The sequence below is a fragment of the Actinomadura rupiterrae genome, assembly GCF_024172125.1.
Lineage (GTDB): Bacteria > Actinomycetota > Actinomycetes > Streptosporangiales > Streptosporangiaceae > Spirillospora > Spirillospora rupiterrae.
This window is the reverse complement of sequence record NZ_JAMZEA010000016.1, coordinates 1-56,726: the sequence shown is the minus strand read 5'-3', so window position 1 is coordinate 56,726 and position 56,726 is coordinate 1. Positions and strand designations below refer to the sequence as shown.

The 56,726-nt window shown below is 72.6% G+C and carries 54 protein-coding genes (1 of these 54 running past the window's edge); 38 read left to right on the top strand and 16 right to left on the bottom strand.

Annotated elements, in window-relative coordinates; genetic code table 11:
* Nucleotides 1-212, top strand: the 3' portion of a protein-coding gene (locus FHU30_RS40755) for a C40 family peptidase (RefSeq protein ID WP_253883071.1). Its footprint begins 853 nt before the window's first position; only the last 212 of its 1,065 coding nucleotides appear in the window; the start codon falls outside the window, past its left edge; the stop codon is at nucleotides 210-212.
* A gap of 46 nt (nucleotides 213-258) precedes the next feature.
* Here the strand turns inward: FHU30_RS40755 and FHU30_RS40750 are convergent, their stop codons facing one another.
* Nucleotides 259-750: an inorganic diphosphatase gene (locus FHU30_RS40750; protein ID WP_117361624.1), complete on the bottom strand. Its 492-nt coding sequence runs from the start codon at nucleotides 748-750 to the stop codon at nucleotides 259-261.
* Nucleotides 751-1,054: 304 nt separating this feature from the next.
* Between FHU30_RS40750 and dacB the strand changes: the two genes are divergently transcribed.
* The 11 genes from dacB (at nucleotide 1,055) to FHU30_RS40695 (ending at nucleotide 11,524) form a co-directional block, all read left to right on the top strand.
* Nucleotides 1,055-2,362, top strand: a complete 1,308-nt coding sequence (dacB, locus tag FHU30_RS40745; RefSeq protein WP_253883070.1) for a D-alanyl-D-alanine carboxypeptidase/D-alanyl-D-alanine endopeptidase — start codon at nucleotides 1,055-1,057, stop codon at nucleotides 2,360-2,362.
* Between the two features lie 166 nt (nucleotides 2,363-2,528).
* Entirely contained in the window at nucleotides 2,529-3,644 is a 1,116-nt protein-coding gene (locus FHU30_RS40740) for an Rv3626c family coenzyme F420 biosynthesis-associated protein (protein WP_253883244.1), read from the top strand.
* A 144-nt stretch (nucleotides 3,645-3,788) separates the two neighbouring features.
* Nucleotides 3,789-4,805, top strand: a complete 1,017-nt coding sequence (tilS, locus tag FHU30_RS40735) for a tRNA lysidine(34) synthetase TilS (RefSeq protein ID WP_253883069.1) — start codon at nucleotides 3,789-3,791, stop codon at nucleotides 4,803-4,805.
* A gap of 124 nt (nucleotides 4,806-4,929) precedes the next feature.
* Nucleotides 4,930-5,493 carry a hypoxanthine phosphoribosyltransferase gene (gene hpt, locus FHU30_RS40730; protein WP_253883068.1) on the top strand — a complete coding sequence of 188 codons (564 nt, stop codon included), beginning with the start codon at nucleotides 4,930-4,932 and terminating at the stop codon, nucleotides 5,491-5,493.
* Nucleotides 5,494-5,871: 378 nt separating this feature from the next.
* On the top strand, nucleotides 5,872-7,887 hold the full coding sequence (gene ftsH / locus FHU30_RS40725) for an ATP-dependent zinc metalloprotease FtsH (protein ID WP_253883067.1): 2,016 nt from the start codon (nucleotides 5,872-5,874) through the stop codon (nucleotides 7,885-7,887).
* A 62-nt stretch (nucleotides 7,888-7,949) separates the two neighbouring features.
* Nucleotides 7,950-8,552, top strand: coding sequence for a GTP cyclohydrolase I FolE (gene folE, locus FHU30_RS40720; RefSeq protein WP_253883243.1), 603 nt, complete (start codon nucleotides 7,950-7,952; stop codon nucleotides 8,550-8,552).
* A 237-nt stretch (nucleotides 8,553-8,789) separates the two neighbouring features.
* Complete coding sequence (folP, locus tag FHU30_RS40715) at nucleotides 8,790-9,659, top strand: dihydropteroate synthase (protein WP_443612901.1); 870 nt, start codon at nucleotides 8,790-8,792, stop codon at nucleotides 9,657-9,659.
* A complete protein-coding gene (locus FHU30_RS40710; protein WP_253883066.1) occupies nucleotides 9,656-10,090 on the top strand; it encodes a nuclear transport factor 2 family protein in 435 nt (144 codons plus the stop codon). The genes folP and FHU30_RS40710 overlap by 4 nt, the downstream gene beginning before the upstream one ends.
* A complete protein-coding gene (gene folB, locus FHU30_RS40705) occupies nucleotides 10,087-10,452 on the top strand; it encodes a dihydroneopterin aldolase (protein WP_253883065.1) in 366 nt (121 codons plus the stop codon). The genes FHU30_RS40710 and folB overlap by 4 nt, the downstream gene beginning before the upstream one ends.
* Complete coding sequence (gene folK, locus FHU30_RS40700) at nucleotides 10,449-11,048, top strand: 2-amino-4-hydroxy-6-hydroxymethyldihydropteridine diphosphokinase (protein WP_253883064.1); 600 nt, start codon at nucleotides 10,449-10,451, stop codon at nucleotides 11,046-11,048. Before folB ends, folK begins: the two co-directional genes overlap by 4 nt.
* A gap of 17 nt (nucleotides 11,049-11,065) precedes the next feature.
* Entirely contained in the window at nucleotides 11,066-11,524 is a 459-nt protein-coding gene (locus FHU30_RS40695) for a DUF3180 domain-containing protein (protein ID WP_308211488.1), read from the top strand.
* Between the two features lie 22 nt (nucleotides 11,525-11,546).
* Here FHU30_RS40695 and FHU30_RS40690 read toward each other — a convergent pair whose 3' ends face one another.
* Complete coding sequence (locus FHU30_RS40690; protein WP_253883062.1) at nucleotides 11,547-12,695, bottom strand: NADH-quinone oxidoreductase subunit D; 1,149 nt, start codon at nucleotides 12,693-12,695, stop codon at nucleotides 11,547-11,549.
* Nucleotides 12,696-13,146: 451 nt separating this feature from the next.
* Here FHU30_RS40690 and FHU30_RS40685 point away from each other — a divergent pair, with 451 nt between their 5' ends.
* From FHU30_RS40685 to FHU30_RS40675, 3 genes are all read left to right on the top strand, one after another.
* On the top strand, nucleotides 13,147-13,674 hold the full coding sequence (locus FHU30_RS40685) for a PH domain-containing protein (protein ID WP_253883061.1): 528 nt from the start codon (nucleotides 13,147-13,149) through the stop codon (nucleotides 13,672-13,674).
* A gap of 563 nt (nucleotides 13,675-14,237) precedes the next feature.
* Nucleotides 14,238-15,542, top strand: coding sequence for a PH domain-containing protein (locus FHU30_RS40680; protein WP_253883060.1), 1,305 nt, complete (start codon nucleotides 14,238-14,240; stop codon nucleotides 15,540-15,542).
* A gap of 34 nt (nucleotides 15,543-15,576) precedes the next feature.
* Nucleotides 15,577-16,785, top strand: a complete 1,209-nt coding sequence (locus FHU30_RS40675; RefSeq protein WP_253883059.1) for a cytochrome P450 — start codon at nucleotides 15,577-15,579, stop codon at nucleotides 16,783-16,785.
* A 55-nt stretch (nucleotides 16,786-16,840) separates the two neighbouring features.
* On the opposite strand, the gene FHU30_RS40670 is transcribed toward FHU30_RS40675, so the two are convergent.
* Complete coding sequence (locus FHU30_RS40670; RefSeq protein WP_308211487.1) at nucleotides 16,841-17,854, bottom strand: SAM-dependent methyltransferase; 1,014 nt, start codon at nucleotides 17,852-17,854, stop codon at nucleotides 16,841-16,843.
* Between the two features lie 222 nt (nucleotides 17,855-18,076).
* On the opposite strand from FHU30_RS40670, the gene FHU30_RS40665 reads away from it, so the two are divergent.
* The 5 genes from FHU30_RS40665 to FHU30_RS40645 all read left to right on the top strand — a co-directional run bounded on the left by FHU30_RS40665 (nucleotide 18,077) and on the right by FHU30_RS40645 (nucleotide 24,069).
* Nucleotides 18,077-19,267, top strand: a complete 1,191-nt coding sequence (locus FHU30_RS40665) for a sensor histidine kinase (protein WP_253883058.1) — start codon at nucleotides 18,077-18,079, stop codon at nucleotides 19,265-19,267.
* A 61-nt stretch (nucleotides 19,268-19,328) separates the two neighbouring features.
* Entirely contained in the window at nucleotides 19,329-20,042 is a 714-nt protein-coding gene (locus FHU30_RS40660) for a response regulator (protein ID WP_308211486.1), read from the top strand.
* 168 nt (nucleotides 20,043-20,210) lie between these two features.
* Nucleotides 20,211-20,447: a chaplin family protein gene (locus FHU30_RS40655; RefSeq protein ID WP_253883057.1), complete on the top strand. Its 237-nt coding sequence runs from the start codon at nucleotides 20,211-20,213 to the stop codon at nucleotides 20,445-20,447.
* A gap of 332 nt (nucleotides 20,448-20,779) precedes the next feature.
* A complete protein-coding gene (locus FHU30_RS40650; protein WP_253883056.1) occupies nucleotides 20,780-21,553 on the top strand; it encodes an ABC transporter ATP-binding protein in 774 nt (257 codons plus the stop codon).
* A 5-nt stretch (nucleotides 21,554-21,558) separates the two neighbouring features.
* Complete coding sequence (locus FHU30_RS40645; RefSeq protein WP_253883055.1) at nucleotides 21,559-24,069, top strand: ABC transporter permease; 2,511 nt, start codon at nucleotides 21,559-21,561, stop codon at nucleotides 24,067-24,069.
* Between the two features lie 93 nt (nucleotides 24,070-24,162).
* Here the strand turns inward: FHU30_RS40645 and FHU30_RS40640 are convergent, their stop codons facing one another.
* On the bottom strand, nucleotides 24,163-24,435 hold the full coding sequence (locus FHU30_RS40640; protein ID WP_253883054.1) for a hypothetical protein: 273 nt from the start codon (nucleotides 24,433-24,435) through the stop codon (nucleotides 24,163-24,165).
* Nucleotides 24,436-24,739: 304 nt separating this feature from the next.
* On the opposite strand from FHU30_RS40640, the gene FHU30_RS40635 reads away from it, so the two are divergent.
* The 6 genes from FHU30_RS40635 to FHU30_RS40615 all read left to right on the top strand — a co-directional run bounded on the left by FHU30_RS40635 (nucleotide 24,740) and on the right by FHU30_RS40615 (nucleotide 30,511).
* Nucleotides 24,740-25,654: a Rossmann-like and DUF2520 domain-containing protein gene (locus tag FHU30_RS40635; RefSeq protein ID WP_253883053.1), complete on the top strand. Its 915-nt coding sequence runs from the start codon at nucleotides 24,740-24,742 to the stop codon at nucleotides 25,652-25,654.
* An 85-nt stretch (nucleotides 25,655-25,739) separates the two neighbouring features.
* Nucleotides 25,740-26,603: a pantoate--beta-alanine ligase gene (gene panC, locus FHU30_RS40630; RefSeq protein ID WP_253883052.1), complete on the top strand. Its 864-nt coding sequence runs from the start codon at nucleotides 25,740-25,742 to the stop codon at nucleotides 26,601-26,603.
* Entirely contained in the window at nucleotides 26,600-27,013 is a 414-nt protein-coding gene (gene panD / locus FHU30_RS40625) for an aspartate 1-decarboxylase (protein ID WP_253883051.1), read from the top strand. Before panC ends, panD begins: the two co-directional genes overlap by 4 nt.
* Nucleotides 27,014-27,154: 141 nt before the next feature.
* On the top strand, nucleotides 27,155-28,834 hold the full coding sequence (locus FHU30_RS40620; protein ID WP_372504048.1) for an L-aspartate oxidase: 1,680 nt from the start codon (nucleotides 27,155-27,157) through the stop codon (nucleotides 28,832-28,834).
* 13 nt (nucleotides 28,835-28,847) lie between these two features.
* Nucleotides 28,848-29,705 (top strand): carboxylating nicotinate-nucleotide diphosphorylase, encoded by an 858-nt coding sequence (nadC, locus tag FHU30_RS47835; protein ID WP_372504047.1) that lies wholly within the window; start codon nucleotides 28,848-28,850, stop codon nucleotides 29,703-29,705.
* A 14-nt stretch (nucleotides 29,706-29,719) separates the two neighbouring features.
* Nucleotides 29,720-30,511, top strand: coding sequence for a type III pantothenate kinase (locus tag FHU30_RS40615; protein WP_253883050.1), 792 nt, complete (start codon nucleotides 29,720-29,722; stop codon nucleotides 30,509-30,511).
* A 14-nt stretch (nucleotides 30,512-30,525) separates the two neighbouring features.
* Here the strand turns inward: FHU30_RS40615 and FHU30_RS40610 are convergent, their stop codons facing one another.
* Entirely contained in the window at nucleotides 30,526-31,755 is a 1,230-nt protein-coding gene (locus FHU30_RS40610) for an MFS transporter (protein WP_253883049.1), read from the bottom strand.
* Between the two features lie 188 nt (nucleotides 31,756-31,943).
* Here FHU30_RS40610 and lysX point away from each other — a divergent pair, with 188 nt between their 5' ends.
* On the top strand, nucleotides 31,944-33,398 hold the full coding sequence (gene lysX, locus FHU30_RS40605; protein ID WP_253883239.1) for a bifunctional lysylphosphatidylglycerol synthetase/lysine--tRNA ligase LysX: 1,455 nt from the start codon (nucleotides 31,944-31,946) through the stop codon (nucleotides 33,396-33,398).
* Here the strand turns inward: lysX and FHU30_RS40600 are convergent.
* Together FHU30_RS40600 and FHU30_RS40595 are read right to left on the bottom strand one after the other, a co-directional pair.
* Entirely contained in the window at nucleotides 33,385-34,749 is a 1,365-nt protein-coding gene (locus FHU30_RS40600) for a cytochrome P450 (protein WP_253883048.1), read from the bottom strand. The genes lysX and FHU30_RS40600 overlap by 14 nt on opposite strands.
* Before the next feature lie 147 nt (nucleotides 34,750-34,896).
* A complete protein-coding gene (locus tag FHU30_RS40595) occupies nucleotides 34,897-36,015 on the bottom strand; it encodes a LacI family DNA-binding transcriptional regulator (RefSeq protein WP_253883047.1) in 1,119 nt (372 codons plus the stop codon).
* A 464-nt stretch (nucleotides 36,016-36,479) separates the two neighbouring features.
* On the opposite strand from FHU30_RS40595, the gene FHU30_RS40590 reads away from it, so the two are divergent.
* Nucleotides 36,480-36,710 carry a LuxR family transcriptional regulator gene (locus tag FHU30_RS40590; protein WP_026414168.1) on the top strand — a complete coding sequence of 77 codons (231 nt, stop codon included), beginning with the start codon at nucleotides 36,480-36,482 and terminating at the stop codon, nucleotides 36,708-36,710.
* 338 nt (nucleotides 36,711-37,048) lie between these two features.
* Here FHU30_RS40590 and FHU30_RS47480 read toward each other — a convergent pair whose 3' ends face one another.
* Nucleotides 37,049-38,470, bottom strand: a complete 1,422-nt coding sequence (locus FHU30_RS47480; RefSeq protein WP_253883046.1) for a C40 family peptidase — start codon at nucleotides 38,468-38,470, stop codon at nucleotides 37,049-37,051.
* 507 nt (nucleotides 38,471-38,977) lie between these two features.
* Between FHU30_RS47480 and FHU30_RS40580 the strand changes: the two genes are divergently transcribed.
* From FHU30_RS40580 to FHU30_RS40555, 6 genes are all read left to right on the top strand, one after another.
* A complete protein-coding gene (locus FHU30_RS40580) occupies nucleotides 38,978-39,508 on the top strand; it encodes an amino-acid N-acetyltransferase (protein ID WP_253883045.1) in 531 nt (176 codons plus the stop codon).
* A 3-nt stretch (nucleotides 39,509-39,511) separates the two neighbouring features.
* Nucleotides 39,512-40,498 carry an RDD family protein gene (locus tag FHU30_RS40575; protein WP_253883044.1) on the top strand — a complete coding sequence of 329 codons (987 nt, stop codon included), beginning with the start codon at nucleotides 39,512-39,514 and terminating at the stop codon, nucleotides 40,496-40,498.
* The gene (locus FHU30_RS40570; RefSeq protein ID WP_253883043.1) at nucleotides 40,488-40,973 is read left to right on the top strand and encodes an RDD family protein; all 486 of its coding nucleotides are present in this window, start codon (nucleotides 40,488-40,490) and stop codon (nucleotides 40,971-40,973) included. The genes FHU30_RS40575 and FHU30_RS40570 overlap by 11 nt, the downstream gene beginning before the upstream one ends.
* 587 nt (nucleotides 40,974-41,560) lie before the next feature.
* Nucleotides 41,561-41,881, top strand: coding sequence for a histone-like nucleoid-structuring protein Lsr2 (locus FHU30_RS40565; RefSeq protein ID WP_253883042.1), 321 nt, complete (start codon nucleotides 41,561-41,563; stop codon nucleotides 41,879-41,881).
* Between the two features lie 661 nt (nucleotides 41,882-42,542).
* Nucleotides 42,543-45,059, top strand: coding sequence for an ATP-dependent Clp protease ATP-binding subunit (locus tag FHU30_RS40560; protein ID WP_253883041.1), 2,517 nt, complete (start codon nucleotides 42,543-42,545; stop codon nucleotides 45,057-45,059).
* A gap of 151 nt (nucleotides 45,060-45,210) precedes the next feature.
* Nucleotides 45,211-45,909, top strand: coding sequence for a hypothetical protein (locus FHU30_RS40555; protein ID WP_253883040.1), 699 nt, complete (start codon nucleotides 45,211-45,213; stop codon nucleotides 45,907-45,909).
* Nucleotides 45,910-45,950: 41 nt separating this feature from the next.
* Here FHU30_RS40555 and add read toward each other — a convergent pair whose 3' ends face one another.
* Nucleotides 45,951-46,934, bottom strand: coding sequence for an adenosine deaminase (add, locus tag FHU30_RS40550; protein WP_253883039.1), 984 nt, complete (start codon nucleotides 46,932-46,934; stop codon nucleotides 45,951-45,953).
* An 86-nt stretch (nucleotides 46,935-47,020) separates the two neighbouring features.
* Here add and FHU30_RS40545 point away from each other — a divergent pair, with 86 nt between their 5' ends.
* The gene (locus tag FHU30_RS40545; protein ID WP_253883038.1) at nucleotides 47,021-47,791 is read left to right on the top strand and encodes a hypothetical protein; all 771 of its coding nucleotides are present in this window, start codon (nucleotides 47,021-47,023) and stop codon (nucleotides 47,789-47,791) included.
* 194 nt (nucleotides 47,792-47,985) lie between these two features.
* Here the strand turns inward: FHU30_RS40545 and FHU30_RS40540 are convergent, their stop codons facing one another.
* Nucleotides 47,986-48,336, bottom strand: coding sequence for a VOC family protein (locus FHU30_RS40540; protein WP_253883037.1), 351 nt, complete (start codon nucleotides 48,334-48,336; stop codon nucleotides 47,986-47,988).
* Between the two features lie 228 nt (nucleotides 48,337-48,564).
* On the opposite strand from FHU30_RS40540, the gene FHU30_RS40535 reads away from it, so the two are divergent.
* Entirely contained in the window at nucleotides 48,565-49,917 is a 1,353-nt protein-coding gene (locus tag FHU30_RS40535) for an MFS transporter (RefSeq protein ID WP_253883036.1), read from the top strand.
* On the opposite strand, the gene FHU30_RS40530 is transcribed toward FHU30_RS40535, so the two are convergent.
* The 5 genes from FHU30_RS40530 to FHU30_RS40510 form a co-directional block, all read right to left on the bottom strand.
* Nucleotides 49,875-50,717, bottom strand: coding sequence for a trypsin-like serine peptidase (locus FHU30_RS40530; protein ID WP_253883035.1), 843 nt, complete (start codon nucleotides 50,715-50,717; stop codon nucleotides 49,875-49,877). The two genes, FHU30_RS40535 and FHU30_RS40530, sit on opposite strands and share 43 nt — an antisense overlap.
* Nucleotides 50,718-50,982: 265 nt before the next feature.
* On the bottom strand, nucleotides 50,983-51,432 hold the full coding sequence (locus FHU30_RS40525) for a VOC family protein (protein WP_253883034.1): 450 nt from the start codon (nucleotides 51,430-51,432) through the stop codon (nucleotides 50,983-50,985).
* Nucleotides 51,429-52,097 (bottom strand): DsbA family oxidoreductase, encoded by a 669-nt coding sequence (locus FHU30_RS40520; RefSeq protein WP_253883033.1) that lies wholly within the window; start codon nucleotides 52,095-52,097, stop codon nucleotides 51,429-51,431. The genes FHU30_RS40525 and FHU30_RS40520 overlap by 4 nt, the downstream gene beginning before the upstream one ends.
* Nucleotides 52,098-52,266: 169 nt before the next feature.
* On the bottom strand, nucleotides 52,267-53,148 hold the full coding sequence (locus FHU30_RS40515; protein WP_253883032.1) for a DNA-3-methyladenine glycosylase 2: 882 nt from the start codon (nucleotides 53,146-53,148) through the stop codon (nucleotides 52,267-52,269).
* A 106-nt stretch (nucleotides 53,149-53,254) separates the two neighbouring features.
* A complete protein-coding gene (locus FHU30_RS40510) occupies nucleotides 53,255-54,124 on the bottom strand; it encodes an HhH-GPD family protein (RefSeq protein ID WP_253883031.1) in 870 nt (289 codons plus the stop codon).
* Between the two features lie 66 nt (nucleotides 54,125-54,190).
* Between FHU30_RS40510 and FHU30_RS40505 the strand changes: the two genes are divergently transcribed.
* Both FHU30_RS40505 and FHU30_RS40500 read left to right on the top strand, forming a co-directional pair.
* The gene (locus tag FHU30_RS40505) at nucleotides 54,191-54,898 is read left to right on the top strand and encodes a hypothetical protein (protein WP_253883030.1); all 708 of its coding nucleotides are present in this window, start codon (nucleotides 54,191-54,193) and stop codon (nucleotides 54,896-54,898) included.
* A gap of 78 nt (nucleotides 54,899-54,976) precedes the next feature.
* On the top strand, nucleotides 54,977-55,708 hold the full coding sequence (locus tag FHU30_RS40500; RefSeq protein ID WP_253883029.1) for a B3/B4 domain-containing protein: 732 nt from the start codon (nucleotides 54,977-54,979) through the stop codon (nucleotides 55,706-55,708).
* 124 nt (nucleotides 55,709-55,832) lie between these two features.
* Here the strand turns inward: FHU30_RS40500 and disA are convergent.
* The coding region (gene disA / locus FHU30_RS40495; protein WP_253883028.1) for a DNA integrity scanning diadenylate cyclase DisA at nucleotides 55,833-56,726 on the bottom strand (894 nt) is incomplete at its 5' end.

Below are 56,726 nucleotides of genomic sequence, written 5' to 3'. Positions count from 1 at the left end.
GGACGTCCGGCCCGCATGTCCCCCTGGACCGGCTCAGGGCGGGGGACCTGGTCTTCTTCGCCAAGAACAAGTCCGACCCGGACACCATCCACCACGTGGGGATCTACATCGGCCGGGGGCGCATGGTCGAGGCGCCCTACACCGGGTCCAACGTGCGGATCTCCTCCATCTGGCGCGGAGATCTGATCGGCGCCACCCGGCCTGCCGGATGACGCCGTGACCACGCGGAACGGGGACGGCAGCGGCCGTCCCCGGCGGTCAGTGACCGCCCAGATCGGCGAACCGCTTGCGGGAGCGCTCGACCTCGACCTCGGCCTCGACACGGCCGACCCAGTTCGCGCCCTCGACGGACTTGCCGGGCTCCAGGTCCTTGTAGACCTCGAAGAAGTGCTGGATCTCCAGGCGGTCGAACTCCGGCACGTGGTGGATGTCGCGCAGGTGCTCCATCCGCGGGTCGGTCGACGGGACGCACAGCACCTTGTCGTCGCCGCCCGCCTCGTCGGTCATCCGGAACATGCCCACCGCGCGGCACTTGATCAGGCAGCCGGGGAAGGTCGGCTCCTGGAGGATGACCAGCGCGTCGAGCGGGTCGCCGTCCTCGCCCAGGGTGTCCTCGATGAAGCCGTAGTCGGCCGGGTACTGCGTCGAGGTGAACAGCATGCGGTCGAGCCGGATGCGGCCCGACTCGTGGTCCACCTCGTACTTGTTCCGGCTGCCCCGCGGAATCTCGATGGTGACGTCGAATTCCAAGATGTCCTCCGCTTTCCGCGTGGTCGCGGTCATAGTCTGTACATGCCGTGGCGGCGCAGGCCGTACGGCCGGGTTTCCCCTGCTTCGCACGCCCGACCCCTGGCGGGTGGGCGGCGAGGATCGCTGCCCCTTATATCGTGGCGCGCGTCCTCACGCGCGGGCGAGGACGCAACTATAAGGATGTCGCACGTTGGTGAGTGCTGAGTTGGCGAGGGGCGTCCCGGTCGTGGCACGTGCTCGGACGCTCGCCTTGGGCACACTGGCCCTGCTCAATGTTTTCGCAGTGATAGCCGCCCTTGCAGTGGTGAAACTCACACCTGCCAGGCACCTTTCGCCGCAGCCCCCTTCGGTCGCCGCGCACGAGCCGGTGCCGACCTCGGCCGGACTGGCCGCGGCCGACCCGCTGGCGGCGCGGGCCCCGAACCCGGCGACGCTCGCCGCGCGGCTGTCGGCGGTGCTGAACCAGCCCGGTCCGAAGATCAACGCCGTGGTGATCGACGCGGTGACGCGGCGCCCGCTGTTCGCGCAGCGCGCCGACAAGGCCGCCACACCGGCGTCCACCACCAAGCTCGCCACGTCCGTGGCCGCGCTCGCCGCGCTGGGGCCGCAGCACCGCATCACTACGCGGACGGTCCGCGGCGCTGACGGAAGCGTCGTTCTCGTAGGCGGCGGCGACCCCACCCTTACGGCGCAGCCGCAGAAGCCGGGGACGAGCCGTCCCACCTATGCGTCGCTGGTGGACCTGGCCAGGCAGACCGCCGGCTCCCTCACGCGCGCGGGGGTGCGGCAGGTACGGGTCGACTATGACGCGTCCGCTTACCAGGGATCGCGCATAGCCCCTGGTTGGAAGCCCAATTACATCCCCGACGGCGAGATCGCGCCTATGACGGCCCTGACCGTCGATGAAGGACGCATCGGAGGCCCCGGCGCGCACGCGCAGCCGCGCGTTCCCGATCCGCCGGTCGCGGCCGTCCAGACGTTCGCGAAGCTGCTGGGCCGTTTCGGCATCTCGGCAAAGGCGGGACGGCGCAACTCCGCCGGTGCGGGGACGCAGCAGCTCGGGGCGGTCCAGTCGCCTCCGATCTCCGCGCTCATCGAGCACGCCATGACCGAGAGCGACAACGACGTGGCCGAGGCCATGGCCAGGCAGGTCGCCATCAAGAAGGGCCTGCCGCCGAGCTTCGAGGGCGGCGCGCGCGCCGTCCGCGAGACGCTCGCGGGCCTCGGCATCACCGATGGCGTGGACGTCTCGGACGGCAGCGGCCTCTCCACCCGCAACCAGATCACGCCGCTCGCGCTCGCGCGCCTGGCCGCGCTCGCCGCGTCCCCGCAGCGTCCGGACCTGCGCGCGGCCATCACCGGCATGCCGGTGGCCGGGTTCACCGGGACGCTCGCCCCGCCCCGGTACACCACTCCTGCGAGCGCGGGGGGAGCGGGCGTGATCCGCGCCAAGACCGGCACCCTGTCCGGGGTCAACACCCTCGCGGGCCTCGCCACCGACGCGGACGGGCGCCTGCTCGCGTTCGCCTTCATGGCCGGTGACGGCAAGACGTCCGTGGACCCGGGCAAGCTCGACCAGCTCGCCGCCGTCCTCGCCGGCTGCGGCTGCTGACCCGCGTCCCCCGCACGCGCGCGAAGGCGGGGCCGCGTGCGAGATCGCCTCGCGCATATGCGCTCGTGGGGTGGGGAGATAACCAGAACGGCTGTTCGTTGAACGGACGTGCAGGGCGCTCCGGCGCCGGATCGCGAACGTACGGTGGGTGGACATGAGCGCCTCAATGATCGACTGGAACGTCGCGGTGCAGACCGGGACCCGGCTCGTCCGGCCCGGGCCCCAGGTGGAGCCCGCCGAGGCCCGCGAGGTGGTGACCCAGCTGCGCGAGCTGTCCCGCATCGCGCACGGGCACGTGAAGGACTTCACGGGCCTCCCCATCGAATCCGACCCCGCCCCCGCGACGATCGTGGACCGCCCCGGCTGGATCAGGACGAACGTGGACGGGTTCCGGGTCGTCCTGGAGCCGTTGATGGAGCGCATGGCCGAGCAGCGCGGACCGGGGCTGCTGAGCGGCGGCCCTGGCGGAACCGTTGTGCAGGCCGTCGGTTCGCGTGTGACGGGCATGCAGGTAGGCGCGATCCTGGCGTACATGGCGGGACGGGTGCTCGGCCAATACGAACTGTTCCTGCCGCCGGACCCTTCGGGCGAAGCCCCTACGGGACGGCTCACCTTGGTCGCGCCCAACATCGTCTCCGTTGAGCAAGAGCTGGACGTTGACAAGCGCGACTTCCGCCTGTGGGTGTGCCTACACGAGGAGACCCACCGCGCCCAGTTCACCGGCGTTCCTTGGCTCCGCTCATACGTGCAGGACCAGATGACCGAGTTCCTGCTCGCGTCCGACCTCGACCCCGGCGCCATGCTGGACCGCCTGCGGGACGCCGCCGAAGCCGTCGCGGACGCCGTGCGCGGGGGCGAGGGCAACCTCATCGACGCGATCCAGACACCGGGCCAGCGCGCGATCCTCGACCGGCTCACGGCCGTGATGACGCTGGTCGAAGGGCACGGCGACTACGTGATGGACGCGGTCGGGCCCGAGGTCGTGCCGTCCGTCCGGCAGATCCGCGACCGGTTCCAGGGCCGCCGCGAGGGCGGCTCCCGCCTGGACCGGACGATCCGGCGCCTGCTCGGCATCGACCTGAAGATGAAGCAGTACGCGGAGGGCTCCCGGTTCGTCCGGAGGGTCGTGACCGAGGTCGGTATGGCCCAGTTCAACCGTGTCTGGGAGTCGCCGGAGACGCTCCCGACGCACGCCGAGATCAAGGAGCCGGCCCTGTGGATGAACCGCGTCCTCGACCCGCCCGCGGTGGACGCGCCGCCGCCCGAGGCCAGCGAGGCCTGACACCCGCGCGAGGCTTGCCTCGTGCGCGCGCGGACGCGACTCGTGCGCGTGCGGGCGCGAAGGGGCTGGTCAGCGTGCGTGGAGGCCCGTCCAGCCTGATCGGCGGGCGCGGGAACGTCCGAGGGGCGTGGTACTGGTTGGCGCATGGGGCCTGATCCGGCGGTGGCGGCGGTGCGGCTGGCGGTGCGGCGTGCGCTCGCCGGCCTGCCGCCGGGTGCGATGACACTGGTCGCGTGCAGTGGCGGAGCCGATTCGCTCGCGCTCGCGGCCGCGCTCGCGTTCGAGGCTCCGCGGTCGGGCCGTCCGGCGGGCGGGGTGACGGTGGACCACGGCCTCCAGGACGCCTCGCACGAGCATGCCGAGCGGGTCGTCCGGACGATGGCGACGCTCGGGCTCGACCCGGCGGGCTCGGTAGCGGTCAGCGTCGGAACCGAAGGCGGGCCCGAGAACGCAGCGCGCGTGGCCCGGTACGAGGCGCTCGACCGGACGGCGCGGCGGCTGCGCGCGGGCGCGGTCCTGCTCGGCCATACGCGCGACGACCAGGCCGAAACCGTCCTGCTCGGGCTCGCGCGCGGGTCCGGGGCGCGCTCGTTGGCGGGCATGCCGTCTTCATTCGTGCGGAGTGATGTTCGCTACGAACGGCCGCTGCTCGACCTGGATCGTGCCACGACCCGTCGCGCCTGCGAGGCGCTCGGCCTGGAACCCTGGGACGACCCGCACAACGACGACCCGTCCTACACGCGCGTGCGCGTCCGGCGAGAGGCCCTGCCGACGCTGGAACGCGCCCTCGGCCCCGGTGTCGCCGAGGCCCTGGCGCGCACGGCCCGCCTCCTCCGGGACGACGCGGACGCGCTCGACGCCCTCGCCGACGACGCCCTCGCGCGCGCCCGCGAAACAGCCCGCGAACCAGGAGACACCCCTCCGGACGATGAGGCGGGGCTCGCGGTCGACGTGCTCGAAGGGCTTCCCCGGGCCGTCCGCACCCGTGTCCTGCGGACCGCGGCGATCGAGGCGGGCAGTCCAGCGGGTACGCTCGCGGCCGTCCACGTCGACGACGTGGACCGGCTGGTCACGGGGTGGCGCGGGCAGCGGCACGTGGACCTCCCCGGGGGCATCCGCGCGTACCGGCGGTGTGGCAGGCTGCTGTTCGGCCGGGAATGACGCCGCGGCGTACGCGAATCGGCACGCTGAGTGCCGGATCGCTCGTCCTGGAACGCTCCCGACCGGCACGCCGCAACAACCGGACATACGCACGCACGCTGACCGTCTCGACGAGGGTGGGGTAGTGGACGAGAAGGACCTGGGCGCCGACCTTTCCAAGGTGCTGATCCCGGAGGACGTCCTCCAGGCCAAGGTCAGGGAGCTGGCCGCGCAGATCGACGCCGACTACGCGGGCAAGGACCTGCTGCTCGTGGGCGTGCTCAAGGGCGCGGTCATGATCATGGCCGACCTCGCGCGCGCGCTGCACACGCCGGCGTCGATGGACTGGATGGCGGTCTCGTCCTACGGGTCGGGCACCAAGTCGTCCGGTGTGGTGCGGATCCTCAAGGACCTCGACACCGACATCCTCGACCGGCACGTGCTGATCGTCGAGGACATCATCGACTCCGGGCTGACGCTGTCCTGGCTGATCAGCAACCTGCGCTCGCGCGGGCCCGCGTCCCTGGAGATCTGCGCGCTGCTGCGCAAGCCGGAGGCGGTCCGCACCGAGATCGACTGCCGCTACCTCGGTTTCGACATCCCGAACGAGTTCGTGGTCGGGTACGGGCTGGACTACGCGGAGAAGTACCGCAACCTGCCGTTCGTGGGCACGCTGGCCCCGCACGTGTACGGCGGCGCCGCGGAATGACCCGCGCCGCCGAATGAGGCGCCTCGCGGGGGCACCGGACGGGAACGAGCCGCCGCCGCGAGGATCCGGGACGGGAAAGAGGCGCCTCCGCGGGGGTCTGGAACAACGGGCCCGCGCGGAACGTTGCAAACTCTGGTGACGGGTATATCGAATGGATCAGGGGATCGGCGCTGGCTGCGTCCCCTGTGTTCCGCGGTGTACCGTCAGTGTCCCGGGCCTTCGGGCATGGGAGAGTTCTGAGGTGGCCGCACCGGCGGGTCTCGCTTCCGCGAGGCGCCCGCCCGGCTCGGAGCCGGTTCGCGAGGGCGCCCGTCCCCGCGGGGACGGGCGAGGATCGCAATGTCAGGAGGGACGGGGCCCGGAGGGGTTACCGGATAAATGGACGTGAAGCGCTATTTTCGCGGGCCGCTGCTGTGGATCCTGCTGTTCTGCCTCTTGGTCGCCCTGGTCATGTGGGGCGTCAACCCCGGCCGCTCCTTTGAGAAGGTCGACACCTCCAAGGTGGTCCAGGAGATCAACGCGGGGCAGGTGAAGTCCGCCAAGATCATTGACAAGGACCAGCGGATCGAGGTCACCCTCAAGGACGGTGACAAGCGCCAGCAGGCCTCCTGGGTCGACGGCCAGGGCCTGCAGCTGCAGAACATGCTGCAGAAGCAGTCCGACGCCGGCTCGCTGAGCGGCGGCTACACCGTCGACGTCCCCAAGCAGAGCTTCATCCTGAACCTGCTGTTCAGCCTGCTGCCCATCGTGGTCATCGTGCTGATCTTCCTGTTCATCATGAACCAGATGCAGGGCGGCGGCAGCCGGGTGATGAACTTCGGCAAGTCCAAGGCGAAGCTGATCACCAAGGACACGCCGAAGACCACGTTCGCGGACGTCGCCGGGGCCGACGAGGCCCTGGAGGAACTCACCGAGATCAAGGACTTCCTGCAGAACCCGGCCAAGTTCCAGGCCATCGGCGCCAAGATTCCCAAGGGCGTGCTGCTGTTCGGCCCGCCCGGCACCGGCAAGACGCTCCTCGCGCGCGCGGTCGCGGGCGAGGCGGGCGTGCCGTTCTACTCGATCTCCGGTTCGGACTTCGTCGAGATGTTCGTCGGCGTGGGCGCCTCGCGCGTCCGCGACCTGTTCGAGCAGGCCAAGGCGAACGCCCCGTCCATCATCTTCATCGACGAGATCGACGCCGTCGGCCGGCACCGCGGCGCGGGCCTCGGCGGCGGCCACGACGAGCGCGAGCAGACGCTGAACCAGCTGCTCGTGGAGATGGACGGCTTCGACGTCAAGGGCGGCGTGATCCTGATCGCCGCGACGAACCGGCCCGACATCCTCGACCCGGCGCTGCTGCGTCCGGGCCGCTTCGACCGCCAGGTCACCGTCGACCGCCCCGACCTGGAGGGCCGCAAGGGCATCCTGCGCGTGCACGGGCGCGGCAAGCCGTTCGCGCCGGACGTCGACCTCGACGTCATCGCCCGGCGCACCCCCGGCTTCACCGGCGCCGACCTGGCCAACGTCATCAACGAGGCCGCGCTGCTCACCGCGCGCTTCGACCGCAAGCTGATCGACATGGAGACGCTTGAGGAGTCGATCGACCGCGTGATGGCCGGGCCCGAGCGCAAGACGCGGGTCATGTCGGAGAAGGAGAAGAAGGTCATCGCCTACCACGAGGGCGGTCACGCGCTCGTGGCGCACGCGCTGCCGAACGCCGACCCCGTGCACAAGGTGACGATCCTCCCGCGCGGGCGCGCGCTCGGCTACACGATGACCCTGCCGATGGAGGACAAGTTCCTCAGCACCCGGTCGGAGATGACCGACCAGCTGGCGATGCTGCTGGGCGGCCGGACGGCCGAGGAGCTGGTGTTCCACGAGCCGACCACCGGCGCGGCCAACGACATCGAGAAGGCCACCTCGATCGCGCGCAACATGGTGACCGAGTACGGCATGAGCGAGCGCCTCGGCGCGCGCAAGTTCGGCACCGGGCAGGGCGAGGTCTTCCTCGGCCGCGACGTGGGCCACGAGCGCGACTACTCCGAGGACATCGCGTCCGCGATCGACGACGAGGTGCGCCGGTACATCGAGACCGCGCACGACACCGCCTGGGAGATCCTGGTCGAGTACCGGGACGTCCTGGACGACCTGGTCGTCAACCTCATGGAGAAGGAGACCCTCTCCAAGGACGAGGTGCTCCGCATCTTCGCGCCGATCACCAAGCGGCCGCTGCAGAACTCCTACACCGGCTACGGCAAGCGCCTCCCGTCGGACCGCCCGCCCGTGCTGACGCCCAAGGAGCTCGCGCTCATGGGCCCGCAGGACGTGCCGAACGACCTGGTGCAGAACAACGGGCAGGGTTCCGGCGACACCGCGGCGCAGCCGTCCGACCCGTCCCAGGGCGAGAGCTGATCGCCTTGGCCGACGAGCAGCTCCAGGCCGGGTCCTCCACCAACGGCGACCTCGCGTCGCCGCTGGAGGAGGGCCTGGCCGACCGCGCGACCGGCTTCGACGACGCCCGTATCGAGCGGGCCGTCCGCGAGATCCTGTTCGCGATCGGGGAGGACCCCGACCGCGACGGCCTCCGCGACACCCCCGCCCGCGTCGCGCGCGCGTACGCCGAGCAGTTCGCGGGCCTCCGGCAGAAGCCGGAGGAGGCGCTGAACAAGGTGTTCGAGGCCGACCACGACGAGATGGTCCTGGTCAAGGACATCGAGGTCTACTCGACCTGCGAGCACCACCTGGTGCCGTTCCACGGCCTCGCGCACGTGGGGTACACCCCGAACAAGTCCGGGCAGATCACGGGGCTGTCGAAGCTGGCCCGGCTGGTGGACGTGTACGCGCGCCGCCCGCAGGTCCAGGAGCGCCTGACCAGCCAGGTGGCGGACGCGATCGTCGACATCCTCGACCCGCGCGGCGTCATCGTGGTGATCGAGGCCGAGCACCTGTGCATGACCATGCGCGGCGTCCGCAAGCCCGGCGCGAAGACGGTCACCTCGGCCGTCCGCGGCGACTTCCGCGAGTACGCCCAGACCCGCTCCGAGGCGATGAGCCTCATCCTCGGCCGCCCGGCCTGACCGACGCCCCGCCGCCTGGCCTGACCGACGCCCAGCCGCCCGGCTTGACCGACGCCCTGCCGCCTGGCGGCCCGGCTCCCGGGCACCCGGCCTGAGCGGCACCTGTCGGGCTGTTGCGGGGCTCTGGTTTCCTGCGATGAGCGCCCGGTGTCCCCTGGGACGCCGGGCGCTCGCGGGTTATCCACAGGTTGGGACGGAGGTCGGGGAGTGTCCGGAGGAGGGCATAGGGTTGGGGTCATGAACGGTGCCGTCGTTCCGGGGTTGCCCGAGCCAGGGCGATGCCTCGTCATGGGTGTGGTGAACGTCACACCCGACTCGTTCTCGGACGGCGGTGACTGGTTCGACGCCGACAAGGCGGTCCGGCACGGGCTGGAGCTGGTCGCCGAGGGCGCGGACGTCGTCGACGTGGGGGGCGAGTCCACCCGGCCCGGGGCGCAGCGCGTGTCGGGCGAGGAGGAGCTGCGCCGGGTCGTCCCGGTGATCACCGCGCTCGCCGCGGCGGGTGTCCCGGTGAGCGTCGACACCATGCGCGCCGAGGTCGCCGAGGCCGCGGTCGAGGCCGGCGCGCTGCTGGTCAACGACGTCAGCGGCGGCCTCGCCGACCCCGCGATGACCCGCCTGGTCGCGCAGGCGCGGGTCCCGTACGTGGTGATGCACTGGCGCGGGCACAGCGCCGACATGAACGACCGCGCCGTCTACGGCGACGTGGTGGGCGAGGTCCGCGAGGAGCTGCTGCGCCGGGTCGACGCGGTGCTCGCCGAGGGTGTCGACCCGTCCATGATCGTGCTCGACCCGGGGCTCGGGTTCGCCAAGGACGCCGAGCACGACTGGGCGCTGCTCGCGCATATGGACGCGCTCGTCGGCACCGGCTACCCCGTGCTGTTCGGCGCGTCCCGCAAGCGCTTCGTGGGCCGCGCGCTCGCCGCGCCCGACGGCACCCCGCGCCCCGTCCGCGAGCGCGACGACGCCACGGTCGCGATCACGGCCCTCGCGGCCGCCGCGGGCGCCTGGTGCATCCGCGTCCACCGCGTCCGCGCCAACGCCGACGCCGTCCGCATGGCCGCCGCCCTCGCCGCCCACGCGGACGGTTCGGGAGTGGTCGGGTGAGTGGGGACGTGCGGGACGTGAAGGCGGTCGAGGAAGTCCACGCCGAGTTCTACCAGGCGTTCGAGGTCGGCGATCTCGACCAGATGTCGCGGGTGTGGGCCGAGGGTAAGCACGCCGACGCGCTGGTGTGCGTCCACCCGGGCTGGCCGATGCTCCGCGGGCGCGAGGAAGTGCTGCGCTCGTGGGCGCTGATCATGGCCAACACCTCCTACATCCAGTTCGTCCTGACGGACGTGGAGATCGACGTTTACGGCGACCAAGCCGTGGTGACGTGCAAGGAGAACGTCCTCACCGCCGACGAGGACACCGAGACCGGGTTCCTCGCCGGGGGGAGCATCGTCGCCAGCAAGGTGTTCATCCGCGACGGCGCGGACTGGCGCCTGCTGCTCCACCACGGTTCACCCATCCTGAGCACCGCAGAGGAAGAATGAGCCTGGACCGGATCGAACTGCGCGGGCTGCGCGCCCGCGGCCGGCACGGATGCCTGCCCGCCGAGCGCGAGCTGGGGCAGGAGTTCGTGGTGGACGTCGCGCTGGGGCTGGACACCCGCCCCGCCGCCGAGGGCGACGACCTCTCGCGTACCGTCGACTACGGATCACTCGCGAGCAGGTTGGTCGCCGTGGTGGAAGGGGAGCCCGTCAACCTGATCGAAACGCTCGCCGACCGGCTCGCGAAGATCTGTCTGGAAGACCCGAACGTCACGGAGGCCGACGTCACCGTGCACAAACCCGCCGCTCCGGTGCCGCATCCCTTCACGGACGTCGCCGTGAGGATCAGGAGGAGTCGCCCATGACAGCGTCCGACCACAAGCCGGACCACATGCCCGACCGGACCGCCACGGGCGGCCACATGCTCATGTCGCACCGCGTGGTGTTCTCGCTCGGCAGCAACCTCGGCGACCGGCTCGACAACATCCAGGAGGCCGTCGACGCGCTGTTCGACGCCCCCGGCCTGGACTACGTGGCGCTCTCCCCGGTGTACGAGACCGCGCCGTTCGCTCCGCCCGGCGAGGAGCTCCCCGAGCAGGGCGACTACCTGAACATCGTGCTGGTGGCCGACACGAGGCTCCCTCCGGAGAACCTGCTGGAGCGGGTGCTGAACATCGAGAACTCGATGCGCCGCGTCCGCGAGGTCCGGTGGGGCCCGCGCACCCTGGACATCGACATCGTGATCTTCGGGGACGTCGAGATGGACGACCCCGACCTCACCCTCCCGCACCCGCGCGCGCACGAGCGGGCGTTCGTGCTGGTGCCGTGGGCCGACATCGAGCCGGACGTGCTGCTGTCCGGGCACGGCCGGGTCGGCGACCTCGCCGCCGAGGCGATGCGCGCCGGCGGGCCGGACGCCTGCCGCCGCCGCGACGACCTGACCCTGCAGCCGCCTGCATGAGACCGTCCCGTCCCGGTGTGCTCACCATCCTGGTGGTCGTCCCCGCGGCGATCACCTGGGTGGTGCTGCGCGCCACCTACCTCTCGCTGCCGCCGCTGCCCTGGACGGCGGTCCCGACGCTGCTGCTGCTCGCCCTCGGCGAGGCGTTCACCGGCGTCAACCTGTTCCGCCGCATCCGCCGCAAGCCCGGCAGCAGCCTGAAGCCGGTCGAGCCGATCGTCGCCACCCGGATGGCCGCGCTCGGCAAGGCCAGCGCGCACTCGGCCGCCGTCCTCGCGGGCGTCTTCGCCGGGTTCGCCCTCAGCCTCAGCGACAACCTGGACAAGTCCACCCCGCGGGCGGACTTCTTTGTCAGCGGCGGCACCTTCCTCGCCGCGCTCGTCCTGGTCGGCGCGGCCTACTTCCTCGAATACGCCTGCCGCGTCCCCAAGGACCCGGACGAGGAGCACCGCCACCGAGGCGCCTCCCGCGCCTGAACGCGACGTCCCGGTTCGCGGGTTACTTGTCGATGTCGCCGACGACGAAGAACATCGAGCCGAGGATGGCGATCATGTCGGCGACCAGGGTGCCCGGCAGGAGCTCGGCGAGCACCTGGATGTTGTTGAACGAGGCGGAGCGCAGCTTCATCCGCCACGGCGTCTTCTCGCCGCGCGAGACCAGGAAGTAGCCGTTGAGGCCCAGCGGGTTCTCGGTCCAGGCGTAGGTGTGGCCCTCGGGGACCTTGAGGACCTTCGGCAGGCGCTGGTTGATCGGGCCCGGCGGGAGGTCGGCGAGGCGGTCGAGGCACGCGTCGGCGAGGTCGAGCGAGGCGTAGGCCTGGTCGAGCAGGCACTCGAAGCGGGCGAGGCAGTCGCCCTCGGCGCGGGTCACGACGCGGACGGGCAGGTCGCCGTAGGCGAGGTACGGCTCGTCCCGGCGCAGGTCGAAGTCGACGCCGGAGGCGCGCGCGATCGGCCCGGACACCCCGTACTGGAGGATCTGCTCGCGGGTCAGCGTCCCGACGCCGCGGGTCCGGGCGCGGAAGATCTCGTTCCCCATGATCAGGTCGGCGAGGTCGGACATCCGCGCGCGGACGTCGGCGACGGCCGCGCGGGCCCGGCCCGTCCACCCGGCGGGAAGCTCGTCCTTCAGGCCGCCGACGCGGTTGAACATGTAGTGCATGCGGCCGCCGGAGACCTCCTCCATGACGCGCTGGAGCGTCTCGCGCTCGCGGAACGCGTAGAAGATCGGCGTGATCGCGCCGACTTCGAGGGGGTAGGAGCCGAGGAACATCAGGTGGTTGAGGACGCGGTTGAGCTCGGCGAGCAGCGTCCGCGCCCAGACCGCGCGCTCGGGCACCTCCATGCCGAGCATCCGCTCGACCGCGAGCACGACGCCGAGCTCGGACGAGAACGCCGACAGCCAGTCGTGCCGGTTCGCCAGCACGATGATCTGCCGGAAGTCGCGGACCTCGAACAGCTTCTCCGCGCCGCGGTGCATGTACCCGACGACCGGCTCGGCGGCGACGATGCGCTCGCCGTCCAGGGTGAGCCGGAGCCGGAGCACCCCGTGCGTGGACGGGTGCTGCGGGCCGATGTTGAGGATCATGTCCTCGGTGGCCAGCTCCTTGGCGCCCGCCCCGATCCCGACGATCCTCTGCGTGGTCACGCCCTCATCGTGCCACGCCGCCCGCCCGCGTGCCGGACCCGATCCGGCCGGGAGGGCGCAGCGGGCGCGGCCGGGGCTCGCGGCAGGCCCGTCCTTTCCGGTTGACTAGGGGGTAATGAACCCAAGTCACCGCGAAGACCCGACATCCGGCGAAACGGCCGGTCCGCGCGACGTGCCGCCGCCCGGCGCCGGGTCCGCCGTGCCGCCCGGTCCGGACGCGGCGTCCTCGGCAGGTGCGCGGAACGGGCACAATGTGATGCCCGCGCGGAATGCGCACGATGTACCGTCCGGTCCGCCGGACGCGCCGCTCGTGCCGTCCGCGCGGCAGGAGCAGGGCGCTCCGTCCGTCCCGCCCGGGCAGTACGGGCAGGCCGGAGGGGGCGCGTTCAGCGGAGGGCTTCCCCGGGATGGGCGGCCTTCGAATGGTGCCGGAGGTGCCGCGTTGTATCCGGTGGCGGAACAGCAGGAGGGCGCGGGCGGCTACCCGGCCGCGGACGCCTTCGAGCCGGGCGGGGGCCTGGGGTGGTCCCGGATCTCCCCGCGCTACCCCTGGCACCGGCGGATCGTCGCGCTGCTGCGCGCGGTCGCGGCCGGCGCGGTCGGGGCGTTCCTGCTCTGGCGCGGCGGCGGGACGGTCGCCGCGGTGGTGTGGGTCGCCGCCGTACTCACCGTGCTCGTCGCGTCCTGGGTCGTGGTCGAGTTCGCCTACCACGCGCACGGTTACGCCGAGCGCGAGGACGACCTGATCGTCACGAGCGGCGTGTTCTCGCGCCGCCTGGTCGTCGTCCCCTACGGCCGGATGCAGTTCGTGGACGTCTCGGCGGGCCTGCTGGACCGCTGGATGGGCATCGCGACCGTCCGGCTGCACACGGCCGCCGCCGCGACCGACGCCGAGATCCCCGGCCTGCCCGCCGCCGAGGCCGCCCTGCTCCGCGACCGGCTCGCCCGCAAGGGCGAGGAACGGAGCATGGGCCTGTGACCGGACCCCAGGGCCAGCCCCCCAACCCCCAGCCCCCCAACGGCACCCCCCAGCCGCCGAACGGGGACGTCCAGCCTCCCCAAGGCGATCCGCAGCCGCCGAACGGAAACGCCCACGTCCCGCACAGCGGCCCTCAGCACCCGCATAACGGCCCGCAGCCTCCGCACAGCGCCCCCCAGCACCCGCACAGCGGTCCGCAGCCTCCGCATAGTGGCCCCCAGCACCCGCATAGCGGCCCTCAAGGGGCGTTGCCGCCGCGTGGCCCGCAGGGGCCCTATGGGACGCAGGGGGTGCCGCAGCAGGGGCAGTTCGCGCCGCCGGACGGACGGCCTCGGCCCACGTTCATCCCTGCATACGGCGCGCAGCCGCAAATGCCCTACGGCCCCCCGCGGCCCGGTTTCGGCGCGCCGCCTATGTATCCCGGTGCGATGTACCCGCCGCAGCGTCCGCCCTATGGGCCGCCGCACGTTTACCCGGGGCGTCCGCCGTTCCCGATGCCGCCCTATGGATACGCGCCGCCTCCGCCTCCGCCGCCTGTGCGGTTCTCGGTAGGGACGCACCGGTTGCACTGGGCGACCGCGCCGCTGCGCGCGTTCGTCATCATGGTGATCTACTTCGTCCTGCTCGGGTTCCCGCTGCTCATGACGCGGACGCGGAGCGGCGCGGGGCTGGAGCTCAGCCCGGAGGTGCTGCTCCGGTTCCTGATCCTGTCGATCGTCGCGGGTGTCGCCGCGGTGGCGGCGGGGCTCTGGGGCTGGCTGGCGCTGCGGTTCTGGGTGGAGGGGGACGACCTGGTCGTCCAGAACGGGCTGCTGAGGCGGCGCGTGCGGCGCATCCCGCTGTCCCGGATCCAGGCGATCGACGTGGTGCGCCCGCTGGTCACCCGGGTGTTCTCGCTCGCCGAGGTGCGGGTGGAGCTGGCGGGCGGCGAGCACAGCGAGATCGCGTTCCGGTACCTCGGCCGGCGCGCCGCGCAGGACCTGCGGGCCGAGCTGCTCGCGCTCGCCGCCGGGCTGCCCGGCCACACGCCGGAGGCCCCGGAGCGGCCGGTCTACCGGGTGCCGTTCGGCACGCTGCTGGCCGGGCTGATGCTCCGTTTGCCGGTGATCGGGACCTTCCTGCTGTTCATCTTCTCGCTGGTGTTCCTCATCGCCTTCCAGGAGGCGGCGATGTTCGCGGTGGCGCTTCCGGCGCTGCTGGGCCTGATCCGCGCGGTGATCGCGCCGATGGTGATGTACGCGAACTTCACGGTCGCGGTGTCGCCGGACGGCATCCGGCTGCGGTACGGGCTGCTGGAGACGCGGATGCAGACCGTCCCGCCCGGGCGCGTCCAGGCGGTCGGCGTGGTCGAGCCGTCCATCTGGCGCGGTCTCGGCTGGGCGCGGTTGGACGTCACGGTCGCGGGCTACGCGGGCGAGCGGCAGGCGCTCTCGTCCACGCTCCTTCCGGCCGCGCCCAGGGCGGTGGCCGTGCAGCTCGTCTCGCTCGTCTTCCCTGGGACGAGCGTCGACGCCGTTCCGCTGCTCCCCGCGTCCGCGCGAGGGATGACCGTGGACCGGGCGGACGGCGCGGGCACCGACAACGTCATCTTCGTCGCTCGGCACGGCTGGCTGTGCCGCCGGACGGACGTCATCGCTCATGCGCGCGCGCAGAGCGTCCGCCTGACGGTGAACCCGGTCCAGCGGCTGCTCAAGCTCGCGACCGTGCACGTGGACGCGCCTCCCGGCCTCGTCCAGGTGGCCGCCGCCGACCGCGAGCTGGGCGAGGCGCGCGCGATCGTCGAGTCGACCGCGCAGCGCGCCCGCAGCGCCCGCGCGACGTCCGGCGACACCACGCACTGGGCCACCCGGCGGACTCCGGCCTCCTGACCTGGCATGACGGCACGGGACGTACAGTGCCTGGGTGACCGAGACGTCCTATGACCCGTGGTCGGCGGAGTTCGTCGCCGATCCGTACCCGGTGTTCGAGCGGCTGCGGACCGAGCGGCCCGTGTTCTACGACGAGGCGACCGGCCAGTGGGTCGTCAGCCGGTACGCGGACGTGGACGCGCTGCTGCGCGACCGCCGCCTCGGGCGCTCCTACCTGCATGTAGGGACGCACGAGGAGTTCGGCCAGCAGGCCGAGCCGGACTTCCTGAAGCCGTTCTGGGACCTCGTCCGCGCCGGGATGCTGGACGTCGAGCCGCCCACGCACACCCGGCTGCGGCGCCTGGTGTCCAAGGCGTTCACGGCCCGGATGGTCGAGGGCCTGCGGCCGATGATCCGCGGGCTGGCCGAGGAGCTGGCCGCCGGCCTGGCCGCGCGCGGCGGCGGCGACCTGCTCGCCGAGCTGGCCGAGCCGCTGCCGGTGAACGTGATCGCCGAGATGCTCGGCGTCCCGGCCGAGGACCGCGGGCTGCTGCGGCCCTGGTCGGCGGACATCTGCGGGATGTACGAGCTGAACCCGCCGGACGAGGTGCAGCGCAGGGCCGTCCAGGCGGCGAACGAGTTCTCCGACTACCTGCGCGGCCTCGCGCGGGCGCGCGCCGCCGAACCGCGCGACGACCTGATCTCGGCCCTCGCGCGCGTCGCCGACGAAGGCGACCGCCTGACCGAGGACGAGCTGATCGGCACCTGCGTCCTGCTGCTGAACGCCGGGCACGAGGCGACGGTGAACGCGACCGGAAACGGCTGGTGGGCGCTGTTCCGCAACCCCGGCGAGCTGGCGCGGCTCCGGGCCGAGCCCGCGCTCGCGCCGACCGCCGTCGAGGAGCTGATGCGCTACGACGGTCCCGCGCCGATGTTCGAGCGCTGGGTGCTGGAGGACGTCGAGATCGCCGGAGTCACCATCCCGCGCGGGCAGGAGGTCGCCCTCCAGTTCGCGTCGGCGAACCGCGATCCGGAGGTCTTCGACGCCCCGGATACGCTCGACCTCGGCCGCGACCCCAACCCGCACATCAGCTTCGGCCTCGGCATCCACTACTGCCTCGGCGCGCCGCTCGCGCGCATCGAGATGGCCGAGTCGCTCGGCGCGGTCCTGCGCGCGGCCCCGACGCTGAAGCTGAAGGACGAGCCGCGCTGGAAGCCCGGCTACATCCTGCGCGGCCTCGAATCCCTCAACGTCGAAATCTGAGCCAGCCGTCGAGCCCCAGCCGTCGAGCCCCAGCCGTCGAGCCCCGGCCGCCGAGCTAGGCGGACGGCTTGATCTTGGCGAGGGAGGGCGGGAGCGCCATGCCGACGGTCTGGGCGAGCCACCCGAATCCGCCCAGGCCGGACGCGTCCAGGAGCTCGGCCTCCTCGCCGGCGGTGCGGAGGCCGACGAGGTAGGCGCGCGGGTCGCGGTGGGCGAGGTCCACGGGCGGGCGCGCGCCTGTGAGGCCCAGAGCGCGCAGCGCGTCCCGCTGGGTGGTCAGGAGCGACGCGCTCGCGCCCGCGCGTTCTCCGGCGACCGTGCAGGCGTCCAGGGCCACGTGCGCGGTGATGTCGCACGAGCCGTCCGGGACGGGCAGGACCGTGGAGCCGTCGCGGTACCCCGTGAGCGTCCCGTAGGGCGGACGGGCTCCTCGTGCGTGCGCGTAGTCGACGGCCACCGCGAGCCCCGCGTGCAGGCGTTCGATGACCGACGCCCATGCCATGCAGCGCGGATGGCCGATCTCGGCGCGGTCGCCCGGCTCGGTCAGCGGCCACCACGCGTCGATCCAGTCGAGGTCGTCCGCGGACGGCACCGAGCCGTGCCGTTCCAGCCCGGACGACGGGCAGACCTCGACGAGCCGCGGCCCGCCGTCGGTCTGCTCCACGACGTCCAGCGGGATGTTGTCGAGCCACTCGTTCGCGATGACGAGCCCGGTGATGGTCTCGGGCACCGCGGAACGCCAGTCGATCTCGTCCGGAAGGCCGTCCGGACGCGGCGCGACCTCGACCGCGATCGGCCGCAGCCGTCCGGCCAGGCCGGGACCGGTGTGCGCGAGCAGGTGCCGCAGGACGCCGGCGCAGCCCGCGCCGATGTCCACCACGTCCAGCCGGGCGGGGCGGCCGAGCGCCTCGTCCACCTCGCCGAGCAGCCGGGCCAGCGCGGCCGCGAACCGGGACGACGCGCTCACCGAGGTGCGGAAGTGCTCGGCGGGCCGCTCGCCGCGCCGGTAGAAGCCGTCCTCGCCGTAGAGCGCCTGCTCCATCGCGGTCCGCCAGGGAGCCCAGGTCAACGCCACCACCCTCCGACGTTACCGCGCTCCGCGGCGCCCCCGGAGCGGTCACGGGCGCGCCCGCGCGGCGTGCGTCCGCCCGGCTCGCGAGCCGCCCACCGGGACGGGCCGAGGGCGCCGCGCCCCGGACGCGGAGCGGGCGCCGGCGCGCTACCTCCGGCTGACAGCGTGTCCGACCTCGGATTGATTCCAGGCTGACCAGGGGATACGTACGCTGGCGGCATGGTGGTCAGGCTGTGGGAGTGGTGGCGGGCCCGGCGGACGCTGGTGGACGCCGCGTTCCTCGTTCCGCTGGCGTTCCTGGAGTTCGTCTCCGCCCCGGCCGTGCTGCACGACCCGATCCACAGCTACAACCTGACCCTCACGGGCTACCTGCTGCTCTCGACCGCGCTCCTGGTCCCCATGGTGTGGCGGCGGCGCTGGCCGCGGGTGACGTTCGCGGCGGTCGCGCTGGTCAGCTTCGTCCAGTGGACGATGCACACGCAGATGCTCATCGGCAACACGACCGTCCTCATGGGCCTGTACACGGTCACGGCGTACTGCTCGTTCCGGTGGAGTCTGGCGGCGCTGGCCGTCACCGAGCTCGGCGTCGTCCTGGAGACCTACCGGGAGTGGGGCGGCGCGCTGGACAAGATGCGCGGGCCGCTGGTCGCGTTCACCGCGATCAGCCTCGGCGTCTGGGTGCTCGGCCTGCACATGCGCACCCGCCGCGCCTACCTGCGCCAGCTGGAGGAGCGCGCGGACCGGCTGGAGCACGAGCGGGACGCCGAGATCCAGCTGGCCCGCAACGCCGAGCGCGCCCGGATCGCCCGCGAGATGCACGACGTCGTCGCGCACAACGTCAGCGTGATCGTCGTCCAGGCGGACGGCGCGGCCTACGCGATCGAGACCGATCCCGGCCGCGCCCGGCAGGCGCTGGAGACGATCTCCACGACCGGGCGGACGGCGCTGGCCGAGATGCGCCGGCTGCTCGGCGTCCTGCGCGAGGAGTCCGCGGCCGGGGCGTACGCGCCGCAGCCCGGCCTCGCCCAGCTGGACGACCTGGTCGAGCAGGTCCGGGCGGCCGGGCTCCCGGTCACGCTGGAGCGCACCGGGAGGCCGGCCGAGGTGTCCGAGGGGCGCGCGCTGGCGGTCTACCGGATCGTCCAGGAGGCGCTCACCAACACGCTCAAGCACGGCGGCCCGCGCGCCTCGGCGACGGTGACGCTGCACTACGGTGACGACGAGATGACCGTCGCGGTGGTGGACGACGGGCGCGGCGCGGCCGCCCCCGACGACGGCCACGGGCACGGCCTGGTCGGGATGCGCGAGCGCGCCGCGGTCTACGGCGGCGTGGTCGAGGCCGCGCCGCGCGACGGCGGCGGCTTCGCGGTGACCGCGCGCATCCCGGTCCGCGAGGAGGCCCGAACATGACCCCTCGTCCGCACGTCGTAGAAGCACACGTCGTAGAAGCAGAGGGACGGGAGCGCCGGACGTGAGTGAGGAGACCTGGGTGGACGAGCCGATCCGGGTGCTGCTGGTGGACGACCAGGAGCTGGTGCGGGCGGGCTTCACGATGGTCCTGGACGCCCAGCCGGACATCGAGGTCGTCGGGGAGGCCGGGGACGGCGCGGCGGCCGTGGAGGCGGTGCGCGCGCGTCCGGCGGACAGCCCGGTCGAGGTCGTCCTGATGGACGTCCGGATGCCGCGGATGGACGGCATCGAGGCGACCCGCCGGATCGTGGCCGCGGGCGGCCCGAAGGTGATCATCCTGACCACGTTCGACCTGGACGAGTACGCGTTCGCCGCGATCAAGGCCGGGGCCAGCGGGTTCCTGCTGAAGGACGCGGGCCCGGCGCAGCTGGTCGAGGCGATCCGGGCCGTCCGGTCCGGGGACGCGGTGGTCGCGCCGAGCACCACCAAGCGGCTGCTGGACCGGTTCGCGCTGCACCTGCCGGACGGCGGCCGGGAGAAGGCGGACGAGGCGCTCGCCGCGCTCACCGAGCGGGAGACCGAGGTGCTGCACCTGGTCGCGCGCGGGATGTCCAACGCCGAGATCGCCGAGCGGCTGTACGTCTCGGAGGCGACGGTGAAGACGCACATGGGCCGGATCCTGATGAAGCTCGGGCTCCGGGACCGCGTCCAGGCGGTGGTCTTCGCGTATGAGACAGGCTTGGTCAAGAGCGGGCAAGGTGACAACCTACCGTAACGAACCGATTACCCCGCGGTGACTTTTCGATGCCCAACCCGGGGTCGGCCTTTCCCTTACGCGTGAGTATCTGAATAACTACCGTACGTGAACGCCGTGCCCGGGCGCGGCGGTCGCACGGACGACTGTCAGATCGGGGCCCCGGCCCCCACGTACGGGAGGTTCACCGTGCTCAAGAAGCTCGCACTCACCGGCGCCCTCAGCGCCGCTGTCATGGGCTCGATCCTGGCCGCTCCCGCGAACGCCGACATCGACACCAGCGGGGCGGGCGGGGTGCTCTCCGGCAACCAGGTCGTCGCGCCCATCTCGATCCCGATCGACGTGTGCGGCAACGCCGTCGCCGTCCTCGGCATCGCGGGCGCCGGGTGCAAGGGCGGCGCCAACGTCGGCAACATGATCCACTGACCGACCCGGACGCCGAACGAGCGCCGGAGCCCCCCGGTTCCGGCGCTCCCCGCCGAGCCCCGGTTCCGGCGCTCCTTGGTCCCGGCGCCCCCGCCTGCTCCCGGGTTCCGGCGCCCCCCGCCGCCCTCCGGTTTCCGGTTTCCGGCCTTCGCCGCCTGCCTGCGCGGGCCTGCGGTACGCGGTCGGGTTGACGTGAAAGTACGACTTTGGTCGTAGCCGGGGGCGGGAGCCAGCCGAAGTGCTGATCCCAACCGTGGACGCAGGGGCGATGGCAGGCGGCGCGCGGCTTCCTAGCGTGGACTCCGACGTTGGAGACCACCGAAGGAGCCGCAGTGACCAGCACGTTCACCACCCCGCCCCCGCCGCAGGGGCGGGCCGCCGAGCCGCCGGCGGTCGTCGCGACCGAGGTGAGCAAGGTCTACGGCTCCGGGGACGCCGCCGTGCACGCGCTGCGCGGTGTCAGCGTCGGGTTCGCGCGCGGCGCGTTCACCGCGATCATGGGGCCGTCCGGGTCCGGCAAGTCTACGCTGATGCACTGCCTGGCCGGGCTCGACACGGTCTCCGGCGGGCGGGTCATGCTGGGCGACGCCGAGCTGACCGGGATGAACGACAAGCAGCTCACGCTGCTGCGCCGGGACCGCATCGGGTTCGTGTTCCAGGCGTTCAACCTGCTGCCGACGCTTACCGCCGAGCAGAACATCCTGCTCCCGCTGGAGCTGGCCGGGCGCAAGCTGCACCGGCAGTGGTTCGACCAGGTCATCGACGTGGTCGGGCTGCGCGACCGGCTCGGGCACCGGCCGAGCGAGCTGTCCGGCGGCCAGCAGCAGCGCGTCGCCTGCGCCCGCGCCCTGGTGGCCCAGCCCGAGGTCATCTTCGCGGACGAGCCGACCGGCAACCTCGACTCGCGGTCCGGCGCGGAGGTGCTCGGGTTCCTGCGCGCGTCCGTCCGCGAGATGGGCCAGACGATCGTGATGGTCACCCACGACCCGGTCGCCGCGTCCTACGCCGACCGCGTGGTGTTCCTGCGGGACGGGCAGATCGTCACCGAGCTGTACCAGCCCACGCCGGACACCGTCCTGGACCGGCTCAAGGCCCTGGGGGCCTGAGCGCGATGCTGAAGACCACACTCGCCGGGCTCGCCGCGCACAAGCTGCGGCTGCTGCTCACCGCGCTCGCGATCACCCTCGGCGTCGGGTTCATCTCCGGCACGTTCGTGCTGACGGACTCGATGAAGACCGGGGTGGACAAGACGTTCGCCAAGTCCGCGAGCAAGGTGGACGTGGCCGTCCTGCCGAAGAAGGGTTCCGGCGGCGACCTACCGTCCTCGCTGCTCGCCCGGGTGCGCAGCGCCCCCGGCGTCATCGAGGCCGAGGGCACCGTGAAGGGCGACGCCGCGCTGGTCGGACGGGACGGCAAGGCGGTCGGCGACGAGCCGACGGTCGGGGCGTCCGTGCCGTCCGGACGGCTGCTGCGCTACGACGTGGACGGCGGCCGCACGCCGAAGGGGCCGTCCGAGGCCGTCCTCGACACCCACCTCGCCAAGCGGGAGAACTTCAAGGTCGGCGACGTCGTCTCCGTCCTCGACCACAAGGGCAGGCCGCACCGGTTCGCCGTCGTCGGCCTGGTCGACATGGGCATCGACAGCGACGTGGGCTACCGCGGAGCGGTCGGCTTCGACGCCGCCACCGCCGTCCAGATGACCGGCGTGAAGACCTACACCGAGATCGACGTCCGCGGCGGTGCCAAGGGCGCGATCGCGAGCGCCGCGGGGCCGCAGTACGACACCCTGAGCGGGCCGCAGCTCGCGCAGCGCCTCGCCAAGGCCAACGGTGCGGACACCAAGGTGATCCAGGCCGGGCTGCTGCTGTTCGGCTTCGTCGCGATGCTGGTGTCGGCGCTGGTCATCTACAACACGTTCGCGATCCTCATCGCGCAGCGGATGCGCGAGATGGCGCTGCTGCGCTGCGTCGGCGCGACCCGCCGCCAGATCTTCGGCGGGGTGCTGACCGAGGCGTTCGCGGTCGGGCTGGTCGGGTCGCTGCTCGGCCTCGGCGCGGGCCTCGGGCTCGGCGCGGGCGCGCTCGCGGTGATCGGCACGTTCGACACCGGCATGGCGCTCGCCGCGCCGGAGCTGACCGTCCGGACGATCGTGGTCGCCGTCCTGGTGGGCGTGATCGTGACGGTCCTGTCGGCGCTGCTGCCCGCCCGCGCCGCCACCCGCGTCGCGCCGGTCGCCGCGCTCCGCTCCGACCTGGAGCCGGGCAGCGGGCGGTTCCGGCTCGGCTGGTTCCGGACGGCCGTGGCGGCGCTGTTCGGCCTCGCCGGGCTCGGCCTCGGCGGAGTGGGCGCGCTCGGCATGCAGAAGGGCGAGGTCGCCATGTACCTGGTGGCGTTCGCCGGCGGGCTGTTCTTCCTCGGCGTCATCGCGGGGATGCCCGCGCTGGTGCGTCCGCTCGGCCGCCTGGTCGGGGCCGTCCCCGGACGGCTCGGCGGCGTGCCCGCCCGGCTCGCGGTGTCGAACGCGCAGCGCGCGCCGCGCCGCACCGCCACCACGACGATCGCGCTGACCATCGGGATCGGCCTGATGAGCCTGTTCGCGGTCGTCGCGTCCAGCGGCACCGCCACCGCGAACGCGCAGCTCGACAAGCACTTCCCGGTGGACTTCCAGGTCGAGTCGCAGTTCGGCGGCGGCAAGGACGCGGCGGACCGGGCCGTCCCGCACGACCTGGTCGCCAAGCTGCGCGCGCTGCCGCAGCTCGGCGAGGTCACCGACGCGCGTGAGGCGGGCCGTCCGAAGGGCGGCGCGCGGGACATGACGGTGACGACCGTCACCGAGTCCTCGTTCGGCTCGATGCTGAAGCTGGACGCCGAGTCGGGCTCGGTCTCGGCGCCGAAGCCGGGAACCGTGATCGTGGAGAAGGACACGGCGAGGACGCACGGCTACCGGGTCGGGCAGACCGTCCAGGTGGACGGCGACCGCGGCTCGCTGCCGCTCCGCGTCGCGGGGGTCTTCAGCGGGGACACGCCGGTCCGCGGCGTGGTGCTCGCCGCGTCCGACTTCGACCGGATCTCGGCCGTGCGCGACTCGGCGACGGTCTGGGCGAAGGCGAAGCCCGGCGTGCCGGTGGACGACGCGCGCGCCGCGGTCGAGGCCGCCACGCACGGCTACCCGACGATCAAGGTTGGGTCGATGGCGGAGCTGCGCGACCAGTTCACCAAGGCGGTGAACACGCTGCTGCTGATCTTCGGCGGGCTGCTCGGGCTGGCGATCGTGATCGCGCTGTTCGGCATCGCCAACACGCTGTCGCTGTCGGTGGTGGAGCGCACCCGCGAGTCCGCGCTGCTGCGCGCGCTCGGCCTGACCCGGCGGCAGCTGCGCCGGATGCTGTCGGTGGAGGCCCTGGTCATGGCCGTGATCGGCGCGCTCACCGGGGTCGTCCTCGGGATCGGGTTCGGCTGGGCCGTGACGAACGCCATGGCGAAGAGCGCGGTGTTCGCCGTCCCGTACGCCCAGATCATCGGGTTCGTCGCGCTGGCCGGCGTCGCGGGCGTGCTCGCCGCCGTCCTCCCGGCCCGGCGGGCCGCGAAGGCGTCGGTCGTCGAGTCCCTCGCGTCAGGCTGACCGGCCCCGCCCGGCCCCGGAAGGGCCGGGCGGGAGGCGAGGAGAAGGGGAGTTCGCGCGGATGGGGGCCGCGCGAACTCCCCTACCGCCGCATCAGCGGTCGAACGCCCCGCCGAAGCCCTCGGCGTCGCTGTGGTTGGCGAGGTTGTGCACGCCGTTGCCGTTGCACGAGGTGCCGGACTGGCTGGACAGCGATACCGAGCCGCAGGTCACGCCGTAACCTCCGACGATCATGAAGTTCACGTTGTTGCCGTTCGCGGTGCCGTGGTTGTGGTTGTGCGTGCTCGCGTTCGCGGGGGCGGCCAGGAAGGTGGCCCCGGCGATGGTCGCGGCGACGGTCGCGGTCTTCAGAACGGTCCTGATCACGGTGTGCTCCATCTCGTCGTGGGCGGAGCGCCCTTCCGTCTGACCGGCTCCTGCCGACTGGCATTCGCCGTACCTGCTCGTGACGGCCGTCACATCCCAAGAGTTACGCCCGGTGCGCGACCAGTGGCAAGGGGTGGTCGCGAGCGCCGGGGCAAGTGTGGCGGGGCGGCGTGGTTTCCGGTCACCACAAGTAGTCGTATGGTCACCCTGCTGCGATGGCGCAGCGGTTCCGGACGCCTTGCGACCCACGGGTACGCTGGGTTCCGCACGTCCGGTACCTACCTTGAGGACTGGAACGAATCCCATGAACGCATCTGCCATGCCCGATTTCGGGCTGCCCGACCCGGCGGACCGCCCGGCGCGGCTCAGCGTCGGCGTCGTCGGCGCCGGACGGGTCGGCACCGCGCTCGGCGTCGCGCTCGGCCGGGCCGGGCACCGCGTGGTCGCGGCTTCGGCGGTGTCCGAGGCGTCCCGGCTGCGGGTCGAGGAGCGGCTTCCCGAGGCCGAGGTCACCGACCCGAGGGACGTGGTCGCCGCGTCCGAGCTGGTGCTGCTGACCGTCCCGGACGACGCGCTCCCCGAGCTGGCCGCGGGCCTCGTCGCCACCGGGACGCCGCTGGAGGGCCGCCTGGTCGCGCACACCAGCGGCCGGTACGGCGCGGCGGTGCTGAACCCGCTGACCGAGGCCGGGGCGCTCCCGCTGGCGCTGCACCCCGTGATGACCTTCACCGGGCGTCCCGACGATGTGAACCGCCTCACCGGCATCTCGTTCGGCGTGACCTCGCCGGAGCCGCTGCGCCCGGTCGCCGAGGCGCTGGTGCTGGAGATGGGCGGCGAGCCGGTGTGGATCGCCGAGGAGCGCCGGCCGCTCTACCACGCGGCCCTCGCGAGCGGCGCGAACCACCTGGTCACGCTGGTCGTCGAGGCGATGGACCTGCTGCGCACCGCCGGGGTGGACGAGCCGGGCCGGATGCTCGGCCCCCTGCTCGGCGCGGCCCTGGACAACGGCCTGCGGCTCGGCATCGACGGCCTGACCGGCCCGGTCGCGCGCGGCGACGCCGGGACCGTCGCCGAGCACGTGGCCGAGCTGGGCCGGATCTCCCCGGAGAGCAGGCGCGCGTACATCGCGCTGGCCCGCCTCACCGCCGACCGGGCCCTGGCCGCGGGACGGCTCAAGCCCGAGGACGCCGAACGCCTGCTGGAAGCGCTGGCGGACTGACCAGGCCCGCCGGCCGGCCCGGCCGGTCGACCGGGATGTGCGCGCCGACCGCTGGAGGAGCGGCGGCCGACCCTGTGGAGGATTCTTGACACCGGTGATCGCTAAGACCCGCGAGGAGCTGGCGGCCGTGCGGTCCGGCGTCCGGGGGACGCTCGCCCTGGTGCCGACCATGGGCGCGCTGCACGAGGGGCACCGCTCGCTGATCCGGCACGCCCGGCGGGCCGCCGACGCGGTGGCCGTGTCGATCTTCGTCAACCCGCTCCAGTTCGGGCCGGGCGAGGACTTCGACCGCTACCCCCGCACGTTCGCCGCCGACCTGGAGGCGTGCGCGGCCGAGGGCGTCGACCTGGTGTTCGCGCCGACCCGCGAGGTCATGTACCCGCGCGAGCCGATGGTGACGATCGAGCCCGGCGCGATGGGCCGGGTCGTGGAGGGCGAGACCCGTCCCGGGCACTTCGCCGGAATGCTCACGGTCGTCGCGAAGTTGTTGAACCTGGTGCGTCCGGACGTCGCGGTGTTCGGGGAGAAGGACGCCCAGCAGCTGGCGATGATCCGCCGGATGGCCGCCGACCTGGACCTGCCGGTCGAGATCGTCGGCGGGCCGACCGTCCGGGAGCCGGACGGCCTGGCGCTGTCCAGCCGGAACCGGTACCTCGCCGAGGACGAGCGGCGCACGGCGCTCGCGCTGTCCCGGGCGCTCCGGGCCGGCGCGGACGCGCTGGGCGGCGGACCGTCCGCCGTGACCGGCGCCGCGCGCGCCGTGCTCGCGGAGGCGGCCTCGGCCGAGCCCCCGCTCGCGCTCGACTACCTGGTGCTCGTCGATCCCGCGACGTTCACCGAGGTGGCCGAGGACCACGTCGGCCCGGCGGTGCTCGCCGTGGCGGGCCGGGTGGGGAGCACCCACCTGATCGACAACGTCCCCCTGGAGTTCGGCAAGGAGTCGCGATGATCCGGACGATGTTCAAGAGCAAGATCCACCGTGCCACGGTGACGCAGGCCGACCTGCACTACGTCGGCTCGCTGACCGTGGACGCCGACCTGCTGGACGCCGCCGACCTGCTGCCCGGCGAGAAGGTCGACGTGGTGGACATCGACAACGGCGCGCGGCTGTCCACCTACCTGATCGCGGGCGAGCGCGGCTCCGGGGTGGTCGGTATCAACGGCGCGGCCGCCCGGCTGGTGTCGCCCGGCGACCTGGTGATCATCATCAGCTACGCCCAGCTCACCGACGCCGAGGCCCGCGAGTTCGTGCCGACCGTGGTGCACGTGGACCGCGCGAACAAGATCGTCATGCTGGGCGACGACCCGGCCGAGCCGGTCCCCGGCACCGACCAGCTCCGTCCGGCCCACTCCCTCTGACTTCCGATGTCCGCCTGACCTGCGGGTTCGTGAACGCCGTCACCGTCCCGGTGGCGGCGTTCGGCGTATGTGGGGGGTCTCACAGCGCCGCGGGGGAGGGTTAGTGTCAGAATGACGAAAACACCTCCCGAGGAGGGTCGCATGATCCCTCGAACGCCCACCACCCGGACGCCCACCACCCCGCGGACGCCCGGCATCGCCCGAACGCTCACCGCCCCGGCGCCGGGCTGGACCCGGACCGCCGACACCGTCGTGATCGGCTCCGGCATCGCCGGCCTGGTCGCCGCGCTCCGCTGCCACGAGCGCGGGCAGCGCGTGCTGCTGGTCACCAAGGCGCTGCTCGACGCCGGCTCCACCCGCTGGGCGCAGGGCGGGATCGCCGCCGCGCTGGACCCGGCCGACTCGCCGGACGAGCACCTCGCCGACACGCTGACCGCCGGGGCGGGGCTGTGCGACGAGGACGCCGTCCGGATGATGGTCACCGAGGCCCCGGCGGCCGTCCGGCGGCTCGTCGAGCTCGGCACGGCGTTCGACCGCGACTCCGCGGGCGCGCTGTCCCTCGGCCGCGAGGGCGGGCACCACCGGCGCCGCGTCGCGCACGCGGGGGGCGACGCGACCGGCGCGGAGATCAGCAGGGCGCTGCGCGCCGCGCTGAAGGAGGCCGGGATCGAGGCGATCGAGAACGCGCTCGTCCTCGACCTGCTCAAGGACTCCGGCGGCCGGGCCGCGGGGGTCACCCTGCACGTCATGGGAGAGGGCTCGCCGAGCGGGGTCGGGGCCGTCCGGGCCGGGGCGGTCGTGCTTGCGACCGGTGGGCTCGGCCAGGTCTTCACCGCCACCACCAACCCGGAGGTCTCGACGGGCGACGGCGTGGCGCTGGCGCTGCGTGCCGGGGCCGAGGCCGCCGACCTGGAGTTCGTCCAGTTCCACCCGACGCCGCTGTGGCTCGGCGAGGGCGCGCGGGGGCAGCAGCCGCTGATCTCCGAGGCCGTCCGGGGCGAGGGCGCGCACCTGGTCGACCACGACGGCGTCCGGTTCATGGTCGGGCGGCACGAGCTGGCCGAGCTGGCCCCGCGCGACGTGGTCGCCAAGGGGATCATGAACCGGATGCGCGAGACCGGCGCGTCCCACATGCTCCTGGACGGGCGGCACTTCGGTGCCGAGCTGTGGGAGCGCCGCTTCCCGACCATCCTCGCCGCCTGCCGCCACCACGGCATCGACCCGGTGACCGAGCCGATCCCGATCCTCCCGGCGGCGCACCACGCCAGCGGCGGCGTCCGCACCGACCTGTTCGGCCGGACGTCCGTGCCGGGCCTGTACGCGTGCGGCGAGGTCGCCTGCACCGGCGTCCACGGCGCGAACCGGCTCGCGTCGAACTCCCTCCTGGAGGGCCTGGTCTTCGCCGAGCGCATCGCCGCCGCCATCGCCGAGGACGCCCCGGCGCCCGGCGAGCCCCTGCCCGGACGGGACGACGCCGCCGCTCATCCCCAGGTGGAGCGGTCCGAAGCGGCACGCGACCGGATCCAGCGCGTCATGACCGAATACGCCGGAGTGCTGCGGACGGCCGACGGCCTCGCGACCGCCGACCGCGAGCTGGCGGCCCTCGCCGGAGAGCTGGGCGAGCCCGGCGTCGCGGGCTGGGAGGCGGTCAACCTGCACACCGTCGCGAGCGCGATCGTGGCGGCCGCGCGGCGGCGGGAGGAGACCCGCGGCAGCCACTGGCGCGAGGACCGCCCCGAGCGCGACGACGCGCACTGGCGGGGGCGGCTGGTGACCCGCCTGACCTGGGATGGGACGCTTCAAACCGAGTTCGAGCGCTGAGGAGGAACCGAGCATGGACGCGAGGCTGGCGGACCGCCTGGAGGCGGCCGGGCTCGACCCGGACGAGGTCGAGCGGCTGGTGCGCACCGCGCTGGACGAGGACGGCGCCGTGGACGTCACCAGCACGCCGATCTTCGGCCCGGAGGAGCGCGCCTCCGGCGACTTCACCGCGCGCGAGGACGGCGTGGCGGCGGGCATCCCCGTCGCCGAGGTCGTGTTCGACCTGCTGGGCATCGAGCACGAGGCGAAGGCCGCCGACGGCGACCGGGTGTTCCGGGGGCAGGTCCTGATCTCGGTCTCGGGGCCGACCAGGGCCGTCCTGCGGGCCGAGCGGATCGCGCTGAACCTGCTGACCCACCTGTCCGGCATCGCGACCGCCACGCGGGCCTGGGCGGACGCGCTGGACGGCACGAAGGCGCGCGTCCGGGACACCCGCAAGACGCTGCCGGGGCTCCGGTCCGTCCAGAAGTACGCGGTGCGCTGCGGCGGTGGCGTGAACCACCGGATGGGGCTGTCCGACTCGGCGCTGATCAAGGACAACCACATCGCGGCGGCGGGCTCGGTGACCAAGGCGTACGCGGCGATCCGGACGGCCTACCCGTCCCTGCACATCCAGGTGGAGTGCGACACGCTCGACCAGGTCGAGGAGGCCGTCCGGGTGGGCGCGACGTCCATCCTGCTGGACAACATGAGCACCGACGAGCTGACCGCGGCGGTCCGGCTGGTGGACGGCCGGGCCGAGCTGGAGGCGTCCGGCGGGCTCACCCTCGAAGGGGCCCGAGACGTCGCCGTGACCGGTGTCGACTACCTTGCGGTAGGTGCGCTGACCCATTCGGCGCGCGTGTTCGACATCGGCCTTGACTTCACCTGATCAGCGGGGACCTGATGCTGCTCACCATCGACGTCGGTAACACCCAGACCGTCCTCGGCCTGTTCGAGGGCGAGGAGGTCATCGAGCACTGGCGGATCAACACCGACCCGCGCCGCACCGCGGACGAGATCGCCGTGGTGCTGCAGGGTCTGGTCCAGCAGAGCCCGCTGCTCGCCGACACCGACATCAGCGGCATCGCGCTGTGCTCCACGGTGCCGTCCGTGCTGCACGAGATGCGGGAGATGTGCCGCCGCTACTACGGCGACGTCCCCGCGGTGATCGTGGAGCCCGGGGTGAAGACCGGCGTCCCCGTCCGGATGGACAACCCCAAGGAGGTCGGCGCCGACCGCATCGTGAACTCGCTGGCCGCCGTGCACCTGCACGGCGGCCCGGCGGTCGTGGTCGACTTCGGCACCGCCACCACCTTCGACGCGGTGTCGGCGAAGGGCGAGTACGTCGGCGGCGCGATCGCGCCCGGCATCGAGATCTCCATCGACGCGCTGTCGGTGCGCGGCGCCCAGCTGCACAAGATCGAGCTGCAGCGGCCGCGGAACGTGATCGCCAAGAACACCGTCGAGGCGCTCCAGTCCGGCCTGATCTACGGCTTCGCCGGCCAGGTGGACGGCATCGTCGAGCGGATGTCGGAGGAGCTGGCGGACGACCCGGACGAGGTGACCGTCCTGGCCACCGGCGGGCTCGCCCCGCTCGTCCTGGACGAGGCCCGCACGATCGACCACTACGAGCCCTGGCTGACCCTGGTCGGGCTGCGCCTGATCTACGAGCGCAACGTCGGGACGACGGGCTAGACCTTCCAGTCCTTCTAGACCTTGATCCAGATCCACACCAGGCTGAGCGCGGCGAGCGCCGCGCCCGCGCCGAGCAGCACCGTCAGCGAGGCCAGGGCGGTCAGCGCGGTCAGCAGCAGCGGCGTGAACATCCCCAGGTAGACCAGCGCGTAGACGATCGCGGTCAGCCTGGCCAGCTCGCCCGGCGCGGCGATCCGCGCGGCCTCGGCGAGGCTGTAGGTGAGGACGAACCCGTACGCCGCGCCCAGCAGGACGGCCGCGACGACGTTCAGCTCGGGCAGCCCGGTCGCCGTGGTCAGCGCCGCGACGACCAGACCGGCCGCGGCGAGGGTCAGGCCCGTCCGCGCGACGAGCCGCGGATGCCGCGCCTCCAGCCGCCGCGCCACGGGCTGCGCCGCCATCCCGGCGGCGAGCGTGATCGCCGTGACCAGGCCCGCGTAGGCGATCCGCAGGTGGTGCACCGGCACCTCGATCGGCAGCACGGCGAACGCGTTGACCGGCGCCGTGAACGACCAGATCGCCACCGGCGCCACCGCCCTCCAGAACTCCCGTCCCGAGCCCCTGCCCGCCACGCCCGCACCCGGATCGGCAGCGCTCGCGCCGGACGCGATCGTGTCGGACGTGATCGGAGCGGACTCGGGCGGTTGCGGCGGAGCGGCCTGGAATTCGGGCGTCCGGAAAAGGAGGGGGACGGCGACCGCCATGATCAGCAGGTGCGGGACGTAGGCGGTCAGCAGCGGGTCCGGGACCCACTGGGCGACCAGGGCCGCCACGAGCGGGCCCGCGCCGAAGCCCGCCGAGACCGCCAGCGCGGTGATCCGGGTGCCGGAGCGCGGGGCCAGCTCCTTCACCCAGGCCGTCCCGGCGGCGAGGACCGCGCCGGTGACCACGCCCGCGGCGAGGCGTCCGGCATAGAGCAGGGACGGGACGGACGCGCCTGCCATCAGCACGGCCGTGACCAGCGCGGACGCCGACGCGAACGGCAGCACCAGGCGGCGGCGCCCGTACCGGTCGGACGCCGGTCCGCCGAGCGCCAGGCCCGGGACGAGCCCGAGCGCGTAGATCGCGAACATCGTGCGGGTCTCGCCGCCGCCCAGGTGCAGGCGGTCGGCGTAGAGCCCGAGCAGGGAGGCGAACTGGTTCGCGCCCCAGCCGACCCCGAACATCGCGAGCGCGACGGGGCCCCAGGCGGAGAGGCGTTCGGCGGCGGGGGCGCGGCAGGGGGAGAGGGAGGGAGCCGTCATGCACTCTGGTCTACTCAATGAACCGGTCCGTCCGGAAATCGGTTATTCCTATCGGTCACGTGGGCGGCGCCCGTCCTCCCGCATGCGGAGCCTTTGTCCACAGGCCGGTTGACGATTCCCGTCCAGGGGCGGTAGGTCGGTAGCCTTGGGTCGTGAGTGACGAGACCTACGACGACCTGCCCGAGCAGATGCGGGTGCGCCGGGAGAAGCTCGACCGGCTCCGCGAGGCCGGGATCGACCCCTACCCCGTGGGCTACGCGCGGACGGCGACCATCGCCGAGGTCCGGGCGAAACACCCCGGCCTGGAGCCCGGCACCGAGACCGGCGAGACGGTCGGCGTCGCGGGTCGCGTCATGCTCGTCCGCAACACCGGCAAGCTCTGCTTCGCGACCATCCGCGACGGCTCCGGCGACATCCAGGTGATGCTCTCGCTGGCCAAGGTCGGCGACGAGCAGCTGGAGTTCTGGAAGCGCGAGGTCGACCTCGGCGACCACGTCGGGGTGACCGGCGAGGTCATCACGTCCCGGCGCGGCGAGCTGTCGATCATGGCCGACTCGTTCCAGATCACCGCCAAGTGCCTGCGGCCGCTGCCGGAGAAGCACGCCGGGCTCACCGACCCCGAGGCCCGCGTCCGGATGCGGTACGTCGACCTGATCGTCAACGACGAGGCCCGCGACATGGCGCGGCTGCGCAGCCGCACCGTCCGCGCCGTCCGCGACTTCTGGCACGACGAGGGCTACCTCGAGGTCGAGACGCCGATGCTCCAGCCGATCCACGGCGGGGCGGCGGCGCGGCCGTTCCAGACCCACATCAACGCCTACGACATGGACCTGTACCTCCGGATCGCGATCGAGCTGTACCTCAAGCGGCTCGTCGTCGGGGGCATCGAGAAGGTCTTCGAGATCAACCGGAACTTCCGGAACGAGGGCGCGGACTCCACGCACAACCCGGAGTTCACGATGCTGGAGGCGTACGGCACCTACCTCGACTACAACGACATGGCCGACCTCACCCAGCGGATGTACCAGAAGGCCGTCGTCGCGGCGCTGGGCACCACCGTGGTGCGGCACGGCGACGCCGAGGTCGACCTGGGCATCACCGAATGGCCGCGCATCACGCTCTACGGCGCGGTGTCGGCGAAGGTCGGCGAGGAGCTCACCCCGCACACCCCGATCGAGACCGTCCGCAAGATCGCCGAGGCGCACGGCATCGCGCCGGACGCCAAGTGGGGGCAGGGCAAGCTCGTCCAGGAGCTGTTCGAGGAGCTGATCGAGCACACCCTCGTCCAGCCGACGTTCGTGATGGACTACCCGCTGGAGACCTCGCCGCTCACCCGGCAGCACCGCGACGAGCCGCTGCTCACCGAGAAGTGGGACCTCATCGGCTTCGGCACCGAGCTGGGCACCGCCTACTCCGAGCTGGTCGACCCGGTCGAGCAGCGCCGCCGGCTCACCGAGCAGTCCCTGCTGGCCGCCGGCGGCGACGCCGAGGCCATGCAGCTCGACGAGGACTTCCTGCGCGCGCTGGAGTACGCGATGCCGCCGACCGGCGGGATGGGCGCCGGCATCGACCGGATGATCATGGCGTTCACCGGCCGCGGCATCCGGGACACCATCCTGTTCCCGCTGGTCAAGCCCGAATAGCGAGCGGCAGCTCCGCGAGCCCGCGCAGCACGATGTTGTCCCGGTAGGACGGGCCGTCCAGGCTCCCCGCCGGGACGACGTCGTGCTCGAACAGCCGCCGCAGCGCGACCCCGCCCTCAAGGCGGGCCAGCGGCGCGCCCAGGCAGTAGTGGATGCCGAGGCCGAACGCCAGATGGCGCGCGGTCTCGGCGTTCTCGTACCTGGCGAGGTCCAGCTCGTCCGGACGGTCGGCGAACACGGACGGGTCGCGGTTCGCGGCGCCGGTCAGCAGCAGGACCATCTCGCCCTTGCGGACCGGCGTCCCGGCCAGCTCGACGTCCTCCAGCGCCGCCCGGACGGTGAACTGGACGGGCGGGTCGTACCGGAGCAGCTCCTCCACGGCCGCGGCCGTCCGCTCCGGACGCGCCCTGAACCGGGCGAGCTGCTCCGGGTTCCGCAGCAGCGCCAGCGCGCCGTTCCCGATCAGGTTCACGGTCGTCTCGTGCCCCGCGACCAGCAGCAGGACGCAGGTGGCCAGCAGCTCCGCCTCGGTGAGCGCCTCGCCGTCGTAGGACGCCGCCAGCGCGCTGAGCAGGTCGTCGCGCGGCTCGGCACGCCGCCGCGCGGCCAGCTCGCGGAAGTACGCGGCGAACTCCTCGCGCGCCTGCTCGCGCCGGGCCAGATCGTCTGCCGGAAGCAGGAAGTCGGGGTCGAGCCCGCGCGCCAGCGCGTCCGACCACCCCCGGAACCGCTCCCGATCCTCCGCCGGCACCCCCAGCAGCTCGCTGATAATGATCACCGGCAACGGATAGGCCAACCCCGAAATCAGCTCGACCCCCTGCCCTTCCTCTCCGCCCGCGCGCGCCGCCTCACCCGTCCGCGCCGCTTCGTCCGTCCGCGCCGCTTCGTCCACGCGCGCTGGCTCGCCTGTGCGGGTGGCTTTGGTCGCGCCGGGAGTGGCCGGGGGCGGGGCGGCGGGTGTACGGCTGGCGGCGGTTGCCAGGAGGTCGTCGACCAGGGCTTCTACTCGGGGGCGGAGGCGTTCGACGAGGCGGGCGGTGAAGGCGCGGCCGACGAGGCGGCGCAGGCGGGTGTGGTCGGGCGGGTCCATGGTGAGGAACGAGCGGCGCGCGCCGGGGGAGCGGCGCCAGGCGCCGCCCTCGCCGTCCGGGCGGTGGCCGAAGCGGTGGTCGCGAAGGACGCCCTCGCAGAGCGCGTAGGACGCCGTGACCCACAGCCCGGCGTCGGTGCGCGTCAGAGGCCCGGCTTCGGCCAGCCGCCGGTATTCGGCATAGGGATCGGCACGGAATGCCGGATCGGACGGATCGAAACCCAGAATCGCCCGAGCCCCGGGCATGCCGGTCGTCGTCATGGGTCCAGCCACCCAGACCGAACCGCGTTCTGTCAATGCCTCCGTCCGGAAACGAGGGCATGGCGCGGCCGTTGGTCTGGGTGGGGCGATCGGCGGGGTCGGGAGCGGCGGGGGATGGCGGGGAGTCGGCGGGGAACGGGAGGCGGCTCAGGCGGAGTCGCGGACGATCAGTTCGGGGGTCAGGATGAGCTGGCGGTGCTGGTGGGCCGCCCCCTCGGCGGTCTCGGCCAGCGCCAGCTCGGCGGCGGCGCGGCCCAGCTCGCGACGGGGCTGCCGGACGGTCGTGAGCGGCACCGCGGCGGACGCGGCGAGCTCGATGTCGTCGTAGCCGATCACGGCGATGTCGTCCGGGACCCGGACGCCGAGCCGGACCAGCTCGTTGGTGAGCCCGATGGCGAGCAGGTCGTTCGCGCAGAACACGCCGTCCGGGACCTCGGGCAGGGCGAGCAGCCGGCGCGCGGCGGCCTGGCCCGCGGTCGGGGTCAGCGCGTCCATGGTGAACAGCGGGAGCGGACCGGCCTGCGCGCCCGCGAGCGTGCGCGCCGCGCCCTCCCTGCGGTCGACCACCGGACGGGGTTCCGGACGCCCGCTGACGAAGGCGAGCCGGTGCCGGCCGAGCGCGAGCAGCCGGTCGGCGGCGACGGCGCCGCCCGCGACGTGGTCGACGCGGGCCGAGCAGACGCCGGGACGGGCGTGGTCGAGCAGCACGACCGCCATGCCGGCGGCGCGCAGCCGCGCGATGTCCGCGTCGTCCATGCCGACCGGGATGACCAGCACGCCGGCGGCGCGCTGCGCGGCGAGCAGGTCGAGGCCGCGGCGCTCCTTGGCGGGGTCGTGGTCGCTGGACAGCCACAGCACGTCGCGGCCGGCCTTGTTCAGCGCGCGCTCGGCGCCGCGCGCGACATCGGAGGCGTACGGGTTGGCGAGGTCCTCGACGAGGACCCCGTAGGCGGGAGCTCTGGCGGGGGTTTCGGCGGGGGGCTCCGGCTGCGCGGCGGGCCCCTGCCGGAGCCGTCGCGCGGACTCGTTGCGGACGAAGCCGAGCTCCCGGATCGCCGCGCGAACGCGGTCACGGGTAGCTTCGGCCACCAGGTCTGGCCGGTTTAGGACATTCGAAACGGTCCCAACTGAGACCCCGGCACGCCTCGCAACCTCCCGGATACTGGTCTGTGGCAACTCACTCCTCGTCCGCCCCGGGACTGTTTTCGCAGGTCGTGGTGTGCCTGCCGGAACAGTCCCGAACGGGCCGTCACTAGCCGCGTCCATACAAGCACACAGAGTGCGCAATCGGCGCTTGACGGGCCGGATCCGGCCGCCTAGCGTTCCGAGCCGAAGCGTAGCTTGAAACGATTCACGATCTTCACCCCAGGGGGTCGTCGGATCGGCCGAGAAAGGGTGGGTTGGGATGGCTGGCGATCATGACCCGTCCCGGACGTGGCGAGCCCCGCCGCGTCGGCCCCGTCCGCGACCGTGCGGTCGGACCCTCCGCGCCGCGAGGCGCACCGGTGTTCGGACGCTCAACGACTGAATCGTCACCCGGAGTTCCCCCGTCCCGCGACCCGTTCCCGCAGGCGGCCACCTCCGGCCAAGCACGCCGAGCCCAGTAATCGATGATCTGGCCCAGAGCGATCCGGGCCCCGGCAACCCGACGCGTAGACATCGGCCTACCCGTGCCTGTGCAGCAGGCGGCTGCATCCCCGCGGTCATCACCACGGACGAGGGAGGACGGAGTGGAACAGGCCACACTCGCACGTCGTGGCACCGACGAGCTGCGGTTGAACGAGGAGGAGATCAAGCTCCTCGCGCAGATCGCCAGCGGTGTCACCGCTGATGTGGCGGCACGCAAACTCGAACTGAGCGCCCGGACCCTGCGCCGGCGGTTGCGGACCATCTGCGACCGACTCGAGGTCAACACCCCTATCGAGGCCGTTGTGTGGGCGGCCCGAAGGCAGCTGATCTGATTTCGACACCGAACCGGCCGGGAGGTGCGGCACGCCTCTCCCCGGCACCGTCGCACCGATGGCGTCCCGGCCGCATGACGAGCGCCCCGTCCGACCCCGTGGCGGCGACGCCCGCCGAGGCAGTGACGTCCCCTGCCCCCGGCGTCGCCGCAGGACGAGGCCCGTCAGCCCCTCCGGAGCCGCACGCCCCGGAAGCCGGGTGATCGGATTCGGCCGCCCCGTGTGCAGCAGACCCGCACCCGGCCGACTCGTGCCCAGCCGTTTCATCCTCGGCCGACCCGTGCTCGGACGCGTACTCCGCCGGGCCGTGCTCAGGCGCGTACTCCGCCGGGCCGGGCTCAGCTGATGCGGACGGCGCCGGCGAACGGCCGGCCGTCCAGGTCGTCGATCTTGACGACGTCGCCGGTGTGCGGCGCGTGCAGGATCTTGCCGTCGCCGACGTAGATCCCCATGTGGTGCAGGTCGGGGTAGAAGAAGACCAGGTCGCCCGGGCGGAGCCGGTCGCGGGGGATGTGCCGGCCCGCGTTCCACTGGTCCCCGGTGTAGTGCGGCAGGTTGACGCCGAGCTGGTCGTAGGCCCACATGACCAGGCCCGAGCAGTCGAAACTGGACGGTCCGGCGGCGCCCCAGACGTACGGGTCGCCGATCTTGGTCATCGCGAGCCGGAGCGCGCGGGCGCCGATGTCGTCGCCGATGACCGGCAGCTTCGCGAGGGATGCGGGATCGCGCTTCACGATCTGCCCGCGGATCTTCTCGTACGCGGCGGTGATCTTCGTGCGCTGCGCGTCCAGCTCCCTGCGCAGGACGCCGACCTCCTGCGTCCGCTCCTGCGCGGCCTTGCGCGCGCGGTCGGCGGCCTGCATGGCCTGCATGAGGCCGACGAACTGCGCGCTGTTCTGGGTCGCGAAGTACCGCAGGGTGGCGGCGCGGTCGAGGATCTGCTGCGGGTTGCGGGTCACCGCGAACGACACGGCGGGGTCGGTGCCGCCGGCCACCATGTAGCTGGTCGCGGCGATCCGGCTGAGGCGGCCGCGGATGTCGCCGAGCGACGTCTGCTGCTGCCGCGCGTTCGCGATCGCGCCCTTGGCGGCCGCCTGGGACGCCTGGAGCTTCACCTTGAGGCCGTTGTACTGCTCGGTGAGCTGCTCCAGCTGGTCGGCGAGCCGGAACGCCTGGGAGGTCAGGTCCTTGCCGTCGGGCGCCTGGCCGGGGCCGCCCGGCGCCTTGCCGGGGGCGCCGCCGGACGGGTCGCCGGGCGCCTGCGGGACCTTGCCGGTGGGCCGCGGCTCCGCGTCCGCCGGGGTGGTGGGGTGCGCGGCCATCACGGCGAGCAGGAGGCCCGCCACCGCGGCGGCCCGCAGCATCCGCCGCCTGCGGCCCGAAGTCGGCAGGGCGATGCGCGGACGGCCGAGGCGGGGACCGGTGGGGTTCGGCGTGAGCGGGATCAGGTGGACCGGGTTCCGGAGCGCGGGCCCCAGGCGCGGGGGTCCCAGGTGGAAGGGGTCCTGGAGTGCTTCGCTCAGACGGGCGGCGTTGCGGCGGTCCGGCATGCGGCCGGTCCACTTCCGGCGGGCGGCGTCCGGCCGGGCCGCCTCGGGACAGCCGCCGTCCGGACGGCCTGCGTCGGGACGGGCAGCGTCCGCGGCGCCGCGGGCGTGCGGTCCCGCGGCGCCGCGGGCGTGCGGACCCGGAGCGCCGTGGCCGTTCGGCCCCGTGGTGCCGCGGGCATGCGAAGGGGAAGCAGGGCGCGGTGGCTCCACCAGTTCTCCTCTCCTCGTCCGCTTACCGGGCCGGTTGTCGGGTTCGGGCGGGAGCGGCCCGTCGCCCTTCGCGGCGCGATTCGGTTCGCGCGTGCGGGGCGGATCAACCCGGTCGGCGGCCGGCGGGCGGCGCGGCCGTTGCCGCGCCGTGGGTGTCGCCGAAGGCGGGTCCCGGTGACCGGGCGGCCGGCTGCGGCCCGGATACTCAGCGGATCGGGTCGGTCACGTTCCGAAACCCGATGTCAGAGCCGGACACTAGTGGAGCCGGAAGGGGTTGCCAACCAGAACATGCGAAAAGCCGGGCAGGGCGCCGTCCTTCTGGTGAACTGCCTGGTCCGTCCCCTCGGCGGCTTGTTCGGTTGGCCCTTTTCGTCGTCCATCGCCGCTGGTTTCCGCCCGCCGACCGGCGCGGACCGGCCCGTGGCCCCCCGCAAACCCCTTCCGGACGGTGCCCGACCCGCTCCCGGACGGCGCGGGACCCGCGAAGTCCGATAGCGTCGCCTGCTTGTGGAAGTGGTGATCAGGCGGGCCCGCACGCCCGACGTCCAGGAGATCGCCCGGTTGATCGGCCACTACGCCGGACCCGGGCCGCGCATGCTGCGCAAGACGACGGTCTCGCTGTACGAGGACGTCCAGGAGTTCTGGGTCGCCGAGGACCTCCAGGCCGCCGGGCCGGACGGGCGGCCGCCGCTGATCGGCTGCGGCGCGCTGCACGTGATGTGGGAGGACCTGGCCGAGGTCCGCTCGGTCGCGGTCGACAAGACGCACGGCCGGCGCGGTGTCGGGCACCGGATCGTCAGCCGACTCCTGGAGACCGCGCGCGAGCTCGGCGTGCGGCGCGTGTTCTGCCTGACGTTCGAGGTGGACTTCTTCGCCCGCCACGGATTCCGCCCGATCCTCGGAACGCCCGTGTCGCACGAGGTGTACGAGGAACTTCTGCGCTCCTACGACGAAGGCGTGGCCGAGTTCTTGGACCTCGACCGGGTGAAGCCCAATACGTTGGGAAACACCCGGATGCTGCTCCGCCTGGAGGATTGACCCATGAGTGACTTCCCCCGCCGGGGACGGCAGGAACCGCCGTCCCAGGGCGACCCCTCGTACGGTTCCCCGCCGCGACCGCAACAGCCGCAGCAGTGGCAGCCGTCCCGCGAACCCGCGCAGCAGCAATGGCAGCAGCCGCAGCAGCAAGGGGGGCATTGGGAACGGCAACCTGATCAGCGGGACCCCCAACCGCGGACGCAGCAATGGGAACGCGACGGTTCGTCGTCCTGGAACGAGGGCGCCGCGAACCAGACCGCCGACTATGCCGGCTCGGGGCGCGAGTCGTCCGGCTATGAGTCGTCCGGCTATGACCCGGCAGGGTATGAGTCGCAGGGGTATGAATACGAGCAGACCGAGCCTCCCGCTCTCGTCCCGGCGCCGATCCTGCGCCGCGCGGGCGCGCGTTTCATCGACGGCGCCCTGGTGTCGGCATTCGGTTTCGCGCTCGTGCTGCCGATCACCCTGGCCGTGACGGGCGCGGGCGGGTCGAGCAAGAAGACCGCCAACGAGGGCGCGATCTGGAATTGGCCGATCTTCATCACGCTGTTCGCGGTGATGGCCGTCCTGCCGTTCCTCTACGAGGCCGTCCAGTTGTCGATGTGGGGCCGGACGCTCGGGAAGCGCTGGCTCGGCATCGGCGTCGTCCGCGCGCAGCCGTTGGGCGAACCGCTCAGCGGGGCGCACGCGGTGTGGCGCGCGGCGGTCAACAACATCGGCTACCAGATCGGCGTGTTCTTCTTTCTCATCCTCGCGGTGAAGGTCTGGGACTACGCGTTCACCGGCGAACTGCTCGTCGCGGGCGGCACGCTGATGGCGTATCTGTGGGCCATCTGGGACGAGCCGCTGCACCAGGCCCTGCACGACCGGCTCGCCGGAACCGTCGTCATCGACGAACGGGCGGGTTACGAGGACGCGGGTTATGACCAGGGCTACGACCAGGGATATGGATCGTCCTACGAAAGCGGCCAGTCGGGGTATGGCGGTTAACCAGGCCGGGGACACCGAGGACGCGGCGGAAGAAGAGGGCGGATTTCTCGCCGACCCCGGGCAGCGGCTGCTCGCCCGGATCGTGGACACGCTCATCGTCGGCCTGCCCGTGGTGCTGGTGCTCCGGGCGGCCCTGCCGCACGGCACGGCGGACCGCTGGGCGCCGACCGCCGTCGCGTCCTTCCTGCTGGTCTACGAGGCCGTCCAGCTCGCCGTGTGGGGCCGGACGGTGGGCAAGCGGTTCGCCGGCGTCCGCGTCGTGACCGTGGACGGGACGCGCCCCAGCCCGTCCCAGGCGGCGTTGCGGGCGGCCGTGTACGCGGTTCCGATCGCGTTGCGGCCCGTTCCGGTTCTCGGGCTCCTCGGCGGCATTTTCTGGGTCGTGAACGCGGGAGCGGCGTTCCGCGGCGCCGAGCGGAGGGCCGTGCACGACCGGCTGGCCGGAACCGCCGTGGTGAAGAACACCATCGATTGACATAATGCGCGCAAATCCCCTTACATGGGGGAGTTGGAAGCCGCCGCATCCCCCCGGGACGCGCGCGCGGCGGCTTCGTTGGAGACTTTCGGCGGCCGTTAGCGAAGCGGCGAGAGTTTGCCGGACGCGCCGGGCCGCGGGCTTCGCGTCACCTTAGCGTGACCTTCACCGTGCTCTTGCGATGGTGTTCCGGACCCGTTCCGCATCACTTCCGCGACTCCGGACGGTCGCCGTTCCTGCGGCTTAGTCCCAAGTTAGGACCGACTTACGCCCGACATCCGTCCGACTTCGGTCCGGCTTCCCGCGCCGCTACGGCGGGCGGTTAGGGGCGTTACGTCGGGGTTAATCGGCGGCTCGTGGGACGATCGGGCCCCGCACGTCAAACAACCCGCCGCGGATTTTCGCCGATGGGACGCCCGCTCCGGCCCGGATCCGCCGGATCATGCTCGATTCGGATGGGGCGTGATTACGATGAGTTACCGGGGGGCAAGCAAAGTTCATCGCGGGTGTCGAATTGTCATCGGCGCCGATCGCGGTATATCTTTGCAGCCGAATGCAGTTTGCTCCAGTCTGAAAGGTCTGTCCTCATGGCACAGAAGGTTCAGGTGCTTCTCGTCGACGACCTCGACGGTGGCGAGGCGGACGAGACCGTAGCGTTCTCGATCGACGGCGCCTCCTACGAGATCGACCTCAGTAGCGCCAATGCGAAGAAGCTGCGGGATTCTCTTCAGCCGTTCGTGGAGGTTTCGCGCAAGGCCGGCACCCAGCGCCGCCGCCGGGCCCGCGGGGCGTCCAGCCGCGAGCGCAGCGCCGAGATCCGCGCCTGGGCCAAGGCCCACGGGATCAAGGTCAACGAGCGCGGCCGCATCCCGGCCAACGTGATCGAGAAGTACGAGGCCGCCAACTAGCCGCGCCGGTCGGCCACGCGGCCGACCGGAACCGGGTCGGCGGGAGCGGGAGCGTTCTCCCGCAGGGGTGATCGGGGCCCGCCGACCGGACCGCTACGGCCTCACCGGCTCGTCCGGACCGACCGGCCCGCCTTCCACCGTCAGCCGCACGCGGCGACGCGAGGCGGGCCGTTCGCTTTCCCGGCCGGACCGGGCTCGCCCCGGCGGACGGCCCCGGCACGCTTCGCTGGCCGGACCGGGCACGCCCCGGCGGGCGGATACGAGCCGATTCGGTCGGGGGAGCGTCCTGGATCCGGATCGGGGGATCTGTCCTGAATCCGTCCGCGGACGGTGCCGGGCGGGGCGTCCGTTCGCTTGTGGCGTAGCCGGGAGGCGATTCGTCCGCCGGATGTGCGGAAGGGTTGTCCCGTGACCGCCCCGACCCCTCGGAACAGGTGCTGGTGAGGCGCTCGCGGACGGCCCTGGCAGGGGCCCGTTCGCTCGCGGCGTAGCGGGAACATGCCGCATCAGTGCGGTAGTTGGATGAGGATGAACAGCGCTTAGCTGGGGAACGTCTTCTGGTGGGAGTGCACCGGGCGGCCTCCTCGGGGCGGGCTAGCATGCGGAAGGACAGGTTCGGACGTTCCGGACTCTGCCCAACCGCTCTGTGAGGAGCGACGAGATGTTCGAGAGGTTCACCGACCGCGCGCGGCGGGTTGTCGTCCTGGCTCAGGAAGAGGCCCGGATGCTCAACCACAACTACATCGGCACCGAGCACATCCTCCTGGGTCTGATCCACGAGGGTGAGGGTGTGGCCGCCAAGGCGCTGGAGTCTTTGGGGATCAGCCTTGAGGCGGTGCGCCAGCAGGTCGAGGAGATCATCGGCCAGGGCCAGCAGGCGCCGTCGGGGCACATCCCGTTCACGCCGCGGGCGAAGAAGGTGCTGGAGCTGTCCCTGCGCGAGGCGCTGCAGCTGGGGCACAACTACATCGGCACCGAGCACATCCTGCTGGGATTGATCCGCGAGGGCGAGGGTGTCGCCGCCCAGGTCCTGGTGAAGCTGGGCGCGGACCTGAACCGCGTGCGCCAGCAGGTGATCCAGTTGCTGCACGGGTACTCGGGCGGCAAGGAACCCGCGTCGTCCGGCGGGCCGAGCGAGTCGGCGCCGTCCACGTCGCTGGTGCTGGACCAGTTCGGCCGGAACCTGACCCAGGCGGCCCGCGAGGGCAAGCTCGACCCGGTGATCGGCCGCGACACCGAGATCGAGCGCGTGATGCAGGTCCTTTCTCGCCGCACCAAGAACAACCCGGTGCTGGTCGGCGAGCCCGGCGTCGGCAAGACCGCCGTCGTCGAGGGCCTGGCGCAGAAGATCGTCAAGGGCGAGGTGCCCGAGACCCTGAAGGACAAGCAGCTCTACACCCTCGACCTCGGCGCCCTGGTCGCCGGGTCCCGCTACCGCGGTGACTTCGAGGAGCGGCTGAAGAAGGTCCTGAAGGAGATCCGCACCCGCGGCGACATCATCCTGTTCATCGACGAGCTGCACACGCTCGTCGGCGCGGGCGCCGCCGAGGGCGCGATCGACGCCGCCTCCATCCTGAAGCCGATGCTGGCGCGCGGCGAGCTGCAGACCATCGGCGCGACCACGCTGGACGAGTACCGCAAGCACCTGGAGAAGGACGCCGCGCTGGAGCGCCGCTTCCAGCCGATCCAGGTCGCCGAGCCGTCGCTGTCGCACACCATCGAGATCCTCAAGGGCCTGCGCGACCGGTACGAGGCGCACCACCGCGTCTCGATCACCGACGCCGCGCTGGTCGCGGCCGCGCAGCTGGCCGACCGCTACATCTCCGACCGGTTCCTGCCGGACAAGGCGATCGACCTCATCGACGAGGCCGGGTCCCGGATGCGCATCCGCCGGATGACCGCGCCGCCGGACCTGCGCGAGTACGACGAGAAGATCGCCGACGTGCGCCGGGAGAAGGAGTCGGCGATCGACGCGCAGGACTTCGAGAAGGCCGCGGCCCTCCGCGACTCCGAGAAGCAGCTGCTCGGCAAGAAGGCGCAGCGCGAGAAGGAGTGGAAGGCCGGCGACATGGACGTCGTCGCCGAGGTCACCGAGGAGCTCATCGCCGAGGTGCTCGCGACCGCGACCGGCATCCCGGTGTTCAAGCTCACCGAGGAGGAGTCCGCGCGGCTGCTCCGCATGGAGGACGAGCTGCACCGCCGCGTGATCGGCCAGGAAGACGCGATCAAGGCGCTGTCGCAGTCGATCCGCCGCACCCGCGCCGGCCTGAAGGACCCGAAGCGTCCCGGCGGCTCGTTCATCTTCGCCGGCCCGTCCGGTGTCGGCAAGACCGAGCTGTCCAAGACGCTGGCCGAGTTCCTGTTCGGCGACGAGGACGCGCTGATCCAGCTCGACATGTCCGAGTTCATGGAGAAGCACACCGTCTCGCGGCTGTTCGGCTCCCCGCCCGGCTACGTCGGGTACGAGGAGGGCGGCCAGCTGACCGAGAAGGTGCGGCGCAAGCCGTTCTCGGTGGTCCTGTTCGACGAGATCGAGAAGGCCCACCCGGACATCTTCAACAGCCTGCTGCAGATCCTTGAGGACGGCCGCCTGACCGACGCGCAGGGCCGCGTGGTCGACTTCAAGAACACGGTCATCATCATGACCACCAACCTGGGCACCCGGGACATCTCCAAGGGCCAGTCCCTCGGGTTCTCCCGGCAGGACGACACCCAGGGCGACTACGACCGGATGAAGTCCAAGGTGTCGGAGGAGCTCAAGCAGCACTTCCGCCCCGAGTTCCTCAACCGCGTCGACGACATCGTGGTGTTCCACCAGCTCACCCCGAAGGAGATCATCCAGATCGTGGATCTGATGATCGCCAAGGTGGACGAGCGGCTGAAGGACCGGGACATGGGCATCGAGCTCAAGCCCGAGGCCAAGGACCTGCTCGCCGAGCGGGGCTACGACCCCGTGCTGGGCGCCCGGCCGCTGCGCCGGACCATCCAGCGCGAGATCGAGGACAACCTGTCGGAGAAGATCCTGTACGGCGAGCTGAACGCCGGGCAGATCGTCATCGTCGGTGTCGAGGGCTCGGGCGAGACGGCCAAGTTCACCTTCAAGGGTGTGCCGAAGCCGAACGGCGTCCCGGACAGCCCGCCCCCGATCGAGGGCGCGGTCAACTTCAACAAGGAGTGACCACGACCGCCAAGGCGTGAGAGAGGCCCGCACCTCCCGGTGCGGGCCTTTCGCATGCGCGCGCCGGTGCGGGGGCTTTCGCGTGCGTGCTGGTGGGGCGGGTTCTGCTCGTGGGGCAGGTTCTGTCGGTGCCGCTCCGTAGTATTCGAACATGCGATCGAATGTGCTCGGTCAGGCGGCGGAGTTCCGGCGGCGGCCCGCGCGGCGGGTCCGCCCGCCCGTGGACTCCCACCTCGCGCAGGTGTTCATGCGCGACCTGCGCACCCCCGCGCCGCCGCAGCTGCCGATCTTCCGCTCGCGGCGGCAGGGCGAGCTGCTCGCCCGGCTGCTGCTCGGCCCCGAACGCGAGCTGACCACGCTCGACCTCGCGGTCATGCTCCGCACCGACCTCGGCACGGTCGTCCGGGAGGTGGAGCGGCTGTCCCGCGCGGGCATCCTGCGGCTGCGCCGCACCCCGGCCGGACGGCTCGTCTCGCGCGACGCGTCCTCGCTGATGTTCGCGCCGCTCGCGCGCCTGGTGATGCTGGCGTTCGGCCCGTCCGTCGTCGTCACCGAGCACTTCGCCCGGCTGCCCGGCGTCGCCGAGCTGCACCTGTTCGGCGCGTGGGCCGCGCACTACGCCGACGAGGCGTACCCGGCGGGCGGCCCCGAACCCACCGGCGACGTCGAGGTCCTGGTGGTCGGGGACGCCACCCGCGAGGCCGCCTTCGACGCCGCCCAGGACTGCGCCGCCCGCCTGGGCCTGCCCGTCCACGCCGTCGTCCGCTCCCGCGCCGCCTGGCGCGAGGACGACGACCCCTTCCTCCGCGAGATCCGCTCCGGCCCTACCCTCCGCATCCCCCTGCCATGATCGCGCCGCTACGAGCCGCTCAGGCGCGGCGATGGGGGTTGTTACGGGGTGGCCGCGGTCCAGGCGTTGATCTCGGTGTGGATGCGGGTCTTGAGCTCGGGCGGGGCGAAGGAGGCGTCGACCGCGGCTCGGGCCAGGTCGGCGCAGGCGGTTTCGTCGTAGCCGAACGTGTCCCTGACCAGGGCGTATTCGGCGGCGAGCGGGCGTCCGGTCATCGCCGGGATGTCGGTGTTGACGGTGACGACCAGGCCGGCGTCGCGGAGCCGGGCGAAGGGGTGCGCGGCGGGGGAGGCGGCGAAGCCGAGCGCCACGTTGGACGACGGGCAGACCTCCAGCGGGAGGCGGCGGTCGCGGATCTCGGCGACCAGGTCCGGGTCGTCCAGGACGCGGATGCCGTGGCCGACCCGCTCGGTGCGGCCGGTCCCGATCGCCTGCCGGACGCTGGCGGGGCCCGCCGCCTCGCCCGCGTGGTGGACGACGTGCAGCCCCGCGTCCCGGGCGGCCGCGAAGACCTCGGCGAACGGGTCGCCAGGGAACGCCTCGTCCCCGGCGAGTCCGACCGCGACGACGCCGTCCCGGTGCCGCTCGGCGAGGCGGAGGGTGGCCCAGGCGCGGTCGACGGGCCGGCGGCGCGAGTGGTCCAGGATGAGGCGTGTCTCGATCCCGAAGGCCTCGCGTCCCGCGGCGAGCCCCTCCAGGACGGCCGCGATCGGCATGTTCAGGTCGCCGAGGCGCTCGCCGTGCGCGGCGGCCGTGAACGACACCTCCGCGTAGCGGGTGCCCTGCGCGGCCTCGTCCTCGCAGTACTCGTAGGCGATCCGGCGGAAGTCGTCCGGCGTCCGGAGCGCGTCCCTGACCAGGGTGTTGAGCGCGAAGAAGGCGGCGAAACCGCCCAGCTCGGCGTTCTGGACGTCCGGAACGTCCAGGCCGTTGGCCGCCGCGATCGCGGTGAGCGTCGGCCGCCGGACCGTGCTTTCCAGGTGGACGTGCAGGTGGGCCTTGGGGAGCGTGGTGAGGTCGCGCACCGGACGACCCTAGGGACCGCGCCGCGCGCCCCGCCAGCCAATTAATGCGTTGACCTGACACTTCCCCCATCGGAAGCATGACCGGCATGGGACTCGACGCCTTCGTGCTGTGCCGGTGCTGGCAGGACGGCCGGACCAGCGAGCCTCCCGTCCCGCGCGACCTGGTCGCGACCGACGAGTACGGGCCCTACGTCGAGCAGGAGTCGCAGGAGGCCGTGTTCGCGGCCTGGAAGGCCGACGCCTGCCCGCACGACGACATGGAGATCGCCAGCGAGCGGATCGCGAACTGGGGCGGCTACCGCTGCCTCCAGCAGGCCATGGAGACCGCCGGCTGGGAGCGGTTCCCGGTGCTGCGCAAGTACCTGCCGGACGGCAACGGCGGCGTCCTGCCCGCCGAGCGCGCCCGCGAGGCGCTCGACGAGCTGGCGTCCTTCCGCGCATGCTCCGATGTCGGGCACGAGACCGTCCTGCTGGACGAGGACACGGGCATCGTCCTGGCCGCCAACATCCGCGCCTACGGCGGTGTCTTCGTCTGGGACGGGATGGCCAAGCGGCGCGTCGGCGTGGACGAGCGCGGCCTCTTCGTCGTGGACGAAACCGACCGCGAGCTGTTCCGCGCCCGGCGCTTCACGCAGCGGCGCGTCCGGGCGGGCCGCATCCGGTTCCGCGTCGAGGACAGCACGGAGACGACGCTCGACCTCACGTCCGCTATCGGCGAGCAGGACGGCTCCTACCCGGAGCGCCTCACCGTCGTGGAACGCCCGCTGGGCGGCGCCTACTTCGACTACGCCGTCCAGCCGCTGCGCAAGGTCTGCGAGGCGTCCGCCGAAACCGGCAACCCCGTCGTGTGGTGCTGACCGCGGTGCCCCGGGACGCGCCGGGCCTCGGGCATGGGTCAGTGCCCTGACGGGCCAGGGGATTTCTGCGCTTGCTGGAGATTTGGGACGGCGCAGGTCGAGGCCCTCGCGGGTGGGCGAGGGCCTCGACCTGTCGTCGTGCGCCCGAAGGCGGCTCGTCGTGCGCCCGAAGGCGGCGGCTGGTTTCCGCCAGGTCAGGCGGGCGGGTCCTGGAGGACGCCGAGGGGGTTGCCGTCCGCGTCCTTCAGGGTGGCGATCAGCCGCCCGTTGCCGACGTCGCGGACGTCCTCGACGATCTCCATGCCCTTCTCGGTGAGGTCCTGGACGGCGGTCTTGATGTCGCCGACCTCGAAGAAGCAGACCGGGCCGAGCGCCGGGGCGTCGCCGCGCTTCGGCGTGATGCCGATGTCCTGCCCGTTCACCTTGTAGCCCACGTAGTAGGGCTCGTTCGAGTACGGCTCGGTCCCCAGCAGGATGTCCAGCCGCTCCTTGGCCGCGGGGACGTCCGAGACCGAGTAGATGATCGTCTTGACGCCTGAAGTCATGATGTTCTCCTTCCCTCTCACCCTGTTGACACGCGGGACGGCCGGAGTGTGACGCGGCTCTTGCTGAAAACTGGGAGGGATGTGAAGATGTCGCCATGTTCCTTCCTCGTGCGTAGAGAGCACGTCGCCGCCCACCGCGCCCCTAGCCGGGTGCTCCTGGCGGCAGACGGTGCCCACGCACGTTCACGGCGCGCTCTCTGACGCGCCGTTCATCGAAGGAACATCTTCATGTTCGCCTCATATGTCGCTGTCCTGCGCACGCCTCGTGCTGCGCGCGTGTTCAGCGCGGCCCTGCTGGGCCGTCTCTCCTACGGAACCGTCGGACTTTCCCTGACTTTGACCTTCGTCCAGGCGACCGGCTCGTATGCGCGTGCCGGCCTGATGGTCGCCCTCTTCGGCGGAACCAGCTGCCTGCTGACCCCCTGGCGCGCCGGGATGGTCGACCGCTTCGGGCCGCGCGCGGCGCTCCGTCCGATGGCCGCTTTGTACGGGTTGGGGCTGGTGGGGCTCGTGGGAGCCGCGCACCTGTCGTCCCCGGTGGCGGCGGGCGCGGTCGCGATCGCGGCAGGGGCCTGCACACCGCCGCTGGGACCGGTGATGCGGGCGCTGTGGGCCGAGCTGGTGCCCGACCGGGACCTGCTGCAGCGCGCGTACAGCCTGGATACCGTCGCCGAGCAGATCATCTTCACGGTCGGGCCGCTGCTCGCGGGCCTGTTCGCCGTGACGTCCTCGGCGTCGGTCGGCCTGCTGGCCAGCGCGGCCCTGGTGATCGCCGGGACGTTCGGCCTGACCACCGCCCGGAACACGATCCCGCGCACCGCCGAGCCCGTCCCGGCCGCAGAGGCCGCTCCGGCCGTCACGCCCGCCGAGCCTGCTCCGGCTGGCACGCCCGCCGAGGCCGCTCAGGTCGGCACGGCCGCCGAGGCCGCTTCGGCCGGTATGGCCGCGGAGGTCGCCCAGGGGCGGACTGAGGTGGTGCCCAGTGCGGTGAGCGTATTCGGGCGGCTGTGGCCGACGTTGCTGGCGATGCTGGCGCTGGGCGCGGCGGAGAGCGGTCTCGCGCTGCTGATCGTCGCGTTCGCCGGCGCGGGCGGCGCCGCCTGGACGGAGGCGGCGATCTCGGTGGCCGGGGTCGGCGGCGGGCTCGCCTACGGCGCCGTGACCTGGCGGATGTCGCCGGGGACGCGGCTGCCGCTGCTGGCCGTCCCGATGGCGCTGGCCCTGGCCTTGGGCGGCCTGGCTCCGAACGTCCCGGTGCTGATCGCCGTGGTCTCGGTGTTCGGCCTGTTCATCGCGCCCGTCCTGACCACCGGGTACCTGGTCGCGGAGGCCGCCGCGCCGCCGCAGCGCCGGACCGGCGTCGCGTCCTGGGTGAACACCGCGTTCAACGCCGGATCGTCGCTGGGCTCGGCGGGCGTCGGGGCGCTCACCGCCGTGCTGCCGCTGTCGCTGTGCTTCGCCATGGCGGCGGTGCCGGTGCTGCTGGCGTCGGTGCTGCTGCTGGCCTGGACGCGCCGGTCCGCCCGAGGCGTCCGGGCTCAGGAGCTGGAGCCGGCCGCGGAGGACGCGCTCGCCGCCTGATACAGGTCCTTGACCTTGGATCCGAAGGTCACCGAGTAGGACACGTCAGGCGAGTCGCCGCCCTGCTGGTAGCCGCCGATGACGCCGACGACGGTCTTCTCGTCGTCGCCGGTGAGGAACGGGCCGCCGCTCGTGCCGTTCGGGAAGCCGCCGCAGGTGAAGCGGAGCTGGGTCGTGCTGTAGGGCTCGACCCGGTTCCGGCACGAGACGGGCCGCTCGGTGTCGGACGGGTAGCCGACCACGCGGGCCGGGCCGCTCACCGGGCCGTCCGCCTCGAGGCTCATCGCGCCGGTGACGTCCTGCACCCGCTTGGCCCCGCCGTTCACGTCGGTGACCTGCAAGAACCCGACATCGGAATCGGGATCGCTGGAACCGGCCCATTCGGGCGGGTCGTAGAACGCGACGGCCCGCCAGACGCCGTACGGGGTCTGGCCGTTGTGGTAGCCGGGCGCGAAGGCCATCCCGATGTCGCCGCGCCGGCTGCCGCCGCCCACGCAGTGCGCGGCGGTGACCACCAGGTCACGCCCGGGGCTGTCCACCACGCTGGCGGTGCAGGAGTGGTCGCCGAGCTTGCCGCTGCCGTCCACCTCGAACAGCGCGCCGACCGCCGGCAGCCCGTCGAACGCGCCGCTGGACGACTCGGGGGCGTGGGCCGAGCCGGCGGCGGTGTCGCTGAGAGGCCGCGCCGCCTGCCGCGCGGCCTCCGCGGCGCCGCCGCCGGCGGAGGGCGGCCACGACACGATCGCCAGGCCGGCCGCCACCGCGGACAGGGTCAGCAATGGGTAGCTCGGACGCGCCACACGGCTCCCCCCGCGTGTTCGCCTGAACAGCCCCATCCGCCCCTCCAGCAACGATCGCCTCGCCGTTCACTCAGCTCGTGCCCGCCCGACGATTCTGCCTATCCGGTTCTGCAGAGGTCCTGGGACGCCCCTGAAACTTTCCTGAATGCCGCCTCGTCATGGATCTACCTCTGCCCCACCCTTACGTTCCCGCGGTGGACGCCGCCGGTGGCCGGGCTTTGCCCAGCTCCGCCGGGGCACGGGCGGCGGCCGGGTGTCGCCGGGGTCAGGCCGGGGTGGGTGGCGGTTCCTCGCCGAACACCCAGGGCGCGAGGACCACGACCCAGCCGTCCGGATCGGCGAAAACGGCCGCGCCATGCCTTTCCCAATACGGGTTCGCGGGCGGGACGGTTCGATGGCCGCGCTCGGTGAGCCGTCCGACCGCCGCGTCCCGTGCCTCGGCTCCGCGCAGGTAAAGGACGAGCTGGTTCTCCGGATGCGCGTCCGGGATCACCGGCGGCGTGCCGTGCTGCGTGATCTCCATCTGGACGGGCGTCCCGGGCAGTCCGAAGACGACGCCGTCGTAGCCGTCGTGGTCCTGCCAGGCCGCCAGGACGGGCAGCTCCAGGTCGTCCCGGTAGAACGCCATGATCTGGTCGTACCGCGCCGTGGGGCGCGCGAACCGCACCGCCCCGACGTCCAGATGCGCAGGCCAGGACCCTTCTCCGGCGCTCATGCCCGCGCGTCCTGCGCCTGCGCCTCCTGCGCGTGCGCCTCCTGCCAGACCTGGGTGAGGGCCTCGGCGAAGGTCGCGGTCTCCTGGGCGCCGCTGACGCCGTACTTGCCGTCCAGGACGAAGAACGGCACGCCCTGCACACCGATCTCGCGGGCGGTGCGCTCGTCCTCGCGGACGGCGTCGCCGTACGCGTCCGCGGCCAGGACGGACCGGACCTCGGCCTCGTCCAGGCCGGTGCCGGTGGCGATCGCGGTCAGCGAGTCCGCGTCGAAGACCGAGCCCTCGCCGCCGAAGTTGGCCCGGTACAGCGCCCGCCGCAGCTCGTCCCCGAGGCCGCGCTCGGCGGCCAGGTGCAGCAGGCGGTGCGCGTCGAAGGTGTTCCCGTTCGGACGGTCCGAGGTGTAGGGCAGGCCCTCGCCCGCCGCGAGCCCGGCCACGCGCGCCTCGGCCTGCTCCGCCTGCTCGCGCGACATGCCGTACTTGTCCATGAGCATCTCCAGCACCCGCCCGGCGTCCGCGGGCGCGAGGTCCGGGGCGAGCTCGTAGGAGTGCTGGACGACCTCGACCTGGTCGCGGTGCTCGAACCCGGCCAGCGCCGCGTCGAAGCGCGCCTGCCCGATGTAGCACCAGGGGCAGACGATGTCGGTCCAGATATCGACGCGCACGGCGGGGCCCTTCCATGAGGTGACAAGTCACTTACCTCAAGGGCAACACCCCTCCCCGACCCCGCATTTCCCAGCCCTCTCGTCGGAAACGGGGTGCCGGCGCGCGAGAGGAGCTGAAGGGCGCGCTGGGCGTCCGGCTGGACGTGCTCTTCGGCGGGCTCCGCGCGGATCAGGAGGCGATGCGGAGGTAGTGCGCCCAGTAGCCGGCCCAGCGGCCGTAGGGCTTGCCCAGCTCGTGCACCTCGGCCGGGCTCAGCGGACGGCCGTAGACCCGGGACGCGGCGGTGACCAGCTGCTTCTCGGTGGGCACCTCGTCCGTCCGGCCGAAACCCCTGATCAGGATGAAGGTGGCCGACCACGGGCCGATGCCGGGGAGGCCCAGCAGGATCTCCTTGGCCTCCTCGTAGGGGGCCGTGCGCAGGTGGTCCTCGTCGAGGTCGAGCCAGGCGCGGACGGTGCCGCTGAGGTACTCGCCCTTGCGGATGTTGCCGACGAGCTCGGCGATCCGGCCGGGCGCGAGGGACGCCAGCTGCTCGACGTCCGGGAAGGCGCGGTAGTCGACGCCGTCCACGGTCACGACGTTGCCGAACGCCTCGGAGAGGGCCTGCTTCTCCTTGGCGGCCACGGGCAGCGCCGTGCGCTGGGACAGGATCGCCCAGACCGCGTTCTCCAGCGGGGACGGGAACTTCGCCTGGTGGTAGCCGTACAGCCGGTCGATCACGGGCGCGAACGCGGGGTCGCGGCGGCCGATCTCGTAGAACTCGCCGAGGTCGTCGTCCAGGCTGAGCCAGGACGTGATCTGCCGCCGGACCGCCTCGATGTCGTCCTCGGACGGCGGCTCGCCGTCCGTCCACAGGTCGCAGCGCAGGCCCTCGGCGGCGTCGTCGGCCGCCAGCCGGACGGCGAACGTGCGGCCGTTCGCGCGCAGCGCCTTGGTCAGGGACGAGCCGGCCACCTGCTGCTCGCCCGCGGTCGGCCGGAACCCGGTCAGGAAGCTCAGCTGCGGCGCGAAGTCGAACGGCGGGGTGGCGGGAAGCGTGAACGTGGTCATGTCGGCTCCTTCTTGCCTGCGCGGAGATAATCTACGTGCATCCTAAAGAGCCGCACCGACATTTCCCGCGAGGCCGTGCCGGGGATGCCCAGCCGGACGGGGATGGTCAGCCGGGGAGGGCGTAGTGGCCGTCGTCCAGGGGGTCCACGAGGCCGTCGGCGATCAGGCCGTCCAGGGCGCGCTCGCGCTGGACGGCGTCCGACCAGACCACGTCGAGCGCGGGCTTGGGAACCGGACCGTGCGCGTCGCGCAGGACGGCCAGCAGGCGTCCCCGGCACTGCCGGTCCGTCCCCGCATACGTCTGGCCGCGGCGCGGCGGGCCGTCGTACGCGGGACGGCCCCGGGCCTGCCATTCGCATTTGTCCAGCACAGGGCAGTCCACGCAGCGGGGAGAGCGGGCCGTGCAGACCAGCGCGCCCAGCTCCATGACCGCGACCGACCAGCGCGCGGCGGTCGGCGGATCGACCGGAAGCAGGGATTCGGCCGTCGCGACCTCGGCGCGGGTCTGGGATTTCGGCGGGTACTCGACACCGTCCATCAGGCGTGCGAGGACGCGCCGGACGTTGGTGTCCAGCACCGCGTGCCGCTGCCGGAAGGCGAAGCTCGCGACCGCCGCGGCGGTGTAGGAGCCGATTCCGGGCAGGTCGAGCAGGTCGGCGTGCGAGTCCGGAACCGCGCCGCCGTGCCGCTCGACGATCGCCTGCGCCGCCGCGTGCAGCCGCAGCGCCCGGCGCGGGTACCCGAGGCGTCCCCAGGCCCGGACGGCCTCCCCGGACGGCTCGGCCGCCAGCGCCGCCGGCGTCGGCCAGCGCTCCAGCCAGGCGTGCCAGACCGGAAGGACCCGGACGACCGGCGTCTGCTGCAACATGATCTCGCTGACCAGGATGCCCCAGGGGGTCGCGTCCGGGGCCCGCCACGGCAGCTCGCGGGCGTTCGCGTCGTACCAGGCGAGGATCGGGTCGGTGAACTTCCGCATGACGAGGTGCATTGTGGCACGGCGGGTCGCCGCGTCCCGGACGATCCCCAAATGCATACTGTCGGCATGGACGCGGATACCGAACGTGATCCAGAGGACGAGTGGGGCCTCGACCAGTACTGGCGGCGCCGGGCGATCGCGCTCGGCGGGGCGCTGGCCGTGGTCGGGCTGGCCGCTTGGGGCTGCGGCGTGTTCGGGGGCGGCGGTGACGGCGGCAAGCAGAACGTGCAGAGTATGGCCGGCGTCGCCTCGGCCGTGCCCACGACGCCCGCCGCCACGCCCGCGCCGACGGTCACGGTGACGGCCTCTCCATCGACGACCGCTTCGCCGTCGGCGTCCGCGTCGGCGTCGCCCGGCGCGTCCGCCAAGGCCGCTCCCAAAGCCGGCGATGCGTGCGACCCGCGTGACGTGGTGGTCGACTTCGCCGCCAACGGCGAGACTTTCGCGGGCAGCGCGCGGCCGTCCTTCCGGCTCACCGTCGTGAACACCGGGCAGCGCGCCTGCACTTACGACGTCGGGACGCACAGCCTGGACGTCCGCATCACCTCCGGCTCCGACCGGGTCTGGGCGGCGTCCACCTGCGACAGCGGGTCCGGGTCGAACGTGCAGACGTTGCGCCGGGGCATCCCGTACGCCACCACCCTGGTCTGGGACCGGCGCCGAGCGGGAAGCGACTGCCAGGGCAGCCGCGCCAAGGCCCTGCCGGGTACTTACGTCGCGTCCGTGAAGGGCGACCACGTCAAGGCCGAAAAGCAGGTCTTCCGCCTGCGCTGACCCCGCCTCCGCCGGATTGGTCCACTGGAACGGTGTGCGGTTGGCCCTGTCCGCAGGTCCGTTCCGGCGGCAGGGTTGATGCCGACCGAAGCGCCGGACGGACGGGGGACCATGTACTTCCAGCACTCGCCGCAGCTCTGGGCCGCGCATCCCGACCTGGTGGCCGGGGTCGTCGTGGTCGCGGACGGGATCACGCCGGACGCGGACGCGCGCGCCCGCGTCGCCGACTTCACCGCCGCCGCCCTGGACCGCCTCGCCCGGGACGGCTCGGAGGCGGAGCTCCCCGAGATCAGGGCCTGGCGGCGGACGTTCGCCGGGATGGGCCTCAAGCCGACGCAGTACCGCTGCGCCTCCGAGGCGCTGTTGCGGCGCGTCCGCAAAGAGGGTTCGCTCCCCTCGATCCACCCTCTCGTGGACCTCTGCAACGCGGTTTCGGCGGCGTTCGCGATCCCGGTCGCCGCGCTCGACCTCGCGGCCGTGACCGGCGGCCTCACCGTCCGCCCGGCGGACGGCACCGAGGAGTACGAGACCTTCGGCGGCGACATCGAGCACCCCGCGCCCGGCGAGGTCACCTACGCGGACGAGGCGGGCCGCGCCCACGCCCGCCGCTGGACGAACCGGCAGAGCGGCCGGTCCGCCGTCCGCCCGGCGACCGCCTCGGTCGTGATCGTCGCCGAGGCCCTGCACGAGACGGCCGCGGCGGACGTGCCGAAACTGGTCGCGTCCCTCGCCGACGAGATCGCGACCTTGTGGCCGGTCACCCCGACCACCGCCCGCGTCACTGAGACCACCCCCCGCCTCGACTTCTGACAACAACCGACCGCGCGCAGCCCAGCCCCCGACGCACGGCAGCCCGCACGCCCGCAGCCGGCACGCCCCGCAGCCCGCGCGTGCCCGGAAGCCCTGCCCGCGCCGGGGCGGGCAGGGCTTCGGGTCAGACGTAGCGTTCGAGGATGGAGGACTCGGCGAGGCGGGAGAGGCCCTCGCGGACGCTGCGGGCGCGGGACTCGCCGACGCCGCCGACGGCCTGGAGGTCGTCGATGGAGGCGGCCAGCAGCTTCTGCAGGCCGCCGAAGTGCTCGACCAGCCGCTCGACGACCAGGCTCGGCAGCCGCGGGACCTTGGCGAGCAGCCGGTAGCCCTTGGGGGAGACGGGCAGGTCGAGCGAGTCCGGCCCGGCGAAGCCCATCACCTCGGCGACCGTGGTCAGGTCGAGCAGCTCGTTCGCCGACAGCACGTCCAGGTTCGCCAGGACCGTGCCGACGCCGACCGCGCGGGCCTCGGCGGACGGGTAGTCGCGGACGATCAGCTCGCGGTCCACGTCGACGCCGGAGACCAGCTCGTCCAGCTGGAGCGAGAGCAGCCGGCCGTCGGTGCCGAGCTCGACGACGTAGCCCTCGATCTCGTCGGCGATCCGGCGGACCATCTCCAGCCGCTGCACCACGGCCGACACGTCCCGGACGGTGACCAGGTCCTCGATCTCCAGGGCGGAGAGCGTGCCGGACACCTCGTCCAGCCGCAGCTTGTACCGCTCCAGGGTGGCGAGCGCCTGGTTGGCCTTGGACAGGATGGCCGCCGAGTCCTCCAGGACGTAGCGGATCCCGTCGAGGTAGAGCGCGATGATGTTCATCGACTGGCTCACCGAGATCACCGGGTGGCCGGTCTGCCGCGCGACCCGCTCGGCCGTGCGGTGCCGGGTGCCGGACTCCTCGGTGGGGATGGTGGAGTCGGGCACCAGGTGGACGGCGGCGCGGACGATCCGGTCGCGGGTGTCGTCCAGCACGATCGCGCCGTCCATCTTGGCGAGCTCGCGCAGCCGGGTCGCGGA

Bases quoted from the DNA above. Each gene is read 5' to 3' on its own strand.
- FHU30_RS40535 (WP_253883036.1), top strand. From the start codon at position 48,565: ATGTTCGCCTCATATGTCGCTGTCCTGCGCACGCCTCGTGCTGCGCGC.
- FHU30_RS40665 (WP_253883058.1), top strand. From the start codon at position 18,077: ATGGTGGTCAGGCTGTGGGAGTGGTGGCGGGCCCGGCGGACGCTGGTG.
- FHU30_RS40505 (WP_253883030.1), top strand. From the start codon at position 54,191: ATGGACGCGGATACCGAACGTGATCCAGAGGACGAGTGGGGCCTCGAC.
- FHU30_RS40600 (WP_253883048.1), bottom strand. From the start codon at position 34,749: ATGACGACGACCGGCATGCCCGGGGCTCGGGCGATTCTGGGTTTCGAT.
- lysX (WP_253883239.1), top strand. From the start codon at position 31,944: ATGCGGGTGCGCCGGGAGAAGCTCGACCGGCTCCGCGAGGCCGGGATC.
- FHU30_RS40615 (WP_253883050.1), top strand. From the start codon at position 29,720: ATGCTGCTCACCATCGACGTCGGTAACACCCAGACCGTCCTCGGCCTG.
- folB (WP_253883065.1), top strand. From the start codon at position 10,087: ATGAGCCTGGACCGGATCGAACTGCGCGGGCTGCGCGCCCGCGGCCGG.
- FHU30_RS40565 (WP_253883042.1), top strand. From the start codon at position 41,561: ATGGCACAGAAGGTTCAGGTGCTTCTCGTCGACGACCTCGACGGTGGC.
- nadC (WP_372504047.1), top strand. From the start codon at position 28,848: ATGGACGCGAGGCTGGCGGACCGCCTGGAGGCGGCCGGGCTCGACCCG.
- panD (WP_253883051.1), top strand. From the start codon at position 26,600: ATGATCCGGACGATGTTCAAGAGCAAGATCCACCGTGCCACGGTGACG.
- FHU30_RS40645 (WP_253883055.1), top strand. From the start codon at position 21,559: ATGCTGAAGACCACACTCGCCGGGCTCGCCGCGCACAAGCTGCGGCTG.
- FHU30_RS40540 (WP_253883037.1), bottom strand. From the start codon at position 48,336: ATGACTTCAGGCGTCAAGACGATCATCTACTCGGTCTCGGACGTCCCC.
- FHU30_RS40575 (WP_253883044.1), top strand. From the start codon at position 39,512: ATGAGTGACTTCCCCCGCCGGGGACGGCAGGAACCGCCGTCCCAGGGC.
- FHU30_RS40740 (WP_253883244.1), top strand. From the start codon at position 2,529: ATGATCGACTGGAACGTCGCGGTGCAGACCGGGACCCGGCTCGTCCGG.
- FHU30_RS40610 (WP_253883049.1), bottom strand. From the start codon at position 31,755: ATGACGGCTCCCTCCCTCTCCCCCTGCCGCGCCCCCGCCGCCGAACGC.
- FHU30_RS40515 (WP_253883032.1), bottom strand. From the start codon at position 53,148: ATGACCACGTTCACGCTTCCCGCCACCCCGCCGTTCGACTTCGCGCCG.
- FHU30_RS40525 (WP_253883034.1), bottom strand. From the start codon at position 51,432: ATGAGCGCCGGAGAAGGGTCCTGGCCTGCGCATCTGGACGTCGGGGCG.
- FHU30_RS40500 (WP_253883029.1), top strand. From the start codon at position 54,977: ATGCCGACCGAAGCGCCGGACGGACGGGGGACCATGTACTTCCAGCAC.
- ftsH (WP_253883067.1), top strand. From the start codon at position 5,872: ATGGACGTGAAGCGCTATTTTCGCGGGCCGCTGCTGTGGATCCTGCTG.
- FHU30_RS40555 (WP_253883040.1), top strand. From the start codon at position 45,211: ATGCGATCGAATGTGCTCGGTCAGGCGGCGGAGTTCCGGCGGCGGCCC.
- folK (WP_253883064.1), top strand. From the start codon at position 10,449: ATGACAGCGTCCGACCACAAGCCGGACCACATGCCCGACCGGACCGCC.
- FHU30_RS40595 (WP_253883047.1), bottom strand. From the start codon at position 36,015: ATGGACGCGGCTAGTGACGGCCCGTTCGGGACTGTTCCGGCAGGCACA.
- FHU30_RS40635 (WP_253883053.1), top strand. From the start codon at position 24,740: ATGAACGCATCTGCCATGCCCGATTTCGGGCTGCCCGACCCGGCGGAC.
- FHU30_RS40545 (WP_253883038.1), top strand. From the start codon at position 47,021: ATGGGACTCGACGCCTTCGTGCTGTGCCGGTGCTGGCAGGACGGCCGG.
- folP (WP_443612901.1), top strand. From the start codon at position 8,790: ATGAACGGTGCCGTCGTTCCGGGGTTGCCCGAGCCAGGGCGATGCCTC.
- FHU30_RS40560 (WP_253883041.1), top strand. From the start codon at position 42,543: ATGTTCGAGAGGTTCACCGACCGCGCGCGGCGGGTTGTCGTCCTGGCT.
- tilS (WP_253883069.1), top strand. From the start codon at position 3,789: ATGGGGCCTGATCCGGCGGTGGCGGCGGTGCGGCTGGCGGTGCGGCGT.
- FHU30_RS40620 (WP_372504048.1), top strand. From the start codon at position 27,155: ATGATCCCTCGAACGCCCACCACCCGGACGCCCACCACCCCGCGGACG.
- FHU30_RS40510 (WP_253883031.1), bottom strand. From the start codon at position 54,124: ATGCGGAAGTTCACCGACCCGATCCTCGCCTGGTACGACGCGAACGCC.
- FHU30_RS40570 (WP_253883043.1), top strand. From the start codon at position 40,488: ATGGCGGTTAACCAGGCCGGGGACACCGAGGACGCGGCGGAAGAAGAG.